Below are 57,671 nucleotides of genomic sequence, written 5' to 3'. Positions count from 1 at the left end.
AGGGACGCGCGCAGCTCGGCGACCCACGCGCGCGACGGCGCCATCGGGACGAGGTCGGGCTCGGGGAAGTACCGGTAGTCCTGCGCCTCCTCCTTGCTGCGCCCGCTCGTGGTGGTGCCGGTGTCCTCGTGGAAGTGGCGGGTCTCCTGCCGGATGGAGCCGCCGCCGTCCAGCACCGCGGCCTGCCGCTCGATCTCCGAGCGGACCGCCCGCTCCACCGACCGCAGCGAGTTGACGTTCTTGGTCTCGGTGCGGGTGCCCCACTCGGCGGCGCCCTTCGGCATCAGCGACACGTTGACGTCGCAGCGCATCGAGCCCTGCTCCATCCGCACGTCCGACACCCCGAGGGCGCGCACCAGCTCGCGCAGCTCGGTCGCGTAGGCGCGCGCGACGAGCGGCGCCTTCGCGCCGGTGCCCTCGATCGGCTTGGTGACGATCTCCACCAGCGGGATGCCGGCCCGGTTGTAGTCGACCAGCGAGTGGTCGGCGCCCTGGATGCGGCCGGTCGCGCCGCCCACGTGCAGCGACTTGCCGGTGTCCTCCTCCATGTGGACGCGCTCGATCTCGATCCGGTACGTCTCGCCCTCGACCTCGACGTCCAGGTACCCGTCGACGCAGATCGGCTCGTCGTACTGGGAGATCTGGTAGTCCTTCGGCATGTCCGGGTAGAAGTAGTTCTTCCGGGCGAACCGGCACCACTCGACGATCTCGCAGTTCAGCGCCAGGCCGATCTTGATGATGCCCTCGATGGCCGCCCGGTTGGCGACCGGCAGCGACCCGGGCAGGCCGAGGCAGACCGGGCAGACCTGGGTGTTCGGCTCCGCGCCGAACCCGGTCGCGCAGCCGCAGAACATCTTCGACGCGGTACCGAGCTCGATGTGCGTCTCCAGGCCGAGCACCGGCTCGAACCTGGCGAGCGCCTCGTCGTACTTCATCGGGGTCACGACGCTCACAGGTATCCCAATCCTTCCAACGCCTTCTCGGTCTCGGCCACCCAGCCGGCGTACGCCGGTATCTGCGCGAGCACGTCGAGATCGACGTTCTGTCCTAGGTAATCGAAGTAGTCGGCCTGCGGCCGGCGGTTGTTCTTGGGGCGGACCGCGTCCAGCACCAGTTTGGGGTCGGGCAGCTTCTCCACGTCCCGAGGACGCCCGGGGAGGTGTGCGATGTCACTGCCGCGCAGGCCGTCCCACGGTCCGGGGTCGGCCAGCAGCCACGCCTCGGTCTCGCGGACCGGGACCAGGGGGATGACGGGCTTCCGCAGGCCGTGCTCACCGAGCAGATCGATGACCCGCTCGGCCTTGCTGCGCTCGTTGTGGTCGTTGTGCACACAGATGATGTGGCAGTCTTCGGCGAGCTCCAAGACGGCCTTCGCCACCTGGTCCGTCCCTTTGATCGTCCAGCACTCGCCGATCTCGGTCTTGGCGACGTCCACGGAGTGTCGGCCGCGCTTCTCGGTCAGCGCCCGCAACTGGCGGAAGACGACCGGGCCGAGGAACAGCTCGTCGGTGGTGTTCTCCGCCAGCAGGCCGGGGACGAGCGGCCTGCTCACGGTGCCTCCTGGCGGACGGTCCCCAGGTAGCGGCGGACCTGCCGGGGCGACACGTAGGTGCCCGGCTCGCCCGACTCCCGGACCGGCTTGGCCACCGTCACCCGCGACACCCGGTCATGCTCCGGATCGACGCGCACGACGGTGTCCATGAACACCAGCGAGTCCGGTCGCATCCGGTACAGCTCCGACACCACCACCGGCGAATGGCTGGTGAGGATCACCTGCCGGAGCGGCCGATTCAGCGATTCCGGGTCGCTCAGATCGGTGACCCGCTCCTGGATGCGGCGCAGCAGCTCGGCGAGGCGGCCGGGATGCAGCCCGTTCTCGATCTCCTCGACCATCAGGGTTCCGGCGTGATCCGGGTCGTGCAGGGCGGCGAGCAGCCCGAGGATGCGCAGGGTCCCGTCCGACAGCAGCGTGCTCGGCACGGCGCCCTGCCCGTCGATGACCAGGTCGAAGGACCATTCCTGGCGCTTGGCGTCCAGTTCCGGAACCATCGCCTGCACGTCCGGGACGAGCGCCACCAGGTCAGCGGTGAGGTCGGCGAACGCCTCGGTGTCGCGCATACGGCCGAGAACCGCTGCGAGATTACTCCCGTCCCGGTGCAGCGGTCGACGATCCGCGACGGACGAGAGCCGCCGCATCATCTGCGGATCGGGCACATACGATCTGCACGCCGACAGGCGATGGAAGAAGTCGAAAAGATCATCGATCAGAGGTTCGTCAACCTGCTCGGGTATCGTGCGCCACTGTCTTTTGCGTACCGCTTCCGTGGCCCATCGCTGTTCGCCGATATCGAGCAGTCCGACGGGTCCGCGGTCGCCCGTAGGTCGACCGTTCTCTAGAGTGGCACCACCGCATGAGGCAATGGCTGCGAAACCAGCGGCAGATCGTGCCAGCCATTCAACGCGGACCTCAAAGGCTTCTACCGCGTCACCTTCGGCAACTCGGTGGAACAACTCGTACGGCCGTCCCCGCCGTTCCTGCAGAAGGGCGTCCTCCGGATCGTCCCGGGCGTCCTGCTCGTACTCCACGGCGTCGAACAGGTTGGACTTGCCGCTGGAGTTCGGGCCGACGAGGGCGAGGAACGGCGGCACATCGAGCTTGAAGTCCAGGAAGGACTTGAAGCCGTCGATCTCGATGCGCGTGATCACGTGATGTCGCCGCCGTTCCTCGTCGCTCGTCCGTCGCCTACAGCTCGGGGGCCTTGGCCAGGAGGGGGCCGCCCCAGCGGTCCTCCAGGGCCTTCTCCACGGCGGCGCCGACGCGGTAGACGCGGTCGTCGGCGAGCACCGGGGCCATGATCTGCAGGCCGACCGGCAGGCCGTCCTCGTCGGCCAGGCCGCACGGCACCGACAGGGCCGCGTTGCCGGTGAGGTTGGACGGGATGGTGCAGAGGTCGGCCAGGTACATCGCCATCGGGTCGTCGGCGCGCTCGCCGATCGGGAAGGCGGTGGTCGGGGTGGTCGGCGAGACCAGCACGTCGACCTGCTCGAAGGCCCGCTCGAAGTCGCGCGTGATCAGGGTGCGGACCTGCTGCGCCTTGCCGTAGTAGGCGTCGTAGTAGCCCGACGACAGGGCGTAGGTGCCGAGCATGATGCGGCGCTTCACCTCGGGGCCGAAGCCGGCGGCGCGGGTGAGGGCCATGACCTCCTCGGCGCTGCGGGCGCCGTCGTCGCCGACGCGCAGGCCGTAGCGCATCGCGTCGAAGCGGGCCAGGTTGGACGAGGCCTCCGACGGCGCGATCAGGTAGTAGGCCGGCAGCGCGTGCGCGAAGTTCGGGCAGGACACCTCGACGACCTTGGCGCCGAGCGACTCCAGCAGCTCGACGGCCTCGGCGAAGCGGGCCGAGACGCCCGGCTGGTAGCCGTCGCCGGCGAACTCCTTGACGACGCCGACGCGCAGGCCCGCGACGTCGGCGCGGCGGGCGGCCTCGACGACCGGCGGCTTCGGCCGGTCGATCGAGGTGGAGTCCATCGGGTCGTGGCCGGAGAAGGCGTCCTGGAGCAGCGCGGCGTCCAGCACGTTGCGCGCGAACGGCCCGGGGGTGTCCAGGCTGGAGGCGAACGCGACGATGCCGTACCGCGACGAGCCGCCGTAGGTCGGCTTGGCGCCGACGATGCCGGTGACGGCGGCGGGCTGGCGGATCGAGCCGCCGGTGTCGGTGCCGGTGGCGAGCGGCGCCTCGTAGGCGGCGACCGCCGCGGACGAGCCGCCGGACGAGCCGCCGGGGATCCGCGCCAGGTCCCACGGGTTGTGCGTGGTCCGGTAGGCGCTGTTCTCGGTGGAGGAGCCCATCGCGAACTCGTCCATGTTGGTCTTGCCGAGGATGACCAGGCCCGCCTCGCGGAGCCGGCGCGTGATCGTCGCGTCGTAGGGGGGCCGCCAGCCCTCCAGGATCTTCGATCCGGCGGTCGTCGGCATGTCGCGGGTGGTGAAGACGTCCTTGTGCGCGACGGGGACGCCGGCCAGCGGGCCGAGCTCCTCGCCCGCGGCGCGGCGGTCGTCCACCGCGCGGGCCTGCGCGAGCACGCCCTCGGCGTCCACGTGCAGGAACGCCCCGACCGCGCCGTCGACGGCGGCGATGCGGTCCAGGTGCGCCCGCGCGACCTCGGCGGCCGAGGTCTCGCCGGACGCGATGAGCGCCCCGAGCTCGGCGGCCGTCCTGGTGACGAGCTCGCCCATCAGACCTCCTCGTCCAGGATCCGCGGGACCCGGAAGCGCTGCTCCTCGGCGGCCGGGGCGGCCGCCAGGGCCTGCTCCGGGGTCAGCGAGGGCCGGACCTCGTCGGCCCGGTAGACGTTGGTCAGCGGCAGCGCGTGCGAGGTCGGCGGGATGTCGTCCGCGGTGACCTCCTGCACCCGCGCGACCGCGGAGATGATCTGATCGAGCTGGGCGGCGAGATGATCGAGCTCATCGTCGCCGAGCGCCAGCCGGGACAGCCGCGCGAGATGCGCGACCTCGTCACGGGTGATGGCGGACATAGGGAAACCGTTTCTGCGATCGACGGGGTTCGCCTCCATCCTATGGGGCCGGTGCCCGCGAACCCGACCGGTTGGCGCACCCCGCCGGGCGCGTCCGCGGGATCGCCCGGCCCCGGGCCGTTTCAGACGATCGTGGGGGGAACACCCCTTGGCGTACGCGCTCGCCCCACGAGAGGAGCCCGCCGTGACCATCGGCGCGAGCATCGCCCTGATCATCATCGGCGCGATCCTGGCCTACGCCGTCAACTTCCAGCTGAGCGGCATCGACATCAACCTGGTCGGGATCATCCTGATCGTCGGCGGCCTGATCGGCCTGGTGGTCGGCATCGTCCGCATCACCACCGCGCGGCGCCGGCTCGGCGTCCCGCCCGGCACCACCCGCGTCCGCGAGGAGCGCTTCTACGGCGACGAGGTCCCGCCGGCGCCGCGCTCGGGCTACGAGCGCCGCGACTACTGATCCCCGGCGCGGCGGCGGCTCCGGTCAGGCGGCGGGCTCGGGGGCCCGCTCCATCCGGCGGCGCAGCCAGTCGGTGGCGGTGGCGGCGTCCATCGGGCGGCCGAAGTGCCAGCCCTGGGCGGCGTCGCAGCCCATCTCGCGCAGCATCCGCGCGGTGGCCGGGTCCTCCACGCCCTCGGCGACCGAGCGGAGGCCGAGCGTGCGGACCAGGTCGACCACCGTCCGGACGATCATCGCGTCGTCCGGGGAGCGGGTGAGCCGCCCGACGAACGAGGCGTCGATCTTGATCTCCTCGACCGGCAGCCGGTTCAGCCGCACCAGCGAGGAGTAGCCGGTGCCGAAGTCGTCCAGGCTGAGCGGGATGCCGAGGTCGGCGAGCGCGCCGACGGTCTCGGCGGCGTAGGCCGGCTCGTTCATCAGGATCCGCTCGGTGATCTCCAGCTGGAGCGCGGCGGCGGGCAGCCCGTGCGCGCCGAGGCCCTCCTCGATCGTCTCGGCGAGGCCGGCGTCCAGCAGGTCGCGGCCGGAGGCGTTCACCGCTACCTGGACGGCGAGGTCCTCCTGCCACCAGGCGGCCGCCTGGGCGAGCGCGGCGCCGACCACCTGGCGGGTGATCGCGCGCATCAGGTAGGTCTGCTCGGCGACCTCCAGGAACGCCGCGGGCATCAGCAGGCCCTGCGCCGGGTGGCGCCAGCGGAGCAGCGCCTCCATGCCGACGAGCTGGCCGTCCCGCAGCGCGACCTTGGGCTGGTAGAACAGCTCCAGCTCGCCGCGGTCGACGGCGCGGCGCAGGTCGCCGAGCATCGCCAGCCGGGCCGGCGAGTTACGGTCCTCGCCCGGCGAGTACACCTGGACGCCGCTGCGGGTCTGCTTGGCGCTGTACATCGCCACGTCGGCGCGCTGCAGCAGCAGCTCGAAGTCGGGGGCGTGGTCGGGGAACAGCGCGATGCCGACGCTGCCCTCCAGGTCGAACGACATGCCGTCCAGGCGGACCGGCTCGCTGAGCGCCGCGCGCAGCCGGCGGGCGACCTCGCGGGCGGCCTGCTCGTCGCGGACGGTCGGCAGCAGCACCGCGAACTCGTCGCCGCCGAGCCGCGCGACGAGGTCGCCGGGCCGGACGCTGTGCGTCAGCCGGTGCGCGACGAGCTGCAGCAGCCGGTCGCCGGTGGCGTGCCCGAGGGTGTCGTTGACCTCCTTGAACCGGTCGAGGTCGAGCAGGAACAGCCCGGCGCGGCGGGCCTGCTCCTCGCCGCCGGTGCGCGCGACCGGGCGGCGGGCGGCGCCGCGGACCTGGGCGAGGGCCTCCTCGGTCCGCACGATGAGCAGCTTGCGGTTGGGCAGGCCGGTGAGGCCGTCGTGCAGCGCCTGGTGCTCGCGCCGCACCGACACCGAGGCGTTCAGGTAGACGGCGATGAACGGCAGCACGATGAGCGGCAGCAGCACCGCCGACCGGTCCATCGCCACCACCATGATCGGGGCGAGGCCGAGCAGCGCCAGGTGCACGAGGGCCTGGTAGCCGAGGTCCCAGCGCATCGAGCGGAGCAGCGAGACCCGCTCGTGCAGCGCGACGGCGGCGGCGACGAGCACGTCGTTGCAGAGGAAGTAGGCGCCGCCGGCGAGCGCCATCGCCGGCAGGTCGGCGCCGGCCGGCACCCAGAGCGCCGTCGGGGACGCGTGCACGCCGAACGCCAGCAGCACCAGGTGCGCGGCGCCGAGGCTGAGGGTGTACTGCGCGACGTTGAAGACGATGCGGTGCGGCGAGCGGCCCATCAGCAGGCCGCAGGCGAGCGCGGCGGCGGCGCGCAGCAGCGCGGCGATCGGCAGGCCGGCGTACAGGAGCGCGGCGAAGGAGAACGTCGTGGAGGTCGTCGCCCCGCTGGTCTCGGTGGAGCCGGGCGTGACGATCGGCCGCAGCTCGCCGAACACCACGAGGACGGCGAGGATCCAGAAGACCGGGCCGCGCAGCAGCGCGTGCGTCTGCTCGATCGTCAGCGACGCCAGCGCGCCGGCGCCGACGGCGAGGCCGGCCAGGGTCACCACCGTCAGGTAGATCCACAGTGGTGAGCCCCGGCGCGGCAGCGTGTTCCGCGTGTTGTTCGGGTCCTTCATCGCCATCTCGGGGGGTTCGGGGGACCTGTGATGTCAGGGAGGGTACGGCCTTTGCGGTACATCGCGAAACCGGTTGCGCACGTTCCGTTATGCCCCATGTGTAGTGGAACGGCCTCGCTCGGTAGCGACACCGTACCCTTGGGTAACTTCACGCAGGTGAACCGGCCGGTGACCGCATGCGGTCACTCCTCCTGCGGGACGGCCGCGGCGGTGGCCGCTTCCGGCCCGTCGGCGAGCAGCACCCGGAAACCCTCCTCGTCCAGGACCGGCACGCCGAGCTTGACGGCCTTGTCGTACTTGGAGCCGGGGCTGTCGCCGACGACCACGAACCCGGTCTTCTTGGACACCGAGCCGGACACCTTGCCGCCGAGCCCCTGCACGGCCTCGGTCGCCGAGTCGCGGCTGTAGCCCTCCAGCGACCCGGTGATGACGACCGACACGCCCTCCAGGGGGCGCGGCCCGCCGGCGCCCTCGTCGGCCATCCGGACGCCCGCCCGCGCCCACTTGTCGACGATCTCGGCGTGCCACGGCTCGGCGAACCAGTTCTTGATGGAGGCGGCGATGGTCGGCCCGACGCCGTCGACGGCGGCGAGCTCCTCCTCCGACGCGGCGCGGATCGCCTCGATCGAGCCCATCTCGCGGGCGAGGTCCTGGGCGGCGCGCGGCCCGACGTGCCGGATGGACAGCCCGACGAGGACCCGCCAGAGCGGCCGCTCCTTGGCCTTCGCCAGCTCCTCCAGCAGCGTCCCGGTGGACTTCTTCGGCTCCCCGTCCTGGTTGGCGAAGAAGGTGACGACCTTCTCCTCGCCGGTCTTGGGGTCGAGCCGCGGCAGGCCGCTGCGCGGCTCGCGCACCACCGTCCGGATCGGCAGCAGCCGGTCGACGGACAGGTCGAACAGGTCGCCCTCGTTCTCGATCGGCGGCTCGTCGGGCTCCAGCGGCTGGGTGAGCGCGGTCGCCGCGACGTAGCCGAGCGCCTCGATGTCCAGCGACTTGCGGCCGGCCAGGAAGTACAGGCGCTCGCGGAGCTGCGCCGGGCAGCGCCGGGCGTTCGGGCAGCGGATGTCGGCGTCGCCCTCCTTCTCGTAGGCGAGCGGCGTGCCGCACTCGGGGCACTCGGCGGGCATCCGGAACTCGCGCTCGGTGCCGTCCCGCAGGTCGGTGACGGGCGCGACAATCTCGGGGATGACGTCGCCGGCCTTGCGCAGCACGATGGTGTCGCCGATGAGGACGCCCTTGCGCTTCACCTCGCCCGCGTTGTGCAGGGTGGCGTAGGTGACGGTGGACCCGGCGACGGTGATCGGCTCCATCACGCCGTAGGGGGTGACGCGGCCGGTGCGGCCGACGCCGACCTTGATGTCGAGCAGCTTGGTGTTGACCTCCTCCGGCGGGTACTTCCACGCGATCGCCCAGCGGGGCGCGCGGGAGGTGGACCCGAGGCGGCGCTGCAGCGCGAACTGGTCGACCTTGACGACGACGCCGTCGATCTCGTAGGCGGGGTCGTGGCGGTGCTCGCCGTAATGGGCGATGTAGTCGCGGACGGCGTCCATCCCGCCGACGACCTTGTAGCGGTCGCTGGTGGGCAGGCCCCAGCCGCGCATCAGCTCGTAGGCGTGCGACTGGCTGTCGGGGACCGTGCCGCCTTCCCAGGCGCCGAACCCGTGCACGAGCATGCCGAGGGGGCGGTGCGCGGTGACGCGCGGGTCCTTCTGCCGCAGCGACCCGGCGGCGGCGTTGCGGGGGTTGGCGAACGGCCGCTTGCCCGCCTCCACCTGCGCGGCGTTGACCTGCTCGAACCCCTCGACGGGCAGGAAGACCTCGCCGCGCACCTCCAGCAGGTCGGGCCAGCCCTCGCCCGCCAGCCGCTCGGGGACGTCGCCGATGGTGCGGACGTTGTTGGTGACGTCCTCGCCGATGCGCCCGTCGCCGCGGGTGACGCCGCGGACGAGGCGGCCCCGCTCGTAGACCAGCGCGATCGCCAGCCCGTCGATCTTCAGCTCGCAGAGGTACCCGGCGACCTCGCCGACCTCGCGGAGGACGCGCTCGTCCCAGGCGGCCAGCTCCTCGGCGTCCATCGCGTTGTCGAGCGACTGCATGCGCTCCAGGTGCGCGACGGTGGCGAAGTCGGTGGTGATCGGCGCGCCGACCCGCTGCGACGGGGAGTCGGGCGTGACGAGCGCGGGGTGCTCGTCCTCCAGCGCCTGGAGCTCGCGCATGGCGAGGTCGTACTCGTTGTCGGTCAGCGTCGGCTGGTCGAGGACGTAGTACCGGTAGCCGGCCTCATCGAGCCTCTCGGCCAGCTCCTTGTGCCTGCGGGCCGCGGCCGCGGGAACTCCGTCGGGTGAGGTCATGCCCCCATTGTCGCGCGCCCCACCGACATTCCGGCCGGTACGCCACCCCGGGATCGATCTCCGGGGCGGCGTCCGGTACCGGAACTATTCGGCGGCTTCGTAGAGCATCCGGGCGGCCTCGCGGCTGCGCCCGAGCGCCGCCCGCACGTGCCGGGGCGAGGCGCCGGCGAGGCCGCAGGCGGGCGTGACGACGACCTGGCGGCCGAGCTGCGCGGCCGGGAACCCGAGGCGGCGCCAGAGCTCGCGGACGGGCGCGGCGGTCGCCGCGAGCGGCGGCAGCGCGGCGTCGGTCGCCGGGACGGCGCCGAGGAACAGCGCGACGCCGGCGTCGATCGCCTCGCCCACCGCGTCGTCGTCGCGCTCGGGCACCAGCGCGAGGTCGACGGAGATGCCGCGCGCGCCCGCGCCGCGCAGCAGCGCGTACGGGACGCGCCGCGCGCAGCAGTGCACGAGCGGGAACACCTCGCCCGCCTTCCCGATCACCTGCCGGAGGCCCTCCTCGGCGATCGGCGCCTCGACCGGCCGCAGCCGCGAGAAGCCGCTCGCCGTCGGCACCGCGCCGGCGAGGACGGCGGGCAGCGACGGCTCGTCGAGCTGGAGCAGCAGGGTCGCGGCGGGCAGCCGGCGCTTCACCTCGGCGACGTGGCGGGCGACGCCCTCGGCGAGCGAGGCGGTGAGGTCGCGGACGGCGCCCGGGTCCTTCAGCGCCCGCTCGCCGTTCGGCATCTCGATGGACGCCGCCAGCGTCCACGGCCCCGCCACCTGGATCTTGAGGGGGCCGTCGTGCCCGCCCGCCTGCTCCTCCAGCGCGTCGAGGTCGCGGGCCATCCAGTCGAGGGCGCGGCGGGTGTCGCGGCCGGGCCGGTCGGCGAACCGCCAGCCGGACGGCTCGACCCGGACGGGCAGCTCGACGAGCAGCCCCGCCGAGCGTCCGATCATGTCGGCGCCGGGGCCGCGCGCGGGCAGCTCGGGCAGGTGCGGCAGCTCGGGCAGCTCGCCGAGGACGATCCGCAGCGCCTCGGCGGCGTCGGTGCCGGGGTAGGACCCGACGCCGGTCGCGGTGCCCGGCCCCCAGGGGTAGCCGGTCACAGGAGGGCCGCCATCGTGTCGAGGCGGGCGAGGGTGGCGTCCTCGGGCTCGGTCGGCAGGTTGAACAGGACGCGGTCCACGCCGGCGTCGGTGAGGGCGGCGACGTTCTCGGCCTTCGGCACGACGCCGAACACCGTGACCGGGACGCGGCGCCCGGCCCGGTCGCGCAGCTCGGCGATCTGGCCGGCCAGCCCGTCGGTGCCGCGGCCGTGGATGGGCATCCAGCCGTCGCCGAACTCGATCACCCGGTCGAAGGTGGTGGGGCCGCTGCCGCCGACGAGGACCGGCGGGTGCGGGTCCTGGACGGGCTTGGGGTAGGAGAAGACGGGGTCGAAGTCGACGAACTCGCCGTGGAACTCGGCCTTCTCGGCCGTCCACAGCTCCTTGACGGCGAGGACCCGCTCGCGCAGCAGCCGCATCCGGGTCTTCGGCTCGGTGCCGTGGTTGCGCATCTCCTCGCGGTTCCAGCCGGCGCCGACGCCGAGCTGCGCCCGCCCGCCGGAGACCAGGTCGAGGGAGGCGACCTCCTTGGCCAGCACGATCGGGTCGCGCTGGACCACCAGCGCGATGCCGGTGCCGACGATCAGGCGCTCGGTGACGGTGGCGGCGGCGGTGAGCGCCACGAACGGGTCGAGCGTCCGGTAGTACTGGCGGGGCAGCTCGGCGCCGCCGGGCCACGGGGACTCGCGGCTCGCCGGGATGTGGGTGTGCTCGGCCAGGAACAGCGCGCCGAAGCCGCGCTCCTCCAGGGCGCGGCCGAGCGGCGCGGGGCCGATCCCGTCGTCGGTCACGAACGTCGAGACACCGAACTCCACGTGGGACTCCTTACACAGGTGCGGGGCTGCTCAGGCGGACACGCGGGCGGCCTCGGCGATCGTCGCCGAGCCGAGCACGCGGTCCCCCGCGTACAGTACGGCCGCCTGGCCGGGCGCGATGCCGCGGGCGGGCCGCGCCAGGCTGATCACCAGCCCGTCGCCGCCGTCGCGGAACCCGGCGACGCAGTCGTACACCTCGCCGTGGGCGCGCAACTGCACCTGGCAGCCGAACCGGCCGCCGGGAGCCGCGCCGAGCCACACCGGCCGTTCGGTGACGATCTCCCGGACGTCCAGGGCCTCGCGGGGGCCGACGGTGACGGTGTTGGTCACCGGCGAGATGTCGAGGACGTAGCGGGGCCGCCCGTCGGCCGCGGGGCGGCCGAGGCGGAGGCCCTTGCGCTGCCCGACGGTGAAGCCGTAGGCGCCCTCGTGCTCGCCGAGCACCTCCCCGGAGGCGTCCACGATCGGGCCGGGCTCGGCGCCGAGGCGCTCGGCGAGGAACCCGCGGGTGTCGCCGTCGGCGATGAAGCAGATGTCGTGGCTGTCGGGCTTGTCGGCGACGGTGAGGCCGCGCCGGGCGGCCTCGGCGCGGATGCCGGCCTTGGTGGTGTCGCCGAGCGGGAACAGCGCCCGCGACAGCTGCTCGGGAGTGCAGACGGCGAGGACGTAGGACTGGTCCTTGCCCTCGTCGACGCCGCGGCGCAGCACGCCGTCCGCGAGCCGGGCGTAGTGGCCGGTGCAGACGGCGTCGAAGCCGAGCGCGACGGCCCGGTCCAGCAGCGCCTCGAACTTGATCTTCTCGTTGCAGCGCAGGCACGGGTTCGGGGTGCGGCCGGCGGCGTACTCGCTCACGAAGTCCTCGACCACGTCCCGGTGGAAGCGTTCGGCGAGGTCCCACACGTAGAACGGGATGCCGATGACGTCGGCGGCGCGGCGGGCGTCCCGGGAGTCCTCCAGGGTGCAGCAGCCGCGCGCGCCGGTCCGGTAGGACTGCGGGTTGCTCGACAGGGCCATGTGCACGCCGGTGACGTCGTGCCCGGCCTCGGCCGCGCGGGCGGCGGCCACGGCCGAGTCGACGCCGCCCGACATGGCGGCGAGTACGCGGAGAGTCATAGGTCTTCGAGGGTACGCGCCGCCGGGGGTGCCGCGCCTTCCGGTAAAGCGCGGCGGCGGACGGCGAGCGGCGGTTTGCGCGTACGATGTCACCCGCCATGGGAATCTTTCGCCGCCCTCGCGAGGCCTCGTCCGCCGCCGCTCTGCCCGCCATCGTCGAGTTCTGGGAGTGGTGGGCGCCGAACCGCCCGGCGGCCCAGTCCGCCCTCGCCGCCGACGGCGACGCCGCGGCGTCCGACTCCCCGGTCGGCCTGCCGACCGAGCTGGTGGAGGAGCTGACCCTGCGGGTCCACAAGATCCACCCGGAGCTGCAGTGGGAGATCGGCGGCGCGGACGGCCGCACCCCGACGCTCACCGTGACCGGCGGCGGCGACCCGGGCCTTCGCGGCCTCGCCGAGCGGTGGTGCCGCGCGGCGCCCCCCGGCGGAGCGGACGGCTGGCGGTACTTCCCGGCGCGGCAGGCCGACCCGGAGATGCTGGCGCAGGAGCTGGTGCTCGGCGACCACGAGTTCGACCTGGAGTACGTGCGGCTCGGCATGCGCGCCGACCAGGCCCGCGGCCGCGTCGACATCGCCGGCTACCACCCCGACTTCCTGTTCGTCCCCGACGAGCTCCAGGCGCAGGTCGTCGCGCACGTGCTCGACTGGGCGCTCGGCGAGGACGACGTGGCGCGCTGGGTCGGGCGGGTCACCGTCGCCGCCGAGGCGCCGATCGACGCGCTGCCGCCCGCGATGCTGCCGGCCGTCGTCGAGCAGGTCACCGAGGACTTCGCCGAGCCGGCCTGGCTGACCGGCGAGGGCCGCACGCCGCGCGGGCACCCGTCCCGCATCGCGGCGCGGTTCCCGCTGCACCGGGCCGACCACCCGCTCTGCGACCTGCACGTGGCGGTGACGCTGCCCTACGCCCACGCCAACCCCGACCGGCTGCCGGTCGAGCCGTCGGCCAAGGCGCTCCGCAAGTTCGAGGAGCGGCTGGCGCGGCTCGGGGCCGCGGCGGTGCTCGCGGTCCGCGAGACCGGCGACGGCCTCCAGGTCTTCCACCTGTACGCCGACCCCGACTCCGCGGCGGTGTCGGAGCTGGACCAGATGGCCGCGGCCTGGCCCGAGGGCAAGGCCAAGGTCGCCTCGGTCAGCGACCCGGGCTGGCGGGCGCTCGCCCCCTTCCGGCCCTGACCGCACCCGTGATCGCACGCGAGCGCGCCACCCGCCGGGCGGGTGGCGCGCTCGCGGTGGCGTCCCGGCCGGCCCGTCAGTGGGCGGAGCCGGCGGCCTCGACCTTGCGCCAGCGGGCCTCGCAGAACGAGTAGGCACCGAAGATCAGCACGCCGATCGCGACGGCGACGAGCAGCCAGGGGCCGGCGGGGGTCTGCGCGAACTCGCGCAGGGTGCCGTCCAAGCCCTTGGCCTTCTTCGGGTCGAACTGGACGGCGGCGTTGACGAGGAACGCCCCGACGCTGCCGAACACCAGGCCGCGCGAGGCGCGCCCGACGATGCCGAGGACCTTGACGACCTTCTCGACGGTCGGGCTCATCTCGTTCGTCTTCAGCTTCTTCAGGAACTTGCGGCGCACCGCGCCGACGATGTTGCCGACGCCCCAGGCGACGAAGCCGAGGCCGACGAGCAGCACCAGCCAGCGGCCGCCGGGCTCGCCCATGGCCTTGGCCGACCAGCTCTGCGACTGCTCGTTGCTGGACTTGCCGCCCTGCCCGAGCACGAAGCTCAGCATGCCGATGAAACCGGCGGTGTAGAAGATCCCGCGGCCGAAGGACGCCAGGCGCTTGGTCGCCTTGTCGCCGTCGGCGACGGGCTGCCCGAAGGCCGCCTCGGAGAACCGCCAGGCCGCCAGGCCGAAGAACCCGATCACCACCAGCCAGAGCATGACGGTGCCGCCGGGCTTCTCGGCGATGGTCTGCATCGCGCCCGTCTTGTCGGCCTGCTCGCCGTTGTCGCCGAAGGCGATCTGCAGCGCGAGCCAGCCCACCAGGAGGTAGATCACGCCGCGGGCGACGAGCCCCGCGCGGGAGAACCGGTGGAACCACTTGCTCGACGCGACCTTGTGGCCCTGCCGCTTGCCCTCGTGGGCCGCCTGCCGGCCCGCCTGCTTGGCGTCGTTGCCCGCCACGTTCGCTGCCATCCCAGCCCCTCCTTCAGACGGCAGGGCTGTGCCCGGCCACCGGAAGGTCAAACTTGCGTAAAACGGCATATGTGGATCACGGAACCGCAGCTCATGATGGCCGGTGCTCCTGCGAACCGTGCTGACGCTGTCCCTGCTCTCCCCCGCCCATCCGGCCGTCCCGGACGCCCGCCAGGTCACCCCGGGCGCGGTGTGGCGGCCGCTCGCCTTCGGCGGCGCGCGCGGCTCGGTGCTGGAGGTCGACCTGCGCCGCGCCCGCCTCGGGCTGCTGCGGCCGCCGCGCGTGGCGTCCCGCCTCACCACCTCGGCGATGGTGCGGGCGGCGGGGGCCCTCGCGGGCGTCAACGGCGACTTCTTCCACATCAGCGAGCGCCAGCACCCCGGCGTCCCGGCGACGGGCGCCCCGGTCGGCCCCGAGGTCGCGAACGGCGTGCCCGTCAAGGGTCCGGTGCCCCTCGGGCAGCGCTACGGCCCGGACCTGCCGGCCGGCGCGCCCGCCGACACCGTGATCGGCACGGACGCGGCGGGCCGGGGCCGGGTGTTCCGGCTCGCGCTGCGCGGCAGGGTGCGGATCGGCGGGCGGCGGCTGCCCGTCGCGGGCCTGAACCAGTACGCGCTGCCCGCCGGCGGCGTCGGGGTGTTCACGCCCGCCTGGGGCGCGGCCTCGCGCGCCCGCGCGTTCTGCGGCGACGACCGGCGGCGCGGGGCGGACTGCACCCCCGACACGGCGGCGGTGACGGTGCGCGGCGGCCGGGTGACGGGGCTCGCCGACCCGGGCGGCGAGCTGCCGGCCGGGACGGTCCTGCTGGCCGGCCGGGAGGACGGCGCGGCGCCGCTGCGGGCGGCGCGCGTCGGCGACCCCGTCGCGGTGTCCTACCGGCTCGCGGGCCGGGTCCGGCCGCGCTTCGCGCTCGGCGGCCTGCCGGTGCTGCGCGACGGCGCCCCGCTGGGCGGGCTCCCCGACACCCCGAGGCGGGCGCGCACCGTCGCCGGGGTGAGCGCCGACGGCCGCCGCGTGTACCTGGCGGTCGTGGACGGGGCGCGCGGCGCCGGGCAGGGCCTGTCGCTCGCCGGCGCCGCCGCGCTGCTGCGGCGGCTGCACGCCGACGACGGCGTCGCGCTGGACGGCGGCGGCTCGTCCACGATGGTGGTGCGGCTGCCCGGCGAGGGCGCCGCGACCGTCCGCAACCATCCCTCCGACTCGCGGGAGCGGCCCGTCGCGAACGGCATCGGGGTGTTCGCGGCGCGCTGAGCCGCGGGTCCCGTCCCGGCCGGCTCAGCCGAGCCCGGCGCGGCGGGCCCGCTCGACGACCGGCCCGATGGCCTCGGCGAGCGCCGCCACGTCGGCGCCGGTGGAGGTGTGGCCGAGGGTGAAGCGGAGCGAGCCCCGGGCGCGGGCGGGGTCGGCGCCCATGGCGAGGAGCACGTGGCTCGGCTGGGACACCCCGGCCGAGCACGCCGAGCCGGTGGAGCAGGCGATGCCGCGCGCGTCCAGCAGCATCAGCAGGGCGTCGCCCTCGCAGCCGGGGAAGGAGAAGTGGGCGTTGCCGGGCAAGCGGTCGGCCGGGTCGCCGTTCAGCACCGCGCCCGGGACGGCGGCGCGGACGGCGGCGATCAGCTCGTCGCGCAGCCCGGCGAGGCGGGCCGCCTCGGCCGCGCGCCGCTCGGCCGACAGCCGCACGGCGGCGGCGAACCCGGCGATCGCGGGGGTGTCCAGGGTGCCCGAGCGGACGTCGCGCTCCTGGCCGCCGCCGTGCAGCACCGGGACGGGGTCGGTGCCCTTGGCGAGCAGCAGCGCGCCGACGCCGAGCGGGCCGCCGATCTTGTGGCCGCTCAGCGTGAGGGCCCGCGCGCCGGACGCCGCGAACGACACCGGCAGGACGCCCGCGGCCTGCACCGCGTCGGTGTGGAAGGGCACGCCGTGCTCGGCGGCGATCGCGGCGAGCTCGGCGACCGGCTGCACGGTGCCGACCTCGTTGTTGGCCCACATGACGGTGACCAGGGCGACGTCGGGGCCCATCGCGGCGCGCAGCGTCCCGGGCCGCACCCGGCCGAGCCCGTCGACCGGCAGCCACTCGACGCGGGCGCCCTCGTGGTCGCCGAGCCACTGCACGGTGTCCAGGACGGCGTGGTGCTCGACGGCCGAGGCCAGCACCCGGACGCGGCCGGGGTCCGCGGCGCGGGCCGCCCAGTACAGGCCCTTGACGGCGAGGTTGTCGGCCTCGGTGCCGCCCGAGGTGAAGATCACCTCGCTCGGCCGGGCGCCGAACGCGTCGGCGATCAGCTCGCGGGACTCCTCGACGACCCGGCGCGCGCGGCGGCCGGCCGCGTGCAGGGACGAGGGGTTGCCGAGCTCGGCCAGTTCGGCGGTCATCGCCGCGATGGCCTCGGGCAGCATCGGGGTCGTCGCCGCATGGTCGAGGTAGGTCACCACGGCTCTCAGATTATCCGCGCCGGGCCCGTCCCCCGGCCGCCGGTCCGCCCCCGCCGGTAAGCGGGCGCTGACCTGGGAATATCCGGCCCGGTCCCCGGGTTGGCGACTGTACCGTCCGGTCGGTACAGTGAGGGGATCATGACGAAGGACGCCCTGCTCGACGCCGCGGAGTCCGTGCTCTTCGAGCACGGCACGCAGGCGCTCACCCTCGCCGCGGTCGCGGACCGCGCCGGGGTCAGCAAGGGCGGCCTCCTCTACCACTTCCCCACCAAGGAAGCCCTGGTCACCGCCATGGTGGCGCGGGTCATCGCGGAGTTCGACGAGCTGATCGACTCCTTCGACGACGGCGCTCCGGGCGGCCGCGACCGCGCCTACGTCCTCGCCACCTTCGAGATCCTCACCGGCGAGGCGCGGGCGCACCGCCGCTGGTCGGCGATCACCGCGGCGGCCGCCGACCCCGAGCTGGCCGCGCCGCTGAACGAGGCGATGGCCCGCTGGCACGGGCGGCCGAACGGGCACGAGCCCTGCGGCGAGGATCCGGACCCGGTGGGGTCCATGGTCGTCCGCCTCGCGGCGGAGGGCCTCTGGGAAGTGGTGAGCCACGCGCCCGGCCTCTACGACGGGGCCCGGCTCGAAGCGCTCAAGCAGCGCCTGCTCGGCCTGCTGCCGCGGTAACGACCGCGCGACTCCCCCGGCACGACACGGCGACTCCGCTCCCCTGACGGGGTTGGAGCGCTCCAGTCCGCCCGCACCGGGGCGCCCCCGCGCCCCGCCGATTACGAGAAAGAGGTGAACACCATGCTGCTGCGCGCGCGTATCGGGACGTTCGCGACCTTCGTCCTGGCCGGGGTGCTCTGCGGAACCTGGGTGGCCCGGATGCCCGCGCTGACCGAGAAGTTCCGGCTCGACGAGGGCCGGGTCGGCATCGTGGTGCTCGTCTGGGGCCTCGGCGCCCTGGTGGCGATGCAGGGCCTCCGCGGCGTGATGGCCCGCCACGGCAGCCGCGCCAACCTGCGGGTCGCGCTGCCGCTCGCCTCGGTCGCCGCCGCCGGCGTCGCCCTCGCCCCCTCCTACGCGGTGCTGCTCGGCGCGGTCGCGGCGTTCGGGATGGCCTTCGGGATCACCGACATCGCGATGAACGCGCAGGCCGCCGTGGTCGAGCGGGCCTACCGGCGCCCCGTCCTCAGCGGGATGCACGCCGGATGGTGCGTCGGCGCGATGGCGGGCGGCCTGTTCGGCGTCGCCACCGCGGCCGCCGGCCTCGGCTTCACCGCGGCCGTGCTGACGGCCGCGCTCGTGACGTTCCCGGTCGGGCTCGCGCTCGGCCGCACCTACCTCGCCGACCCGCCGGCCATCGCCGCCGCGGCGGGCGGGCGCCGCGCCCGGATGCCGGCCGCCGTCTACCTGATCGGCGTGCTCGCCTTCATCGCGTTCATGACCGAGGGCTCGATCGCCGACTGGAGCGGGCTGCTGCTGCACGACGAGCTCGGCTCGACGCAGGCCGTCGCCGCGCTCGGCTACCCGGTGTTCCAGCTCGCGATGCTCGCCGGCCGCCTCATCGGCGACCGGCTGCGGGTCCTCGTCGGCACCCGCCGCCTGCTCACCGGCGCCGGGATCGGCACCGCCGCGGGCATGGCCGTCGTGGTGACCGCGCCGTCGGTGCCGGTCGCGATCGCCGGGCTCTTCCTGACCGGCCTCGTCGTCTGCACCATCGTCCCGACGACGATCTCGCTGGCCGGCACCACCGCCCCCGACCGCCCGGCGGCCGCCGTCGCGCAGGTCGGCGCGATGGGCTACGGCGGCCTGCTGCTCGGCCCGGTGCTCGTCGGGTTCCTGTCGGACGCGACCTCGCTCCGCGTCGGCGTCGGCGTCGTCGTGGTGCTGGCGCTGCTCATCGCGGCGGGCGCCCGGTTCGTGCCGCTCGGCCCCGCGGACGCCGCCGGGACCGGCGACGCCGGGGCGGACCTGCGGGTCGCCGAGGCCGAGCCGCTCGCCGCCTGACCGCGACCGGTACCTCCTGCTATAAACCTTCCGTCGATCCGATTCGGGGAGGTCCGCCGTGAGCGGCTGGCGGGTACCGGGGTACACCGAGCTGTCGGTGCTCGGCGAGGGCGGGCAGGGCCGCGTCGTGCTCGCCCGGCACGACGCGACCGGCCGGGTCGCCGCGATCAAGTACGTGCTCGGCGCGGACCTGCCGCGCGAGCGGTTCCGCGCCGAGGCGGCCCTGCTCGCGCGGGTCCGCGACCCGCACATCGCCCAGGTGTACGGGCTGGTCGAGGACGCCGAGGGCGCCGCGATCGTCATGGAGGCGGTGGACGGCGCCTCGCTGAAGCACGTCCTCGCCGAGCGGGGCGCGCTCGCGCCGGAGGCGGCGCTCGGCGTCCTGAAGGGCTCGCTGCTCGGCCTGGCCGCCGCGCACGCCGTCGGCGTCGTCCACCGCGACTACAAGCCCGCGAACGTCGTCGTGCGCGCCGACGGGCTCAGCAAGCTGATCGACTTCGGGATCGCGGCGGACGCGGGCGCCGCCGACCGCTCGGGCACGCCCGTCTACATGGCGCCCGAGCAGTGGCGGGCCGAGCCGGCCTCGCCCGCCACCGACGTGTACGCCGCGACGTGCGTGTTCGTGGAGTGCGTGACCGGGCGCCGGCCGTTCGAGGCGGCCGGCCTCGCCGAGCTGCGCGAGCGGCACCTGAACGGCCCGGTGCCGGTGGACGGCGTTCCTGAGCTGCTGCGCCCGCTCGTGCTGAGCGGCCTCGCCAAGGACCCGTGGGACCGCCCGGCGGGCGCCGAGGCGTTCGTCACGCGGCTGGAGGCCGTCGCGAGCGACGCCTACGGGCCGGGCTGGGAGGAGCGCGGCGTCCGGCTGCTGGCCGGGGCGGTCGCCGCGCTCGCCGCGCTGTTCCCGCTGACCGCGCTCGGGATCGCGCCCGGCGGCGCCGCCGCGGCGGGCGGTGCGGCCGCCGCGGGCGGGGGCGCCGCGGGCGGGAGCGCGGCGGGCGGCTCGGCGGCCGCCAAGGGCGCCGCCGGGGTGCTCGCCGGCAAGGCCGGGATCGCCGCGGCGGGCGCCGCCGTCGTGGTCGCGGCGGCGGGCGGGGCCGCGTACGTGGCCGCGTCCGGCGACGGGAAGAAGCCGCCGAAGCCCGTACCGCTGAGCTTCGCGCTGGCGGCCTACAGCGATCCGGCCACCGCGCCGCAGCTCACGCCGGGCGGGCGGCTCGTCCAGGCGCGCGGCGGCTCCCCCGAACTCGCCAAGAAGATCAACGCCGCGCTGCGCGCCCCGCTGGACGCGCGCCAGCAGTACTACCGGACGTCGCTCCAGAGCTACCGGGCGGCGCCCGCGACGTCGGCGGTGCAGGCCCGGATCGTGCTGAACGGCCCGCGCTACCTGTCGGTCGTGTACGACGTCACGCTGAACTCCAAGGAACTGTCGCACCCGACGTGGAACCGCTCGCTCGCGGTGAACGTGGACCTGCGGACGGGCGCGCCGCTCGCGCTCCCGGCGATCCTCGGCGAGAAGGGCCTCACGGCGGCGGGCACGCAGCGCCTCGCCGCCCTGCTCCAGAAGGGGTCGCAAGGCGGCTGCCTCGCCGAGAAACGCCCCGCGATCAGCCGGCGGCAGCTCACCGACCCGAACCCGTACGTCGTCGCCGCCCTCGACAAGAGCGACCTCGTCGTGCTCGTGGACGACGTCGGGCTCGGCGGCATCACCGCCTGCGGGCAGGAGACCGTCCGCGTCCCCTACAGCGGCCTCGGCGCCTACGTCCGCCCCGACGTCGTCCGGGACGCGGGGGCCTGAGAAAAGCGGAACGTCCCACGGCGGCCGGCCGCAGGCCGCCGTGGGACGTTCCGGTCGTGCTACTTGCGCTTGCCGATCTCCTCGGTGAGCTGCGGGGCGATCTGGAACAGGTCGCCCACCACCCCGAAGTCGACCAGCTCGAAGATGGGCGCCTCGGCGTCCTTGTTGATCGCCACGATCGTCTTCGAGGTCTGCATGCCGGCCCGGTGCTGGATGGCGCCGGAGATGCCGACCGCGATGTAGAGCTGCGGCGACACCGTCTTGCCGGTCTGGCCGACCTGGAAGGAGTGCGGGTACCAGCCGGCGTCGGTCGCGGCGCGGGAGGCGCCGACGGCCGCGCCGAGCGAGTCGGCCAGCTCCTCGATGATCTTGAAGTTGTCGCCGGAGCCGACGCCGCGGCCGCCGGAGACCACGATCGAGGCCTCGGTGAGGTCGGGGCGCTCGCCCTTCTCCTCGACGACCTTCTCCACGATCTTCGCGCCCTTGTCGGCGTCGCTCAGCGTGACGGCCACCTGCTCCTCGGCCGGGGTCGCCGGGGCGGCCTCGGGGGCGATGGAGTTCGGGCGCACCGCGATGATCGGGGTGCCGGCCTTCACCTTGGCGTGCGAGATGATGCCGCCGCCGAAGATGGAGTGCTCGGCGACGAAGCCGTCGGCGACGTCCACCACGTCGGTGAGGACGCCGGAGCCGGTCTTGACCGCGAGACGGCCGGCGATCTCCTTGCCCTCGCCGGTGGCGGCGACGAGCACCGCGGCCGGGGACTTGCTCCCCACCAGCTCGGCGAGCAGCGCGGCCTTCGGCGCCACGACGTAGGAGGCCAGCTCCTCGTCGCCGACGTAGACCTTCTGCGCGCCGTACTCGGCGAGCTTGTCCTTGGCGCCGTCGTAGCCGGCGCCGACCCATACCGCCGACGCCTCGCCGAGGCGGTTGGCCAGCGTGAGCAGTTCGAGCGTGACCTTCTTGACCTCACCGTCGACGTGGTCGACGAGGACGAGAATCTCAGCCATCGTTCCTAATCCCCTTCCTCGCTCAGACGAACTTCTTCGACGCGAGGAACTCGGCGACCTTCGCGCCGCCGTCGCCCTCGTCGGTGACGATCTGGCCCTGCGCGCGCGGCGGGGCCTCGGCGAAGTCCACCACCTCGGTCGCGGCGTTGGCGAGGCCCACCTGGGCCGCGTCGATGCCGGCGGCCGCGATGTCGAGGGTCTCGACCGGCTTCTTCTTCGCCGCCATGATCCCCTTGAAGGAGGGGTAGCGCGGCTCGTTGATCTTCTCGACCACGCTCACCACGGCGGGCAGGGTCGCCTCGACCTTGTCGTGGCCGTAGTCGGTCTGCCGCTGGACCTTGATCGACGTGCCGTCGATCTCGACCTTGTTGGCGAGCGAGAGCTGCGGGACGCCGAGGCGCTCGGCCAGCATGGCGGCGAGCACGCCGGTGCGCGCGTCGGTGGACTCGGCGCCGAGGACCACCAGGTCGAAGCCGGTGGTGCCGAGGGCCTGCTGGATCGCGTAGGAGGTCTGCAGCGAGTCCGAGCCGGCGAGCGCGTCGTCCTTCAGGTGGACGGCCTTGTCGGCGCCCATGGCGAGGGCCTTGCGGATCGACTCGGCGGCCTTGTCGGGGCCCATGGTGAGGACGGTCACCTCGCCGCCGTGGGCCTCCTTGATGAGCAGCGCCTCTTCGATGGCGTACTCGTCCAGCTCGTTGATCACACCGTCGGCGGCGGCGCGGTCGAGCGTGTTGTCATCGGACTTCAGCTTGCGCGGGCTCTCCGTATCGGGAACCTGCTTCACCAGGACGACGATGTTCATGGCCGGTGGCCGACCTCCCTGCATCTGTTCGGCCGCTGGGGTGAGCGGTCAGAGGGGCGCCGCCCGGGAGGGTCGACGCTTGCAACCGTTGCGTTGGGCACACAGCCTGCCAAACACCCGAACGCCCTTCGGAGCCGGGTCCCCGGTTCGGCCGTGCCGCTCAAATGTTACCGATCGGTAGCCTGGGCGCAAAATCCCAGCTGATGAGACCTTACCCACGCACCCCCCGGACGCACGGGCGACTTGTCCCCTGCCATCACCCGTGCCGGATATCGCTGTACTCCGCCACCGCTCCGGTGATCCCTAGGGCAGCGCGCCCACCGTGGGGAGCCAGGCGGGGTGCAGGCCTGGCCAGACCAGGAGACCACCGAGAATCGCGAGTCCCACGACCGCGATGACGAGCCCCCGGGCGCCCCGTCGCGATGCGCTGCTCACGATCGCGCCGAGGAACACCATCGTCACGGCACAAGAAGTGATCCAGAGTCGATCGGCCTCTGCCAGCGCGAGGATTCCCACGACCAGACCGACGACCACCGCCCAGCCGACGGTGAGGAGGAAGGCGAAACCGAAACACCCGAGGGTGCCGGCTTCCTTCGCCGGCTCCTCAGAAGTCCGGCGCCGCTCGCGCTCGCCCTGCCGCTCCGCCGCCGTGCTGATGCCGATGAGCAGCGGGATCGCCACCAAAGGAAAGGTGTACCCGATCACCGGAAGGGCCGCTCCGAGCAGGTCGGCGGCCATCGTTCCCGTGCGCCGCCTCGCTCGTCCGGCGTCCTTGAGAACCGGTTCCGCCCGGAGCCCCGCGTCCGAAGTCGCCTCGCCCGCCGCATCGGCCGCATACGCCTCGTCCCCACCGTCCTGCGGCTCCGAATGGGAGGCGATCTCCCAGATCATGTCTCCGCGGCCCACGCCGTTCAGGCGCGGCACGCCCCAGCCGGTGACACGCACCCGGCCCGTACTCTGTGGCGGAAGGGTGATCGTCTTTGTCCCTTCCAGAGTGAGGACTTCCTGAACGCCGCCGGTCTGTGCCACCGCGCCGCCGATACGTTCGGCGGCGATCAGGTCGTCACCCAGCCGCGTCCAGCGCGTGTCAGGCGATACCCGCACGTGCACGCGCAAGGCGCCGTGCGCACCTCCACGCCGACCCGGCTCGCCCCTTCCTTCGATCACCAGCACATGGCCGTCGCGGACGCCGGGCGGGACCTCCACCTGCGTTCTTCGTTCGGTCGCGCCCGCCTCGACGGTCGTGCCGGTCAGCACGGCTTCCAGCGGCACGACGATCCACGACTCCACGTCGGCTCCGGTTTCCGGCCCAAGCCGCTGCAAGCCCGCCGCCGCGCTTCGGTCCGCGGCGCCGAGGCGTGCTCTCAGCTCGGCCGCCGAGGCAACGGCCTCCTTCTCGTGAACGGTCCCGACCAGCGCGGCGGCCGCTTCGAGCGCCCGTCGCTCGCACTCACCGAGCTCGGCCAGTCCGGTTTCGAGGTCCTTCCGCCGCTCGATCGCCGCCGCGTCGCTCAGCCGGTCCCCGTCCTCCGCGGTGATCCTGACGGACCGCCCCAGCTCGCGTTCGGCCCGGTCGAAGCGCAGCACAGCCTCCTGGAGCGCCTCCCTGGTCGGAAGATGCGGGCAGGGCAGGACCTGGAGCGTGACGTGCAGGTCGCCTCGGCCTCCGCCGGCGCGCGGGAACCCGCGACCGGCGATGCGCAGCCGGTCCCCGTCCTTGACGGACGGGGAGAGCGGGAGGGAAACGCGGGAGCGATCCGGCAGGTCGACGGAGCGCCGCCCGCCTCGCGCGGCCGTTTCCTCGTCGAGGACGAGTGGCAGGTACAGGTCGTCGCCGCGCCGTTCGTGCCCCGGCTCCGCGACGACCTCGAAGACCACGCGGACGCCCTCGCCGACCTCCGCGATCCTGCCTGTGAGCGCCTCGTGCGGAACCGAGAAGCGCACGGTGCGCCCGCCGGCCTCCACCTCCCGCTCGGCTCCGGCGAACACCTCACCCAGGGACACCTCGACGGGCAGCGGCGGCCTCGGGACGCGCGGCTCCGGCACGGTCGCGGCGCCCTCCAGCTGGCGAAGGCGGCCGGGCAGCTCGGCGGCGGGCGGGCGGTCGCGGGGGTCCGATGCCAGGGCCTTGGCGAGCAGGCCGCGCAGGCCGTCCGGCACGCCGTCCAGGTCGGGCAGGCCGCTGAAGATCCGGTACATGATCGCCTCGTCGGAGCCCGCCTCGAAGGCGTTCCGGCCGGACGCGGCCCAGACCATGGACGCTGCCCAGGCGAACACGTCCACCGCCGGCGTCGGCTGCTCGCCGCGCCACAGCTCGGGCGCCATGTAGCGGACCGAGCCAGCGCGGGCGCCGCCGAGCCGGGTGATGCGGGTGGCGCCGAGGGTGTGCGCGATGCCGAAGTCGATGATCATCGGGCGGCCGTCGTCCAGCACGATGTTGTCCGGTTTGACGTCGCGGTGCACGATGCCGGCCGCGTGGATCGCCGCCAGGGCCGCGGCGCTGCCGCGGAGCAGCACGTCCAGCGCCGCGCCGCGGAGCGGGCCGGACTCGGCGACCGTGCGCTGCAGCGAGCGGCCCTGCGCGTACCGCGTTACCAGGTAGGGCGGCTCGGTGTCCAGATCGAAGCCGAGGATCGCCGCCACGCCCTCGTGCCGGACCGCGCTCATCACCTCGACCTCGCGAGCGAAGCGCGCCCGGATCGAACGGTCGTCCAGCATGTGCCGGTGCAGGAGCTTGACGGCGACGGTGCGGCCGGTGGGGGCGAGCGCGAGATGGACCTCGCCCATGGCGCCCGCGCCGATGCGGCGGAGCAGCTCGTACTCTCCCGCCCGTTCCGGCACCGCCGCCCCCTTTCCTCCCCTTCGTCAGATCATAGATAGCTCTGGAGCCGGCCGAGGGAGTTCTCCAGGGAGCTCTGCAGGCCGTACATCGGCGCGAAGCTCGGCGTCAGGGAGAGGGCGGCGCCGGCGGCGGCGAAGGCGAGCAGGCCGAGGACGACGCCCGCCGCCGCGATGCGGTGCGGGACGCGGGCGGCGCGCAGGAACGCCTCCTCCAGCAGGCGGCGCGGGCCGCCGAGGCCCGGCGCGAGCCAGAGCACGGCGGTGCCGGCGCCCGCGCCGAGCGCGGCGGCGCCGAGCGGCTCGACGACGACGTCCACCGCCGCCAGGGCGGTGATCGCGAGCGGGACGGCCACCGCGACCGCCCCCGCGTAGGGCAGCGACAGCGCCGTCGTGCCGAGGGCGAGCAGGCGGCCCCGCAGCGGGGCGGGCGCCGCGAGCCGCAGCAGGCCGGTGGCGAGGAACGACAGGGCGAGCCCGGCGACCGGCATCAGCACCGTCACGCTCACCGCGATGACCGCGACCAGGATCGTCAGCAGCCGCGCCCAGCCGCGCGCCATCTCCAGCTCGGGCCGCGGGACCGCGACGGCGGCCGGCGGCGGGGCGGCCGGGTCCGCGGCGGCCGGGCGGGGTTCGGGGACGGGCGCGGCCGGTGCGGAGGCGGGTGCGGGGGCCGGGCCGAGGTCCAGGGCCTCGACCGCCTCGGCCAGTTCGGCCGCCGAGGGGCGGACGGCCGCGTCGGCGGCGGTCGCGGCGCGCAGCAGCGGCACGAGCGGCGCCGGGACGTCGCCGCCGCCGGGCGCGGTCGCCGCGAAGGTCACCGTGGCGGCCCAGGCGTACACGTCGTCGGCCTCGGTGGCGGCCGCGAGGCCGAAGTCGACCAGGACGGGCGCGCCGTCCACCACCAGGACGCTGCCCGGCGCGAGCCCGCCGTGCGCGAGGCCCGCCCGGTGGATCGCGGCGAGGCCTTTGGCGAGGCCGAGCGCGAGGAGGCGGAGGGCGGCGCCGCGCAGCGGCCCGTGGCCGGCGACGTGCTCCTCCAGCGGGCGGCCGGGGACGAAGCGGGTGACGACGTAGGCGCCCGGGTCGCCGTCGAGGACGTCGGCCACGTACGGGCTGAGGACGCCGCGCATGGCCGCGATGTCGGGGCGGTGGCCGCCCGCCGCGCCGTCCAGGCGGCGGATCGCGACGTCGCGGCCGGACCGGTCGGCGGCGCGGTGCCCGCCGCGTCCGTCGCCGAGGCGGGACAGCAGCCGGTAGGGGCCGATGGATTCCTCGTGCGGCGCGTCCTCGGTCATAGGGTTGGCCAGCCTAGCGGCGGAGCGCCCGCTAGAGGAACGGGAGCCCGTCCACGAGATCGTTGACGTCCCCGCGCAGGTTCTCCAGGCTCCGGCTCATCCCGTTCACCGGGGTGGTGTCGGGCGGCTGGCGGACCGACAGGGCGGCGAGCACGCCCGCGAACAGCCCGACGATCAGCACGCCCGCCAGGGCCGCCTCGGTGCGCGGCATGAGGCCGCCCCAGACGCGCGCGAGCTGGCGGCGCGGGGCGCCGCTGCCGGGGGCGAGCGCGAGCAGCGCCACGACGAGCATCGCCGCGTAGGCGATGGCCCGCGCGGCGCTCATGTCGGCATTGGCGAACATCAGCACGCCGAGCAGGATCGCGCCCGCGCAGAGCGCGAGCCCGCCGAGCAGCGCCGTCATCATCACCGCGCCCGGCAGGTGCAGCGGCGTGCGGAGCGCCGCCCCGACGACGTCGCCGGGGCGCGGGCCGCGCCGGGTGCGGCGGTCCTCCATGCCCTTGGCGGACTTGTCGGCGGCGCGCAGCACGAGGACGCCCGCGACGGTCACGATGATCGCGAGGACCGGTGCGGTGTTGGCGAAGGCGAGCAGCGCGACGAGCACCAGCAGGCTGATCACCCGGTACCAGCCGTACGGCTTGCGCCGCTCGCGGTCGCGGTCCCGGTCGCGCTCGGGGCGCCGCGCCGCCTCGCCCGCCGGCTGCTGCTGCGGGTGCCGCGGCTGCTGCGGGTAGGGCTGGGGTGCGGCCTGCTGCTCGTAGGGCGGCGGGACGTAGGGCGGCGGGGCGGCCGCCTGCTGCGCCTGCTCGTCCGGCCGGCGCGACAGGCCCGCCTTGCGCGGCCGGTTGTCGCGCGGCGGCGGGAAGGCGTACGGCGCGGGGCCGGTCGTCTCGGCGGGCGGCGGCGCGGCGGGCGGCAGCAGGCCCTGGAAGTCCTTCGGCTGGGCGGGCGGCGGCGTCGGGCCCGGCATGGCGAAGTGCCGCGAGTGGTCGGCGGCGGTCGCCTCCAGCGGCGAGGTCGCGCCGGACGCCGCGCCCGCCGGGGCGTCGAAGCGGGTGGCGGGTTCCTCGACCGCGAGGCCCGGCCCGTCGACGCGGGTCTGGTCGGTGATCGTCGCCTCGACGTGGATGCGGCGGGCGATCTGCACCAGGCCGACGGCGGTGGGCCGCTCGGCGGGGTGGCGGGCCATCGCCGACCGCAGCAGCGGCAGCAGCGGCGCCGGGACGCCGTCCAGGTCCGGGGTGTTCTGCATGATCTTGTAGAAGATCGACTCGAAGGTGCCGGCGCCGAACGGCGGGCGGCCGGTCGCGGCGTAGGCGACGGTCGCGGCGAGCGCGTGCACGTCCGCGGGCGGGCCCGCGTCCTCGCCCTCGATGATCTCGGGGGCCAGGTAGCCGGGGGTGCCGATGACCATGCCGGTGGCGGTCAGCCGGGTGGCGTCGGCGGCCTGCGCGATGCCGAAGTCGATCACCACCGGCTCGCCGTCCACCAGCATGACGTTGCCGGGCTTGAGGTCGCGGTGCACGATGCCGGCGCCGTGGATCGCCGACAGCGCGGCGGCGAGGCCGACGGTGAGCCGCTGCAGGGCGGCCGCGGCGAGCGGGCCGTCGGTCTCGACGATCTCCTCCAGCGTGCGGCCCGGCACGTACTGGGTGACGATGTGCGGCCGGTCGGCGGTGACGTCGGCGTCCAGGATCTCGGCGACGTGCGGGCTGTGCACCCGGCGCATCGAGTCGACCTCGCGGGCCAGCCGGCGGCGCGCGGTGGCGTCGCCGGCGACGGCCGGGCGCAGCACCTTGATCGCGACGTTCCGGCCGGCCTGGTCGGCGCCCAGGTACACCACGCCCATGCCGCCCTCGCCGAGGGTCCGCAGGACGCGGTACTGGCCGATCATCTCGCCGGACGTGGTGGCTCCCCTCATCGTTTCCGCAAACCCTACCCCTGCTCCGCGGCCAGGGCCCCGGCCCGCTCGGCGCCCCCGCCGCCGGGCCCGCCGCCCGGCCCGGCGCCGTCCCGCCAGCCCGCGAAGGCGCCCGCGAACCAGCGCGCCGAGGGCCGCTCGGCGGGGTCGCGGTGCAGGCCGCGGCGGATCAGCGCGGCGAGCGGCTCGGCGATCCCGTCCAGGTCGCTCTGGCCGCGCAGGATGCGGAAGCACACCCCGTGCAGCGAGCCGCGGCCGAACGGCGGGCGGCCGGTGGCGGCGTAGGCGAGCGTCGCGGCGTAGGCGAACAGGTCGGACGCGCGCGAGGCCCGGCCGCCCTCGATGATCTCGGGCGCCAGGTAGGCCGGGGTGCCGATGACCATGCCGGCCTTGGTGACCTGCTCGGCGCCCTGGCCGAGCGCGATGCCGAAGTCGACCAGCACCGGCCGGTCGTTCAGCACCATCACGTTGTGCGGCGACAGGTCGCGGTGCAGCACCCCGGCGTCGTGGACGGCGGCGAGGCCGAGCGCCATCGAGCGCGCCAGCCGGGGCAGCCGGGGCGCGCCCACCGGCCCGTAGGTCTCCACCAGGTCGCCGAGCGGCGCGCCCGGCACGTACTGGGTGACCAGGAAGGGCCGGTCGCCGTCGATGCGGGCGTCCAGCAGCCGCGCGACGTGCGGGCTGTCGACCCGGGCCTGCGCGGCGACCTCGCGGGCGAGGCGCCGCCGGGCCTCGGGGTCGGCGGCGAACTCGGGGCTGATCTCCTTGACCGCGACCTCGCGGCCGGTGGAGTCCATGGCCAGGTACACCACGGCCGTGCTCCCCCGGCCGATCTCGTCGAGCAGCCGGTAGCCGCCCAGCCGTCGATGCGTCCCCATGACCCCTATGACGCCGGAAACGGGGCCCGCGTTCCGATCGTTTCCCGGCCGGGACGGGCCGCCGTCAGCCCTTGCGCGCGGCCTGGCGGGCGCGCCGCTCCTCGCGGCGGGTCTCGAACTTCGTCGCGGCGGCGTCGAGCTGCTCCATGAACTCGGCGAGCTCGTCGCGGGCCTTGGCGCCGTCGCCGGTGAACTCCCGGTCCCAGATGCCCCACTTGCGCAGGCACGGCTGGAGGACGTCGTCGTGGTGCAGCCGCAGGTCGTAGATCCCGGCGTTGGCGATCATCACGGACTTGCGCAGGAACCCCTCGATGCCGGCGCCCGGCATCTCGAACGCCTTGACGACCTCGGTGATGGCGCGCATGGTCTCGTTCGGCGCGGCCTCCAGCGAGGCGGCCATCAGGTTCCGGTAGAAGATCATGTGCAGGTTCTCGTCCTTGGCGACGCGGGCGAGCATCTGCTCGCAGACCGGGTCGCCGGACGCCTTGCCGGTGTTGCGGTGCGCGACGCGGGTGGCGAGCTCCTGGAACGACACGTAGGCGGTGCCGTGCAGGAAGGCGTCGCCGTGGGTGGCGGTGTAGCCCTGCTCCATGTGCGTCATCCGGGCGCGCTCCAGCGCGATCGGGTCGACCGCGCGGGTGACGGTCAGGTAGTCGCGGATGACGATGCCGTGCCGGTTCTCCTCGGCGGTCCACCGGTTCACCCAGGTGCCCCAGGCGCCCTCGCGGCCGTACACGCCGGCGATCGCGTTGTGGTAGCCGGGCAGGTTGTCCTCGGTGAGCAGGTTGACGATCAGCGAGGTCCGGGCCACCTCGTCCAGCGAGGAGTCCTCGGGCGTCCAGCCGTCGCCGCCGATCGGCCCGTCGAAGTCGCGCCCCTGCGACCACGGCACGTACTGGTGGGGGAACCACTCGTCTGCCATGGACAGGTGGCGGTTCAGCTCCTTCTCGGCCACCGGTTCGAGGTCGGTCAGCAGGCCGGTCTGGAACTTCTCCTCGGGCGTCAGGGACATGGTGCGCAGATCCTTCGCTGGACGTCGGGTGGGGTCGCTCCGATCACCGTAGGGGTCCGCCGTACCCGCGGCGACCGAACCTACGCGACCGTAGGTTCCAGGTTTCGCGATCCGGGGCAGCCGCGTCAAGCCACCCCTGTCACAATCAACCCGCGCAAATCTTTGTAGGGATCGTCCACGTGCGGCGGCGCGCGCCGCGTGCGCGGAGGATCACTGCGTGTCGGCGGCCTGCCGCCACACGCGGGTCGCGGCGGCCCGCAGCAGCGGCCGCGGCAGCACCCTGAGCGCGGGCAGCGCCGCCTTGTACTGCAGGCCCGGGACGCAGAGCGCGCGGCCGGCGGCGACGGCGTCCAGGCCGGCGGCGGCGACGTCGGCGCGGCGCGTCCAGAGCAGCCCGGCGCCCTGCTCCTCGTCGGTGCGGGTGAAGCCGGGGCAGAGCGCGGTCACGTGCACGCCGCGGCCGGCGACCTCGGCGTGCAGGCTTTCGGAGAACGACGCGACGTACGCCTTGGTCGCCCCGTAGGTGGCACTGCCCGGCGACGGCGCGAACCCGGCCATCGACGCGACGTTGAGGACGCCGCCGCGGCCGCGCTCCAGCATCGCGGGCAGCGCGGCGTGGGTGAGCCGCACGAGCGCGGTGACGTTGAGCTCGATCTCCTGGAGCTGGTCGTCCAGGTCCAGCTCGGCGAAGGCGCCGAAGGCCCCGTACCCGGCGTTGTTGACCAGCAGCTCGACGGCGCCGGCGCGCAGCCGCTCCGCCACCTCGCCGCGCGCGGCCGGGTCGGTGAGGTCGGCGGCGATCACCTCGACCGCGACGCGGTGCCGCTCCACCAGGTCGCGGGCGAGCCGGTCCAGCAGGTCGGCCCGGCGCGCCACGACCACCAGGTCGGTGCCGCGAGCGGCCAGGATCCGGGCGAAGCTCTCGCCGATGCCGCTGGAGGCGCCCGTCACGAGCGCGGTCCGGAAACCCTGTCGCAAGCCCTGTCGCATGGCGGCCGATGCTACCGACCCGCGGCCCGCACGCCCGCCCGGGATGCCGTTTGACCCGAAATGTCACGGGTACCCGGGGAGCACCCCTGGGAGGCGAAGTGGCAAGTTACGTCAGGGAAGCGGCCCGGAACCCGTTCGTGCTGAAGATCTCGATGCTGGCCGCGCTCGGCGGCCTGCTGTTCGGCTACGACACCGGCGTGATCTCCGGCGCGCTCCTCTACATCAAGCAGGACCTCGGCGCGGGATCCCTGGCCCAGTCGTGGATCGTCGCCGGGCTGCTGCTCGGCGCGGTCGCCGGCGCCCTGATCGGCGGCCGGCTCGCCGACCGGATCAGCCGCCGCTGGACCCTGCTGATCGCCGGGATCGTCTACGTGGCGGCCGCGCTCGGCGCCGCCCTCGCGCAGACCACCGGCCAGCTCATCGCCGCCCGCGTCGTGCTCGGCCTCGCCGTCGGCGCCGCGTCCGCGGTGGTGCCGCTCTACATCTCCGAGCACACCCCGCCCAGGATCCGCGGCGGCACGGTGTCCTACAACCAGCTCATGGTGACGATCGGCATCCTGGTCGCCTACCTGGTGAACTTCGCGCTCCGCGACACCGGCGACGGGTGGCGGTGGATGCTCGGCATCGGCGCCGCACCCGGCGTCGTCCTGGTGATCGCCATGGCGTTCGTCCCCTACAGCCCGCGCTGGCTGATGATGCGCGGCCGCCGCGACGAGGCCCGCGCCGTCCTCGCCCGCAGCCGCGGCGGCGACGAGGCCGACGCCGAGCTCGACGAGATCGACAGCGTGCTCTCCCAGGAGCGCCGGCACGGCCTGCGCGAGCTGTTCGGGCCCCGGCTGCGCCCCATGCTGATCGTCGGGATCGGGCTCGCGGTGATCCAGCAGATCGTCGGCGTCAACACCGTCATCTACTTCTCGCCGACCATCCTCACCTACACCGGCCTGGACGCCAGCGACGCGATCGCGCAGGCGCTCACCGTCGGCGTCACCAACGTGGTCTTCACGATCGTGGCGGTGCTGCTGCTCGACCGCGTCGGCCGCCGCACCCTGCTGATCGTCGGCACCGCCGGCCTCACCGTCGCGCTCGCCCTGCTCGCGCTGTTCTTCGGCCTCGGCTGGAAGGACGGCGCCCCGTGGGTCGCGCTCGTCGCGCTGGTGCTGTTCATCGCCTCGTTCGCGATCGGGCTCGGCCCGGTGTTCTGGCTGATGATCTCCGAGATCTTCCCGCTGGCGGTGCGCGGGCAGGCCATCGCGGTGTGCAGCGTCTTCAACTGGGTCGCCAACTTCTTCGTGTCCTACTACTTCCTCCAGCTCATCGACGCGATCGGGCGGCCGGCCACGTTCTGGCTGTACGCGGGCCTCGCCGTCGTCGGCATCGTGTTCTTCGTGGCGCGCGTCCCCGAGACGCGCGACCGCACGCTGGAGCAGATCGAGCGCGAGCTGAGCGGCGGCGACCCCGCCCCCGGCGCCGGCCCGTCGGGCAGCGCCCCGGCCGCCACCTGAACGCCGCGCGGCCGGCCGGACGACCCCGGCCGGCCGCGCGAGCTCCAACCCGCCGGATCAGGCGTGCGGGCGCCCGCCCATCGCGACCTCGACGGGCGGCAGCATCGCCGCCGGATCCCCGCCGCCGAACCACACCCCGATGACGAACGCCGCGGTCGCCTCCAGCTGCCCGGCCCGCGCGAGCCCGCCGCCGTCCACCGGCTCGCACCCCAGATCCCGGACGAGGCCCCGCACCGCCGCGAGCGCCCCCGCGTCGTCGCCGCACAGCGGGACGCCGAGCGGGCCGCCGACGGCCGCCCGCGGCGCCCGCCAGATCCCCTCGTGCACCAGGTTGAACGCCTTGACGACGTGCGCGCCGGGCGCGGCGGCCGCGATCCGCTCGGCGCCCGAGGCGCCGCCCGCCGTCAGCAGCCGGAAATCGGGGCCGCCGATCGGATTGGTGCAATCGACGAGCACCTTCCCCTGCCAGGGGCCGACCGCGCGGACGACGTCCTCGGCCGCGCCGTAGGGCACGGCCAGCAGAACGACGTCCCCGTATACGGCCGCGTCCGCCAACCCGCCCGCCGCCGCACCGATGCGGGCCGCCAGCGCGTCCGCCCGACCGCGGTCGCGCGCGCCGACCATCACCTCGTGTCCCGCGCGCGCCCACGCGCCGCCGAGCGCGTCCGCCATGTTCCCCGCGCCGAGCACACCGATCCTCATGGAAAGCCTCCCTCGTCCGTTACGTTCGGGACGGTAGGCGTTCCGTCAGGCACCTCCGGGTGCGCATCGGAGGAGGCACGATGTTCATCGCCGACTGCCCGGCGCGGCTCGGGTTCGACCTCATCTCGGGCCAGTGGACGAGCGTCGTCCTCTACGCCCTGCGCGAGGGGCCGCGCCGTCCCGGCGAGCTGCGCGAGCACATCGGCGGCATCAGCCAGAAGGTCCTCACCGCGACGCTGCGGCGCCTGGAGGCGAGCGGCCTCGTCGAGCGCCGCCGCTACGCCGAGGCGCCGCCGCGCGTCGAGTACGCGCTGACCGACGCCGGGCGCGGGCTGCTGGAGCCGATCCTCGCGCTCGGCCGCTGGACCGAGCGCTACGGCGACCAGGTGCTCGCCGCCCAGGAGGCCGCCGAGGTCAGCGGCCCCTGAACGTCGCCTTGCCCGGCCCCTCCTCCACGAAGCTGCGCATGCCGGCCTTCTGGTCCTCGGTGGCGAACAGCGCGGCGAACTGGGTCCGCTCGATCTCCAGGCCGGTCGCCAGGTCCACCTCCAGGCCGCTGTCGATCGCCTGCTTGGCGGCGCGCAGCGCCACCGCCGGGCCGCCGGCGAACGACGCCGCCCACTCCCGCGCGGCGGTGTACACCTCGGCGTCGGGGACGACGCGGTCCACCAGGCCGAGCGCGAGCGCCTCGGCGGCCTCCACGTGCCGCCCCGAGAAGATCAGGTCCTTGGCGCGGGACGGGCCGATCAGCCGGGCGAGGCGCTGCGTCCCGCCCGCACCCGGGATGATGCCGAGCCGGATCTCCGGCTGCCCCACCTTCGCGCCCTCCCCCGCGACCCGCAGGTCCGCCGTCAGCGCCACCTCCAGGCCGCCGCCGAGCGCGTAGCCGGTGATCGCCGCGACGACCGGCTTCGGGATCGCCGCCAGGGCCTTGGTGAAGTCCTGCAACAGGCGCGAGTGCCCCGCCGACATCTCGGCGTACGACATCGGCGCCATCTCCTTGATGTCCGCGCCCGCCGCGAACACCCGCTCGCCCCCGTACAGCACGACCGCGCCCACCGCGTCGTCCTCGGTCACCTGCCGGGCCGCCTCGATCAGTTCCCGCTGCATGGCCGCGTCGAGCGCGTTCATCTTCGGCCGGTCCAGCCGGATCGTCGCGACCCCGCCCTCGACCTCGACCCGCACGAACTCGCCCACGACAGCCTCCCTCGACCATGCCCGAACCGGCGCACCGAGCCTAACCGCACCCCCTTCCGTCACTGGCGTCCGGTAGCTTCGAGCGGGCAGTCCGTCGGGGCGGGGGGAGTCGAACGTCATGCTGGTCGCGCACGCCACCTGGCACGGCGGCGCGCTCTGCCTGTGGGCCGAGCGCACCGGGCCGCACCGCCCCGCCGGCGACGACCACCCCTTCGCCACCGCCGACTTCACCGGCACCTCCTACGAGCCGCTGCTCGGCGGCGCGTTCCGCGTCACCCTGCCGCTGCAGCTCCCCACCCACGGCGACCACCCGCAGCCGTCCGCCGAACTCGGCCCCGAACCCTACGGCGGCCCCGTCGAGCTGCGCGCCTGGCGCGTCCCCGCCCTCGCCCTGGAGCCGTTCGGCGCGATGGCGCTGCTCCAGGCCGCCGAGCACAGCGGCGACGTCATCGCCGGCACCGACCTGCGCTACCTGTGCCTCATCGCCGACGAGGCCGCCGACCTCGCCGCCCGCGGCCGCGTCCTGCCCGCCCTGCGGCGCGAGGACGGCGACCTCGTCGCCCGCTGGCGGCCCGTCCTCGACGACGCCGCCCGCTTCGGCGACCTCGTCCGCGCCATGCCGGCCGCCTGCCGTGCCGCCGAGGGCGGCCGCCCCGCCGCCGCCGTCCTCCGCGAGGCCCTGGACGGCCTCGTCGACACCGCCGTCCGCGGCGCCGTCCCCCACCCCCTGCTGCCCGCCCGCGCCGGCCGGGCCCCCGACCGCCTGCCGCTGCCCGAGCGCTGGGTCCAGGCCCTCACCGGCCCCGACCCGTCGGTCCCCCGCGAGGCCCACGACGACGCCGACGACCTCATCGCCGAGCTCGACGCCTGGGCCGCCGCCTCCCGCCGCCCCACCGGCCCGCTGCGCGTCTGCTTCCGCCTCGCCGAACCCGGCGCCGAGGAGTTCACCGACGACCCCCTCGAGGAGCCCGCCGAGCCCGCCGGGGACGACGACGGCTGGCGCGTCGAGTTCGCCCTCCAGGGCACCGACGACCCCAGCCTCTACGTCCCCGCCGCCACCGTCTGGGCGGGCGAGGCCCCGACCGTCGCGGACGCCGAGGACACCCTCCTCGCCGGCCTCGGCCGCGCCCTCCGCCTGTTCCCCGACATGGCCCCCGCCCTCGACACCGCCACCCCCGGCGAGCTGCGCCTCGACACCGCGGGCGCCTTCCGCTTCCTCCGCCAGTCCGCCCCCATGCTCGCCGCCGCCGGCTTCGGCGTCCTGCTGCCCACCTGGGCCGGCAAGGCCCGCCTCGGCCTGCGCTTCACCGCCCGCACCGACCCCGACGAGGGCGGCGGCGCCGCCGCGTCCTCGGGCTTCGACCTCAAGGGCATGGTCCGCTTCCGCTGGGACCTCGCCATCGGCGACGACACCGTCGACGAGGCCGAGCTCGCCGAGCTCGCCCGCCTGAAGGCGCCCCTCGTCCGCCTGCGCGGCCAGTGGGTCGAGCTCGACGAGGAGCAGCTCGAAGCCGCCCTGGACTTCCTGCGCAACCCCCGCACCGGCCGGATGACCGCCGCCCAGGCGATGCGCGCCGTCGTCCACGCCGGCGACCCGGCCCTCCCCCTCACCGGCGTCGACGCCGACGGCGCCTTCGGCGACCTCCTCTCCGGCCACGCCGACCGCCGCCTGGACCCCGTTCCCACCCCCGGCGACCTGGACGCCGAGCTGCGTCCCTACCAGCGGCGCGGCCTCGCCTGGCTGGCGTTCATGGACGGCCTCGGCCTCGGCGCGCTCCTCGCGGACGACATGGGCTTGGGGAAAACGATCATCATGCTGTCGCTGCTGGTGCACGAGCGCGAGGGCGGCGCGGCGCCCGCGCCGACGCTCGCCGTCCTGCCCATGTCGCTGGTGGGGAACTGGCAGCGGGAGGCGGCGCGGTTCGCGCCGAAGCTGCGGGTGTACGTGCACCACGGGACCGGGCGGCACCGCGACGACGCGCTGGTGCGGGCGGCGTCGGCGGCCGATCTGGTGCTGACGACGTACGGGACGGCGGCGCGGGACGCGGCGATGCTCGGGCGGGTGGCGTGGGGACGCGTCATCTGCGACGAGGCGCAGGCGCTCAAGAACAGCGGGACGCAGCAGGCGCGGGCGGTGCGGGGCATCCCGGCGCGGACGCGGATCGCGCTCACCGGGACGCCGGTGGAGAACCACCTGACCGAGCTGTGGTCGATCATGGAGTTCGCGAATCCGGGTCTGCTCGGGCCGCGGGCGCACTTCCGCGAGCGGTTCGCGGTGCCGATCGAGAAGGACGGCGACGAGCGGGCGGCGATGGCGCTGAAGCGGGCGACGCAGCCGTTCGTGCTGCGGCGGCTGAAGACCGACAGGTCGATCATCGCGGACCTGCCGGAGAAGCAGGAGATCAAGGTCTACTGCAACCTGACGGCCGAGCAGGCGTCGCTGTACCGGGCGACGCTGGACGACATGCTCGCGCAGATCGCCGAGGCCGACGACAAGCAGCGGCGCGGCCTGGTGCTGGCGACGATGGCGAAGCTGAAGCAGGTCTGCAACCATCCGGCGCAGCTGCTCAAGGACGGATCGCGGCTGCAGGGCCGGTCGGGGAAGCTGGAGCGGCTGGAGGAGATCTGCGCCGAGGTGATGGAGCAGGGCGAGAAAGCCCTGGTGTTCACCCAGTACGCCGAGCTCGGCACGATGCTCCAGCCCTACCTGGCGGCGAAGCTGGAGCGGCCGGTGCTGTGGCTGCACGGCGGGACGTCCAAGCAGGCCCGCGACGACCTGGTGCAGCACTTCCAGCGGGACGCCGAGCCGTCGGTGTTCCTGCTGTCGCTGAAGGCGGCGGGGACGGGCCTCACGCTGACGGCGGCCAACCACGTGGTGCACCTGGACCGGTGGTGGAACCCGGCGGTGGAGGACCAGGCGACCGACCGGGCGTTCCGGATCGGGCAGACGCGGAACGTGCAGGTCCGCAAGTTCATCTGCGTCGGCACGATGGAGGAGCGGGTGGACGAGATGATCGAGCGCAAGAAGGCGCTCGCCGAGTCGATCGTCGGGACGGGCGAGGACTGGCTGACCGACCTGTCGGTCGCCGAGCTGCGCGACGTGCTGCGCCTCGGCCCGGAGGCGGTGAGCGGCTGATGGAGCGGTGGTGGTCGCGCCGGTTCGCCCGGCTGCTGGAGTCCTTCGCCGACCCGGACCGGCTCGCCGATCGGCAGGGCACGATCACGCAGCTGCGGGTGGACCCCTGCGAGGTCGTCGCGAAGGTGCGGGTGCCGGGCGAGGTGCACGACCTGACGGTCGGCATCGGCGCGATCGACGAGCTCGGCTGGCGGCGCGTCGAGGACGAGCTGGCGTCGCGCGCGGTGTTCCGCGCCAAGCTGCTCGCCGGGGAGGTGCCGCCGGAGATCGAGCTGGTGTTCGCCGAGGCGGGCCTGCCGCTGCTGCCGATGTCGGCGGGCGCCCTGCACCTGATGTGCTCGTGCGACGACTACGGCGAGCCGTGCCCGCACGCCGCGACCGTCCTGGACGCGCTCGGCCGCGCCTTCGACCAGGACCCGTTCCTGATCCTGGAGTGGAACGGCCGGTCCCGCGACGCGCTCCTGACGGCGCTGCGCCGCGCGCCCGCGGCCGACCCCGACCCGTTCGAGGTCGAGGAGGAGCCGCTGACCGCCGACGGCTACTGGGCGGCCCCCTCGGGCCTCGCCCGCCTGCGCGAGCGCCGCGCCGCTCCCCCGGTCCCGCCCGGCTTCGTCCTGGAGATCGCCGAGCCGCCGGCGGTCAAGGTCCGCCGCCGCGCCCTCGTCGACGTCCTCCTGCCCGCCTACGAGGCCCTCGCCGAGAACCCCTCGTCCCCCGAGGAATGACGCCCGGAGAAACCTCCCTCGCGGCGCGGCGTTCGGCCCGGCTGCTGCGCACCGCGTACCTGCCGGGCCGCCGGTCCCGAGCCCGGCGCGCGGGCGTTCACCGCCTACCTGGACCGCTGCGTCGCGACGGGGGAAAGGGCGGTTGATCAGGGTCTTTACCCGCCGGTCGGGCAGGCGCTACGGTGTCGGGGATCTTGGAGGTCCCCCCTATGCGTCGTCTCCTCGCGGCGGGCTGTGCCCTGCTGTCGGCGGCCGCGCTCGCGCAGCCCGCCACCGCGCGGGCCGCCGGGCCGAAGCCCGGCGGCGTCACCGCCGTCGCCCCGCTCCCCGCGAACCTGTGGCTGCCCGGCACCGGGTCCGCGCAGCGCCTCACCTACACCACCACCGGCCCGACCGGGAAGAGTGCCGTCAGCACCGGCGCCGTCTTCGTCCCGAAGGGCACCGCGCCCGAGGGCGGCTGGCCCGTCCTGTCGTGGACGCACGGCACGGTCGGCATCGGCGACGCGTGCGCGCCGTCCACCGCCGGCCGCTCCGACCGCGACATCACCTACCTGAAGCAGTGGCTCGCGCAGGGCTACGCGATCGTCGCGACCGACTACGTCGGCCTCGGCACGCCCGGCGTGCACCCCTACCTGGACGGCCGGTCGGCGGCCTACTCGGCCGCCGACATGGTGCGGGCGGCGCGCAGCGTCGACAAGAGCCTGGCGTCCAAGTGGGTCGTCATCGGGCAGTCGCAGGGCGGGCAGGCCGCGCTGTTCACCGCGAACCTGGCGCCGAAGTACGCGCCCGAGCTGGACTTCCGCGGCGCCGTCGCGACCGGCCCGCCCTCCAACCTGGAGGGCATCGTCTCGCTCGCCGGGCCCTACATCCCGAACCTGCCGCTGGACGACCTCACCGGCTACGTCGCCTACATCCTGGCCGGGCTGCGCGCCGCCCGCCCGGACTTCGACGTCGACAGGTACCTGACGCCGCTCGGGAAGAAGGCCGTCGCCGACGCCGAGACGCTCTGCTACGACGACATGGTCGCGAGCACCAAGGGCGTCGGCATCGGGCAGCTGCTGAACCGGTCGCTGTTCGACGCGCCGTTCTTCAACGCGCTGCGCGGCGTCATGGAGGTGCCGGTGTCCGGCTACACCAGGCCGTTCTACATCGCGCAGGGCATGGTCGACACGACCGTGCCGATCCCGCTGACGCTGAAGCTGGTCGCCGACCTCAAGGCACGGAACCAGCCGGTGACGTTCAAGGCGTACGCGGGCGCCGACCACAGCGGCAACATGGCCGCGTCGCTGCCCGACACGACCAAGTTCGTCGCGAACCTGTTCAAGTAGGCGTCGCCGCAGCTCAGCCGTGCCGGCGAGAGCCCGCCGACCCCCGGGGTCGGCGGGCTCTCGCCGTCCCGGCGTCAGCGCAGCACGCCGTCGGCCATCCCCTGCGGAGCGGGCGGCAGCGCCACCAGGCCCATCTCGGCGCGGGTCGCGAGGCCCTCGTGGCGGGGCACCACCCGCACGCTGTAGCCGAACGAGCCGCTCCGTTCCAGCGGGACGTCGCCGACGTAGCGGAGCCGCCCGTCCTCCAGCGGCTCGGGGCCGCCGAGCTCCAGGTAGGACGGGTCGGCGAGCGCGTCGGCGTCGTCCACCCGCCCGTAGGCGACCTCGACGGCGACGTCGGCGGGGTCGAGGCCGGCGAGCGCCACCACCACGCGGAGCGGCAGCCGGGCGCCGACGTTCATCCGGTCCTCGCCGACCGACTCCACGTGCTCGACCGCGACGCCCGGCCACGCCTTGGCGACCCGCTGCTTCCAGGCGGCGAGGTCGCGGGCGCCCGCGTGGTCGTCGGCGGCCATGGCGCGGCCCGCGTCCGCGGCCGGCACGTAGTACCGCTCGACGTACTCGCGCAGCATCCGGGTGGCGAGCACCTTCGGGCCCGTCCCGGCGATGGTGTGCTTGACCATCTCCAGCCAGCGGCGCGGCGCCCGGCCGCCGTCGCGGTCGTAGAACAGCGTCGCGACGTGGTCGGCGATCAGCTCGTAGAGCGCGGCGGCCTCCAGGTCGTCGCGGCGGTCGGGCGCCGACAGGCCGTCGGCGGACGGGATCGCCCAGCCGTTCTGCCCGTCGAACCACTCGTCCCACCAGCCGTCGCGGACCGACAGGTTGAGGCCGCCGTTCAGCGCCGCCTTCATGCCGGAGGTGCCGCACGCCTCCAGCGGCCGCAGCGGGTTGTTCATCCACACGTCGCAGCCCTGCACGAGCGACTGCCCGAGCGACATGTCGTAGTCGGGCAGGAACACGATGCGGTGCCGGACGTCCTCGCCGTCGGCGAACCGCACGATGTCCTGGATGAGGCGCTTGCCGCCCTCGTCGGCGGGGTGCGCCTTGCCCGCGATGAGGATCTGGACGGGCCGTTCGGGGTCCAGCAGCAGCGCCCGCAGCCGGTCCGGGTCGCGCATCATCAGGGTGAGGCGCTTGTAGGACGGGACGCGCCGCGCGAACCCGATGGTGAGGACGTCGGGGTCGAGGGCGTCGTCGATCCACGCCACCTCGGCCTCGCTCGCGCCGCGCTGGCGCCACGAGTCGCGCAGCCGGCGCCGCGCCTCCTCGACGAGGCGGGCGCGCAGGGTGCGGCGGACCGCCCAGATGTCCTCCTCGTCGACCTGGCGGACCTGGTCCCAGCCGTCCTCCGAGCCGAGCACCGCGGGCGCCTCGCGGGCGGCGAGCTCCAGCACCTCGCGGGCCACCCAGGTGCCGGCGTGCACGCCGTTGGTGACCGACCCGATCGGCACCTCGGCGGTGTCGAAGCCGCCCCACAGGCCGCCGAACATCTCCCGGCTGACCTCGCCGTGCAGCAGGCTGACGCCGTTGACGCGCTGGGCGAGGCGCATGCCCATGACGGCCATGTTGAACACGGTGAGGTCGCCGCCGGGGTAGTCCTCGGCGCCGAGCTCCAGGATGCGCTCGACCGGGACGTCGGGCTCCTCGTTGACGCCGCCGAAATAGGTGCGGACGAGCTCGCGGGGGAACCGGTCGATGCCCGCCGGGACGGGCGTGTGGGTGGTGAACACCGTGCCCGCGCGGGTCGCCTCCAGCGCCTCCCCGAACGCCAGGCCCCGTTCGGACACCAGCTCGCGGATGCGCTCCAGGCCGAGGAACCCCGCGTGGCCCTCGTTGGTGTGGAACACCTCGGGCGCCGGGTGCCCCGTGATGCGGCAGTAGGCGCGGATGGCGCGGACGCCGCCGATGCCGAGCAGCATCTCCTGGAGCAACCGGTGGTCGCCGCCGCCGCCGTACAGGCGGTCGGTGATGTCGCGGGCGGCCTGGTCGTTGTCCTCGACGTCGGAGTCCAGCAGCAGTTGCGGGACGCGGCCGACGCGCACCAGCCACACCTGGGCGTGCAGGTCGTGGCCCTGCGGCAGCCCGATGCTGATGCGCACCGGCGTCCCGTCGGCCTCGCGCAGCAGCGTCAGGGGCAGCCCGTTCGGATCGATCGGGGGGTAGCGCTCCAGCTGCCAGCCGTCGGGCGACAGCGACTGGGTGAAGTAGCCGTGCCGGTACAGCAGCCCGACGCCGATGATCGGGACGCCGAGGTCGCTCGCGGTCTTCAGATGGTCGCCGGCCAGGATGCCGAGGCCGCCCGAGTACTGCGGCAGGGTCGCGGTGATCCCGTACTCGGGCGAGAAGTAGGCGATGGCGCGCGGCGCCCCGCCGAGGGACTGGTACCAGCGGTCGGTGGTCAGGTAGTCGTGCAGCTCGTCGCCGGCGTCGCGCAGCCGGCGCAGGAAGCGCCGGTCGGCGGCCAGCTGCCCGATCCGCTCGGGAGAGACCTCGCCCAGCAGGCGGACGGGGTCGTGCCGGACGGCCTCCCACAGCGCGGGATCGACCGCGCGGAACAGATCGAGGGTCTCGTGGTGCCACGACCAGCGCAGGTTGAGGATCAGCTCTTCCAGGTCGCGCAGCGGCTCGGGAAGGACGGTACGTACGGTGAATCGTCGAATTGCCTTCACGCCCGGCCACGGTAAACGCTCAAGCCCCCTGAATGCGACCCGGCCACGGGACCGTCACCTAACGGACCGGTCCGTGGCACGCTCGCGAAGCCCCGGCAGCCGCAGCAGCGCGGCCCCGGCGAGGGCGCCGAGCGCGACGCCCGCCGAGTTGTAGACCATGTCGCCGGGGTCGCATTCCCGGCCCGGATCGAGCGTCTGCAGCAGCTCGACGCCGGTGAAGGCGGCCGACAGCACGGCCGCCGAGACGGCCGGGCGGCGCGTCGCGACGGCCGCGAGCAGCCCGCACGGCATCCACAGTGCGACGTTCATCACGTCCTCCAGCCCGCGGTCGCCGAAGGTGCGGACCATCCAGGCGGCCTCGGCGGCCGGGTGCGCGGCGCAGGCGGCGAGCCGGCCGCCCGCGCCCGCCGCCGCCGTCGCCGGCAGCGTCATGGCGAGGAGCAGCGCCGTCCAGACGAGCAGCGCCAGCGCGGACGGCGGCGGCCGGCCGGTGCGGCGGGCGAGCGGCCGCCAGGCGGCCGGGACGGCGGCGGCGCTCAGCGCGGCCCAGACGGCGAGCGCGCGGACGGCCTCGATGGGGACGTGGTGCGGCACACTTCCGATGACGAACCGGGCGCACCGGGGGTTCGCGGGCGGCCACTCCAGGTCGACGCAGGTGCGTCCGACCGGCAGGTAGTGGAGATGTAGCGCAAAGTTAACCTGCCCAAGAGGGCGGTAAGACCGCGAACGCGGGCATGACGGTTTTGGCAATCACGAGAGGGTAGGGGATCGCACATGCGCGTGGAGTCCAAAACGTCCCAGAAGTCGGTTAAATCGGACCTCGGGCGGTCGGGACTCGGGCGCATCCCCATCATCGACGTGCGGCCCGCCGTCGACGGCGGGCGCTGGCCCGCCAAGGCCGTCGCCGGCGAGACCGTCCGCGTCAGCGCGACGGTGTTCCGCGAGGGCCACGAGATGCTCGGCGCGGCCGTCGCCCTGCGCGGCCCCGACGGCAAGGTGCGGCCGCTCGCGCGCATGGTCGACATCGCGCCCGGCCTGGACCGCCTCGCCGCCGACGTCACCCCCGACGCCCCGGGCCGCTGGGACTTCCGCGTCGAGGCGTGGGGCGACCCGCTGGCGCACTGGCGGCACGACGCCGGCATCAAGGTCCCGCGCGGCCAGGACGTCGAGCTGATGCTCGCCGAGGGCTCGCTGCTGTTCGCCCGCGCCGCCGAGGGCGTCCCCGCGCGCAGCCGGCCCGTCCTCACCCGCCTCGCCAGGCTGCTGGCCGACGCGACCGTCCCGGCCGCCGACCGCCTCGCCGCCGCCGACGCGGCGGACGTCCTCGCCCTGGAGGAGCGGTACCCGCTGCGCGACCTGCTCACCGTCGGCGAGTGGATGCCGCTGGTAGTGCACCGCGAGCGGGCGCTCTACGGGTCCTGGTACGAGTTCTTCCCCCGCTCCGAGGGCGCCACCGTCGACCCGATGGGGCGCCGCGGCCCCATGTCGGGAACGTTCCGCACCGCGATGAAGCGGCTGCCCGCGATCGCCGACATGGGCTTCGACGTCGTCTACCTGCCGCCGGTCCACCCCATCGGGCGCGCCCACCGCAAGGGCCCGAACAACACCCTGGAGGCCGGGCCCTACGACCCCGGCTCGCCGTGGGCGATCGGCGCGGCCGAGGGCGGTCACGACGCCGTCCACCCCGACCTCGGCACCCTGGAGGACTTCGACGCCTTCGTCGCCTACGCCGGCGACCACGGCCTGGAGGTCGCGCTCGACCTCGCCCTGCAGTGCTCCCCCGACCACCCCTGGGTCGCCGAGCACCCCGAGTGGTTCACCACCCGCGCCGACGGCACCATCGCCTACGCCGAGAACCCGCCGAAGAAGTACCAGGACATCTACCCGCTGAACTTCGACAACGACCCCGAGGGCCTGTACGCCGAGGTGCTGCGCGTCGTCCGGCACTGGATGGACCACGGCGTGCGGATCTTCCGGGTGGACAACCCGCACACCAAGCCGGTGGTGTTCTGGGAACGGCTGCTCGGCGAGATCGCCGCCACCGACCCCGACGTGCTCTTCCTGGCGGAGGCGTTCACCCGGCCGCCGATGATGCACACCCTGGGAAAGATCGGCTTCCACCAGTCCTACACGTACTTCACCTGGAAGAACTCCCGGCGCGAGCTGGAGGAGTACTTCACCGAGCTGAGCGGCGAGGCCGCGTCCTACATGCGGCCGAACGCCTTCGTGAACACCCCCGACATCCTGAACGAGTACCTGGTGCACGGCGGCCGTCCGGCCTTCGTCATCCGGGCCGTCCTCGCCGCCCTGCTGTCGCCCTCCTGGGGCGTCTACTCCGGCTACGAGCTCATCGAGAACACGCCCGTGCGGCCCGGCAGTGAGGAGTACCGCGACTCCGAGAAGTACCAGTACCGCCCGCGCGACTGGGAGGCCGCCGAGCGCGAGGGGCGCAGCATCGCGCCGCTCATCGCCCGGCTGAACTCCTTCCGGCGGGCCCACCCCGCGCTCCACCGGCTGCGTGACCTGAGGTTCCACGCCGCCGACCAGGACGAGTTCGTCTGCTTCTCCAAACGCCCGCCCTCGGGTGCGGGCGGCGGTGACGACACCGTGCTGGCCGTGGTGAACCTCAACCCCCACCAGGTCCGCGAGACCACCGTCCACCTCGACCTGCCCGCCCTGGGCGTCGAGCCGGGCAGCACGTTCGAGGTCGTCGACGAGCTGTCGGGCGCGACCTACACGTGGGGCGAGCACAACTACGTGCGGCTCGACCCCCACGTCCAGCCGGCCCACATCTTCACGCTGCGGAGAAACCCGAGTTGAGCAACACGCCCGAATCCCCCGCCCAGCCTCCCGCCGACGCCCTGCCCGCGCCGGCCTCCTCCGTCGCGCCCGCCGAGCACCCGCCCGCGCCGGACGTGTCGGTCCCGAGCGGCGGCGCGCCGCCCGCGCCGGCGCCGGCCCCCGGCGTGCTGCCGCACGACGAGCCGATCTCCGAGCTGCCGCCCGAGGCGGCGCCGGTGCCGGCCGAGCCGATCCCCGACTCCTTCGACCCCGACACCCCGCGCGACCCGCACTGGTTCAAGACCGCGGTGTTCTACGAGGTGTCGGTGCGCGGCTTCGCCGACTCCAACGGCGACGGCTACGGCGACCTGCGCGGCCTCATCGGCAAGCTGGACCACCTGCAGTGGCTCGGCATCGACTGCCTGTGGCTGCTGCCGATCTACCAGTCGCCGCTGAAGGACGGCGGCTACGACATCAGCGAGTACACCAAGGTGCTGCCCGACTTCGGGGAGCTCGGCGACTTCGTGGAGCTGATCGAGGAGGCGCACGCCCGCGGCATCCGCGTCGTCGCCGACCTGGTCCTCAACCACACCAGCGACCAGCACGCCTGGTTCCAGGCGTCGCGCAGCGACCCCGACGGGCCGTTCGGCGACTTCTACATGTGGTCCGACACCGACGACAAGTACGCCGACGCGCGCATCATCTTCGTCGACACCGAGACCTCCAACTGGACCTGGGATCCGGTGCGCGGCCAGTACTTCTGGCACCGCTTCTTCTCGCACCAGCCCGACCTGAACTACGACAACCCGGCCGTGCAGGAGGCCATGCTGGAGGTGCTGCGGTTCTGGCTGGACCTCGGCATCGACGGGTTCCGCCTGGACGCCGTCCCCTACCTGTACGCGCGCGAGGGCACCAACTGCGAGAACCTGCCCGAGACGCACGCCTACCTGAAGAAGGTGCGCGCCGAGGTCGACCGGCTCTACCCCGACCGGGTGCTGCTCGCCGAGGCCAACCAGTGGCCCGGCGACGTCGTCGACTACTTCGGCGACCCCGGCGTCGGCGGCGACGAGTGCCACATGGCGTTCCACTTCCCGGTGATGCCGCGCATCTTCATGGCGGTGCGGCGCGAGCAGCGCTACCCCATCTCCGAGATCATGGCCCAGACCCCGAAGATCCCCGAGAACTGCCAGTGGGGCATCTTCCTGCGCAACCACGACGAGCTGACCCTGGAGATGGTCACCGACGAGGAGCGCGACTACATGTACTCCGAGTACGCCAAGGACCCCCGGATGAAGGCCAACATCGGCATCCGGCGGCGGCTCGCCCCGCTCCTCGACAACGACCGCAACCAGCTGGAGCTGTTCACCGCCCTGCTGCTGTCGCTGCCCGGCTCGCCCGTCCTCTACTACGGCGACGAGATCGGCATGGGCGACAACATCTGGCTCGGCGACCGCGACGCCGTCCGCACCCCGATGCAGTGGACGCCCGACCGCAACGCCGGGTTCTCCCGCACCGACCCCGGCCGGCTCTACCTGCCGGTGATCATGGATCCGATCTACGGGTACCAGGCGGTCAACGTCGAGGCCCAGCAGTCCAACCCCGGGTCGCTGCTGAACTGGACCCGCAAGATGATCGAGATCCGGCAGCGGCACCCGGTGTTCGGCGTCGGGGAGTACGTGGAGCTGTCGGCGTCCAACCCCAGCGTGCTGGCGTTCGTGCGGGAGATGCCCGAGGGCGAGGCCGACCGCTGGGGCGGCACCGACAACATCCTGTGCGTCAACAACCTGTCGCGGTTCCCCCAGCCGGTCGAGCTGGACCTGCGGCGCTTCCGCGGCGCCGCCCCGGTCGAGTGCATGGGCGGCACCCGCTTCCCCCCGATCGGCGAGCTGCCCTACCTGCTGACGCTGCCCGGCCACGGCTTCTTCTGGTTCCTGCTGACCCCCGCGCCCGAAGGCGGCGGAGACGGCGAGGTGATGTGACGGTGCGGCCGCTCCCCGAACGATCGCTGGAGGACCTGCTCCTCGCCTGGCTGCCCCGGCAGCGGTGGTTCGCCGGGAAGGACCGGCCGGTCGACGAGGTGGCGGTCGCGTCCGGCACCGTCCTGCGGGACGGCGACCCGGGCCTCCGCCACCTCGTCCTGGACGTGCGGCAGGGCGCGGCGGTGGACCGCTACCAGCTGCTCGCCGGGATCCGCCGCGACCCGCCCGAGCGGCTGCGGCAGGGCGGGATCGGCGCGGTGCCCGGCGGGTTCGCCTACGACGCCGCGCACGACCCCGAGCTGACCGGGACGCTGCTCGCGGCGATGGCGGCGGGGGCCGTGCACGGCCCGCTGCGCTTCCACCGCGCCGAGGGCGCCTCGATCGACACCGGCCTCACCGGCAAGCCCGCCACCGGCGAGCAGAGCAACACCTCGCTCGTCTACGGCCAGGACTACATCTGCAAGCTGTTCCGGCGGCTCGCCCCGGGCGTCAGCCCCGACCTGGAGGTCAACCTCGCGCTGACCGGCCGGGGCAGCCCGCACGTCCCGCCCGTCCTCGGCTGGTTCGAGCTGGACCGCGGCGACGGGTCGCCGCCCGACACCCTCGGGCTCATGTCGCGGTTCCTGCACACCGCCACCGACGGGTGGCGGCTCGCGGTGACCAGCGTCCGCGACTGGTTCGCGCAGCCGGTCGCGCCCCGCTCGGCGCGGACCGGCGCCGGGCTGGACGCCGGCGGCGCGGGCGGCGACTTCGCCGGCGAGGCCGAGCGGCTCGGCGCCGCGACCGCCGAGGTCCACCGCGACCTCGCGGCGGCGTTCGGCGTCACCGAGGTGGGCGGCGCCGAGCTGCGCGCGCTCGCGGCCGGGATGCACGGCCAGCTCGCCGAGGTCGCCGCGTCCGTGCCGGAGCTGAAACCGCACGAGGCCGCCATCGGTACGGCGTTCGACGCCCTGGCCCGGCTGGACGGCCCGCTGCCGTTCCAGCGCGTGCACGGCGACTACCACCTCGGGCAGGTGCTGCGCTCGGAGAGCGGGTGGGTGCTGCTGGACTTCGAGGGCGAGCCCGCGCGCACGCCCGAGGAGCGCGCGGCGCCCGGCCACGCGCTCCGCGACGTCGCGGGGATGCTGCGGTCCTTCGAGTACGCCGCGCGGTTCCTGCACGCCGACGAGCAGCACGCCCCGCCCGGCACCGCGCGCGAGCTGGAGCTGCGGGCGCGCGCCTGGGCCGGGCGCAACCGGCGGGCGTTCTGCCGGGGCTACGCCGCCGCCGGCGGCGCCGACCCGGACGCGCACGCGGCGCTGCTGCGCGCCCTGGAGCTGGACAAGGCGGTCTACGAGATCCGCTACGAGGCGGCCAACCGGCCGTCCTGGCTGCCGGTGCCGCTGCGGTCGCTGGCCGGCCCGGACGCCGGCTGAAAAGATCCTCAAAAGATCTTTCATATTCCCGGCCCGGCCGTCGCGGCGCGGGCCGGGAATCCCCTTCCGCGATATGCCGTAATTAGTCGGCTTTGCTGATACAACTGCCGCCATTGGCGATCTACGCACCATACGGCGATCTTTCGCCTGCTCCCCCGCACCCCCGCTACCACCGCCCCCACCTGCAAGGACGTGTCCACATCCGGCCAGGACCGGACCCGCGGTCCGTCCGTTTTATTGGCCTATGCCACCCCAAGCGGTGCACGATGCGGCCCTTACCCGCCGGAGCGGTACGAGGTGCGTAGGCCCTCCTGCGCAACTTATGGGAGCCGTCCCCCGGAAGGTCCAAACATGATGGGCGGACCCGACATCTAACAGCCCAAGACGTCAACCAATTACGGGGACTCCCATGCAGACTCCTGATTCCACCGTGCGCGTCGACGGCACGCTGAGGGCGGCCCCCCTCGCGCGCCGCGGCGCACTGCCGGCGATCGGCGGGCACGCCCGCCGCTGGCCGACCGTGACCGCCGTCATCCCGACCCTCAACGAGGCCGAGAACCTGCGCTGGCTCATGCCGCGCCTCAGCGCCGTGGACGAGATCGTCATCGTGGACGGCCAGTCCACCGACGGCACCGTCGAGGTCGTCCTCGCGGTCCGCCCGGACGCCCGGATCATCGTCGAGCCGCCGACCGGCAAGGGGACCGCGATGCGGCAGGGGATGGCCGCCGCGACCTCCGAGATGATCATCATGCTGGACGCCGACGGCAGCATGGACCCGGCCGAGTTCGACTCCTTCCTCGCCCTGCTCTGCCGCGGCTACGACTTCGTCAAGGGCACCCGCTACGGCTGCGGGGGCGGCTCGGACGACCTCACCGGCCTCCGCCGCGCCGGCAACTCCACCCTCACCTGGTTCGCCAACCGCCTCTACCGGCAGCACTGGTCCGACCTCTGCTACGGCTACGTCGCCATGCGCCGCGACGCGCTCGGCCGGCTCGCGCTGGAGTCCACCGGCTTCGAGATCGAGACCGAGATGTGCGTCAACGCCGTCCGCGCCGGCCTGCGCATCGCCGAGGTCGCGAGCCACGAGACCGAGCGCCGCTTCGGCGAGTCCAACCTCAACACCTGGCGGGACGGCTGGCGCGTGCTGCGCACCATGGTCCGGCTCCGCTTCGCCGGCGAGCTCGCCCCGCACGCCGCGGGCGCCGACCCCGAGGCCACCGCCCCGCACGAGCCGGTCCACCTGAACCGGCTGGCCCTCGGGAGGACCGGGACCGAGTGAGGATCTCCATCGTCCCCCCGGCCGATCTCGGCGCCGCCGAGATCGCGCGATGGCGCGCCCTCCAGGCCACCGCCCGCGACCTGGGCAACCCGTTCCTGGCACCGGAGTTCACCCTCGGGGTGGGCCGGTTCCGGGACGACGTCCGGGTCGCGGTGGTGGAGGACGGCGGCACCATCGCCGCGTTCTTCCCCTACGAGCGCGGCCCCCTCGGCATCGGCCACCCCGTCGGCTTCGGCCTCACCGACCTCCAGGGCATCGTCGCCGCCGACGGCCTGGAGCTGGACGCGCGCGACCTGCTGCGCGCCTGCGGCCTCGCCGTCTGGGACTTCGACCACCTGCTCGCCCGCCAGGCCCCGTTCGCCCCCTTCCACACCGTGCTCCGCAAGGAGCCGGTGATGGAGCTCGCCGAGGGGTTCGACGCCTTCGAGGCGCACCTGCGGCAGAGCGCGCCGAAGACCCACAAGACCATCCGCTACAAGGAGCGCAAGCTCGGCCGCGACGTCGGCGAGCTGCGCTACGAGTTCGCCTCCGCGGACCCGGCCGACCTGCGCCGCCTCATGGACTGGAAGTCCGACCAGTACAACCGGACGGGCCGCACCGACCGGTTCGCCCGCCCCTGGATCGTCTCCCTGCTAGAGCACTTCCACGCGACCGGGTTCGGCGTGCTGTCGGTGCTGTGGGCCGGCGACACCCCCGTGTCGACGCACCTCGGGCTGCGCAGCGGCGCCGTCATGGCGGGCTGGTTCCCCGCCTACGACACCGCCTTCGGCAAGTACTCCCCCGGCATGATCGGGCACCTGCGGCTGGCTGAGGGCTGCATCGGGCACGGCGTCGCCGAGATCGCCATGGGGCGCGGCGGCAAGGAGTTCAAGGAGGGCTTCAAGGGCCGCGAGATCCCCATCGCCGAGGGCCGGGTCGCGCGCCGCGCGCCCGGCGCCGCGGTGCACTGGGCGCGGACCGCGCCGCTCAACCGGGCGCGCGGCGCCGTCCTGGACAACCCGGCGCTATACAAGCGCGCCGACCGCGTGCTGAAGACCTACGCGCGGATGAGGGGGCGGTCGGCGTGAGCGCGCTGCGCGTCTCGGTCGTCATCTGCGCCTACACCGAGCAGCGGTGGGACGACGTGCACGCCGCGGTCGCCTCGGTGCGCGCGCAGCGGCACGCCCCCGAGGAGATCATCGTCGTCGTCGACCACAACCCGACGCTGCACGCCCGGCTGAAGAGCGCGCTGCCCGACGCGACCGTGGTCGAGAACGCCGAGGGCCGCGGCCTGTCCGGCGGCAAGAACACCGGCGTCGCCCTCGCCCGCGGCGACGTCGTCGCCTTCCTCGACGACGACGCGGTCGCCGCCCCCGGCTGGCTCGCCGCGTTCGCCGCGCACTACGGCGACCCGCGGGTCGCCGGCGTCGGCGGCCTCACGCTGCCGCTCTGGCCGGGCTCCACGCCCGCCGGCGAGCTGGTGCGCGCGCCGGTGCCCGAGAGCACCGGCACCCGGCCCCGCTGGTTCCCCGAGGAGTTCGACTGGACGGTCGGCTGCACCTACCGGGGCCTGGAAACGGGCGCGGTGCGCAACCTGATGGGCGGCAACGCCTCGTTCCGGCGCGAGGCGTTCCCGCTCGCGGGCGGCTTCGACTCCGGCATCGGCCGCACCTTCTCGGGACGGCCGCTCGGCTGCGAGGAGACCGAGTTCTGCATCCGGCTGCGGCAGCGCAGCCCGGAGTCGGAGCTGGTCTACGACGACCGGGCCGTCATCTGGCACCGCGTCCCGCCGGTCCGCGCGCGCTTCGCCTACTTCCGCGAGCGCTGCTACGCCGAGGGGCTGTCCAAGGCGCTGGTGACGGCGAGCGTCGGCACCGGCGACGGCCTCGCCAGCGAGCGCGCGCACGCGCTCGTCACGCTGCCGCGCGGCGCGCTGCGCGGCCTCCGCGACGGCGCGACCGGCGACCCGGGCGGCCTCGGCCGCGCCGGCGCGATCGGCGTCGGCCTGGCCTGGACGGCCTGGGGCTACGGCGTCGGCGTCGCCACGGCCCGCCGAGCGAAGGCGAGGTCATGAACCCCATCCCGGTGCTGATGTACCACTCGGTGCATCCGCGGCCGCCGCGGGCGACGGCGGCGCTGTCGGTGCATCCGCGGGCCTTCGCCGACCAGATGGGGCTGCTGAGGGAGCGCGGGTTCACGCCGGTGCCGTTCTCCGCTCTCGGCGACGGGCCGGTGCCGCCGCGCCCCGTCGTGGTCACCTTCGACGACGGGTACGCCGACTTCCACCGGCACGCGCTGCCGGTGCTGGACGACCTCGGCTTCACCGCGACGGTGTTCGCCACCACCGGGTGGCTCGCCGACGCCGGCCCCGACGCGGCGGGCCGCCCGCTCGACGCGATGCTGTCGTGGGGGCAGGTCCGCGAGGCCGCCGAGCACGGCGTGGAGTTCGGCGCGCACAGCCACAGCCACCCGCAGCTCGACCAGCTCGGCGGGGCCGCGCTCCGCGACGAGCTGGCCCGCAGCAGGGGGCTGCTGGAGGACCGGCTCGGCCGCGCCGTCACCACGATGGCCTACCCGTACGGCTACTCCAGCGCCCGCGTGCGGCGGGCGGTGCGGGCCGCCGGGTACGGCTCCGCCTGCGCCGTCGCCAACCGGACCGCCTCCCTCGACGCGCGCGGCGACCCGCTGGCCGTGCCCCGGCTAACGGTCGGGCGCGGCACGTCGCTGGACACCTTCGCGCGCGTCGTCGACGGCGCGGGCCTCGGCCGCGTCTACCTCCGCGAGCACGCGCTGACCAAGGGCTACGCCGTCGTGCGGCGGGCCCGCTACGGCGTGCGGGCGGGCCTGCGGAAGGCGGCCGGACGTGACTGACCGGACGCTCGCGGACGCGGCCGGCCCGGCGGGCCTGCTGCGCCGCGAGCTGGGCAACCCGCTGTTCCGCAACGCCTACGCGCTCATGCTGAACGGCGGCGTCACCACGGCGCTCGGCGCCGCGTTCTGGCTGGTCGGGCCGTTCTTCTACGGCCCCGCCGACTACGGGCGCAACACCGCGATGAACCAGGCGGTGATGTTCGTCGGCGGCGTGACGATGCTGAACTTCCTGCTCATCCGGTTCGTCCCGGAGTCCGCGGGCTCCACCCGGCGGCTCGTCCTGGCCTGCTACGCGCTCGGCGCGGCGGCCGCCGCGCTCGTCGGCGCCGCGTTCCTCGTCACGGTGAACGTGTGGGGGCGCGGCTGGTCGAACTTCGACGGGCTGCGCGGGTTCTGGCCGGGCGTGCTGTTCGTCGCGATGGCCATCGCGTGGAACCTGTGGAACGCGATGGAGGGCACTTTCACGGGCCTGCGGCGGGCGGGCTGGGTGCCGGTCGCCAACACCGTGTGGTCGCTCACCCGGCTCGGGCTGGTGATGGCGCTGGCGGGCGCGTTCCCGCACAACGGCATCGTGCTGTCGTGGTACCTGCCGGTGATGGTGCTGCTGCCGCCGGTCAACCGGCTGATCTTCGGGCGGCTGATCCCGGCGCACCGGCGCGCCAACGCCGGCCGCGGCCACCGCTCGACCCGCCGCGAGATCCTCGGCTACCTCGGCCCCGGCTACCTCGGCGGCGCCCTGCAGTTCGCGACGGTCAGCCTGGTGCCGCTCGTCGTCGCCGCGCACCTGACGCCCGGCACCAACGCCTGCTTCCAGATGGCGTGGGTGCCCGGCATGATGCTCGACCTGCTGGCGCTCACCCTGTCGTACTCGCTGACCGTCGAGGGGTCCTTCGACCGGGCGGCGCTCGCCGGGTCGACGCGGGCGGCGCTGCGCCGCACCGTCGTGCTGCTCGTCCCGGTCACCGCCGTGGTGGTGGCGGCCGCGCCGCTCGGGCTGCGGATCTACGGGCACGGGTACGAGGCGGGCGCGCCGCTGCTGCAGTGGCTCGCGCTCGCGGTGCTGCCGAAGGCCGTCATCGAGCTGTACATCGGGGCGCTGCGCGTCCGCAACCGCACCGGGCTCGTCGCGGTGCTCCAGGGCGTCCGGCTCGCCGGCGTCCTCGGCCTGGTCGTGCTGCTGGTCGACCCGGCCCACCTGTACACGATCGGCGTGGCCGTCGTGGTGGTGAACGTCGCGGTCGCCGCGGCGGTCCTGCCGGGCCTGCGCCGCACGATCCGGCCCGCGCGGGCCGCGAGCGGGCCTTCCCTGGGCGGCCCGGGGCGGGAAGAGTCGTGAGGGTGACCGTTCGGCGGGAACGTCCACCGGAGGAGGCCGCGCCGCGCGGCGACGGCGCGGGCGCCGCGCCCGCCGCGCCGGACGCCCGCCGGCCGGTGCTGCTCGCCGTCGTCGCCGCGATGGCGACCGGCACCGCCCTGTTCTGGCTGCCGCTGCGCGGCGTGGACCTGGACGCCATGAACGGCTACGGCCTGATCGGCGTGCTGCCGGTCGCCACGCTGCTCGGCGCCGCGGTCCTGGTGCTGACCTTCATGGCGTCGCTGGCGCTGCCGCGCCCGCACCGGCTGCTGCTGAGCGCCCAGGTCGGCCTGCTGATCATCTCGCTGCACGGGGTGACGCTCGCGCTGGAGCCGATCGCCCGGTTCCCGACGGTCTGGCAGACCGCCGGGTTCATCGAGTACATCGAGCGCACCCGCACCGTCGACTGGTACCTGGACGCCCGCTTCAACACCCCGGGCTTCTTCTCCTTCATGGCGTTCGTGCTGAAGGCCGTCGGGCAGGGCAACATCGAGCCGGTGCTGCGCTGGGCGCCGCCGGTCACGAACCTGCTGTACCTGCTGCCCTACATCCTGATCCTGCGGGTGCTGCGCGCGACGTGGCGGGCCAAGTGGTTCGCGGCGTGGCTGTTCGTGGCGGCCAACTGGGTCGGGCAGGACTACCTGTCGCCGCAGGCGTTCGCGTACCTGCTGTACCTGTTCTTCGTCGCGATCCTGGTCAACTGGTTCCGCCACCACGACGAGACGACGCGGCGCGCCGGGCGCCGCCGCACCCGCGAGACGCGCGAGCGCGCGGGCGCGTTCTGGCGCGTCTACGGCTGGCTGTTCGGGCCGAAGGACCCCGGCGAGCTGCCCGCCCCGAAGGTGTCGGTGCGCGAGCAGTCGATCCTGCTGTTCCTGCTGTTCGCGCTGCTGCTCGTCGGGACCGCCGCGCACCAGCTCACGCCGTTCCTGATGACGGCGGCGTGCGGCGGCCTCGTGCTGCTGCGCCGGTGCAGCCTGCGCGGGATGCCGATCATCGCGGGCGTGGTGTACGCCGCCTGGGTCAGCTTCATGACGGTCGGGTACTGGGCGAGCCGCAAGGAGGAGGTGTTCGGCGGGCTCGGCAAGGTGTTCTCCAACGTCGAGCAGAGCACCGGCGGCCGGATCGGCGACGTCGACGGCGCCACCCAGCAGCTCCAATATCTGCGGATCCTCATCGCCGTCACGGTGCTCGGGCTCGCCGTCGCCGGGCTGCTGCGGCGCCGGGCGCGCGGCATCGACGACCGGGTCGCGCTGGTGCTGATGCTGGTGCCGTTCTCCTCGGTCGGGCTGCAGAACTACGGCGGCGAGATCGGGCTGCGCATCTACTTCTTCATGCTCCCGGCGGCCTGCCTGCTGATCGCCTACCTGTTCTTCCCGGCGCCGTTCGACGCGCCGCGGGTCCGCGACCCGAAGGTGGCGCCCCGGTTCGGGCGGTGGCGCACCGGGCGGCGCCGGCACCTGCCGGCCGTCGCGGTCGCGTCGCTGTTCGCGCTGTCGATCGCGGGCGGCTTCCTCGCCGTCCGCTACGGCAACGAGAAGTACGAGCAGGTCCGCCCGAGCGACGTGAGGGCGTTCGACGTGATGCTGGCCGACTACAAGCAGACGATCGGCGTGGTGTGGCTGAGCGCCGACGACCCGAACGCCGTCGGCGGGATGCCGTCGATGCCGTGGTCCTACCGGTCGTGGGAGCGGTTCAACTACGCGGCGGTCGTCGCCGACCGCGAGGACCCCGCGAACGTCTCGCAGATCATCGAGACGCTGAAGCAGCAGGGGCCGGGCGGGTTCTTCGTGACGACCCGCAGCCACGAGGACTTCCAGGTGCTGAACTCGGGGCTGCGCGCCGACTACGCGGCGCGGATGCGGGCCGCGCTCGCCGCGTCCCCGCAGATCACCACGGTGTTCGCGGACCGGGACGCGGCGGTGTACCGGCTGCGCACGCCGCCCGCGCAGCCGGTGGTGGCGGTGCCGAAGCCCGCCGGGCTCGGGCTGCGGTCCTCGCCGTGGACGCCCGCCGGGCTCATCTACCTACCGATCCTGCTGGCCGTGCTGCTCGCCCGCGAGCTGCGCCGGCTCCGCCTGCTGGCCCCGGCGGGGCCCGGCGGCGAGCCGCCCGAGCAGCGGATGCGGCGGCTGCGACCGCTCACCGTGCTCGCCCTCCCGCTGCTGCTCAGCGTCGCCGCGGTCATCATCGAGCGGTTCCTGGTGATCACGTGAGCCTGCTCCTCGCCCTGCTGCTGTTCGCCGTCCCGGTCGCGGCGTTCTGGTCGCTGCTGCCGGTGCTGGACCCGATCGGGCGGCTGATCGTCGCGATCGCCGGCGGGATCGCCGCGGTCGCCGCGGTCGCCCAGGTCATGATCATGATGGGCGCCTGGTCGCCGGGCGGCGGGGTCGCCGGGGTGCTCGCGCTGAGCGCGGCCGTCGCCGGGCTCGGCGCCGCGCACCGGCGCCGCCGCCCGGCGCCGCCCGACCCGGCGCCGCCCGCGACGTCCCGCGCCGACGTGACGCGCGCCGACATCCCCGTCCAGCGCCTCGACGAGGACGAGGAGGAGTGGCTCTTCCGCGACTAGCGCCGCCCGGTCACGGCTCGCGGTCCAGGTCGAGGGCGTAGTCGAGGACGACGCGGTCGGCGGGGATGACGATGTCGCGGCAGACCTCCAGGACGTCGCCGTCCGACAGCAGGCGGCGGGTGACGGCGATGACGGGGATGCCGGCCGGCATGCCCAGCGTCTCGGCCTCCTCGGGCGTCGGCATGCGGGACCGGACGGCCTCCTCGACGCGGGTCGGCGGGCGGCCGAGGAAGCTCAGCTGGGCGAGGGTGCCGCCCGGCCACGGCTCGCGCGCCGGGTCCGACACCGGGGTGTCGCCGACGAGCTGCCACGGCAGGTAGTTCACCGAGATCTGCTGGGGCTCGCCGCGCGCGTAGAACACGAACCGGCGGCGCAGCAGCTCGGTCCGCGAGGGGAGCTCGAAGAGCGCGGCGAGCTCGGGGGTGGCGAGCGTGCGGGTGAACTCGCGGTCCAGCCGGTACTCGCTCCACCCGATGCCCTGGTCGCGGGTGAAGGCGGTGGCGGGGGCGCCCGCGCGCCGGTCGAAGGCCCGGTAGCGGTCCATCGCGACGCGGCGGGTGGGGGGCGCCACCCGCACGACGGTGCCGCCGCCGCGCCGGGTCTCCA

46 protein-coding genes (2 of these 46 only partly in view) are annotated in these 57,671 nt (G+C 74.3%); 21 read left to right on the top strand and 25 right to left on the bottom strand.

The genetic code is table 11. From position 1 onward, the window contains the following. The 5 genes in view from gatB to gatC are tightly spaced (at most 37 nt apart) and all read right to left on the bottom strand, a layout consistent with a single transcriptional unit that may run on beyond the window. Window positions 1–935 carry the 5' portion of an Asp-tRNA(Asn)/Glu-tRNA(Gln) amidotransferase subunit GatB gene (gene gatB, locus K1Y72_RS19100; RefSeq protein WP_220167756.1) on the bottom strand. The gene continues 550 nt to the left of window position 1, outside the view, so the window shows 935 of its 1,485 coding nt (coding positions 1–935); the start codon lies at window positions 933–935; its stop codon lies off the left edge, out of view. Window positions 936–949: 14 nt separating this feature from the next. Then, on the bottom strand, window positions 950–1,552 hold the full coding sequence (locus K1Y72_RS19095) for a DUF4276 family protein (protein WP_220167712.1): 603 nt from the start codon (window positions 1,550–1,552) through the stop codon (window positions 950–952). Beyond that, window positions 1,549–2,706, bottom strand: coding sequence for an AAA family ATPase (locus K1Y72_RS37220; protein ID WP_220167711.1), 1,158 nt, complete (start codon window positions 2,704–2,706; stop codon window positions 1,549–1,551). The genes K1Y72_RS19095 and K1Y72_RS37220 overlap by 4 nt, the downstream gene beginning before the upstream one ends. Before the next feature lie 37 nt (window positions 2,707–2,743). After that, a complete protein-coding gene (gene gatA, locus K1Y72_RS19085) occupies window positions 2,744–4,237 on the bottom strand; it encodes an Asp-tRNA(Asn)/Glu-tRNA(Gln) amidotransferase subunit GatA (protein WP_220167710.1) in 1,494 nt (497 codons plus the stop codon). Beyond that, window positions 4,237–4,536, bottom strand: a complete 300-nt coding sequence (gatC, locus tag K1Y72_RS19080; protein ID WP_220167709.1) for an Asp-tRNA(Asn)/Glu-tRNA(Gln) amidotransferase subunit GatC — start codon at window positions 4,534–4,536, stop codon at window positions 4,237–4,239. The genes gatA and gatC overlap by 1 nt, the downstream gene beginning before the upstream one ends. 184 nt (window positions 4,537–4,720) lie before the next feature. On the opposite strand from gatC, the gene K1Y72_RS37215 reads away from it, so the two are divergent. Next, a complete protein-coding gene (locus tag K1Y72_RS37215; RefSeq protein ID WP_220167708.1) occupies window positions 4,721–4,993 on the top strand; it encodes a DUF6458 family protein in 273 nt (90 codons plus the stop codon). 24 nt (window positions 4,994–5,017) lie between these two features. Here K1Y72_RS37215 and K1Y72_RS19070 read toward each other — a convergent pair whose 3' ends face one another. The 5 genes from K1Y72_RS19070 to mnmA all read right to left on the bottom strand — a co-directional run bounded on the left by K1Y72_RS19070 (window position 5,018) and on the right by mnmA (window position 12,470). Further along, on the bottom strand, window positions 5,018–7,108 hold the full coding sequence (locus tag K1Y72_RS19070) for a putative bifunctional diguanylate cyclase/phosphodiesterase (RefSeq protein ID WP_258572789.1): 2,091 nt from the start codon (window positions 7,106–7,108) through the stop codon (window positions 5,018–5,020). 176 nt (window positions 7,109–7,284) lie between these two features. Then, entirely contained in the window at window positions 7,285–9,453 is a 2,169-nt protein-coding gene (gene ligA / locus K1Y72_RS19065) for an NAD-dependent DNA ligase LigA (protein WP_220167707.1), read from the bottom strand. Between the two features lie 84 nt (window positions 9,454–9,537). Continuing rightward, entirely contained in the window at window positions 9,538–10,542 is a 1,005-nt protein-coding gene (locus tag K1Y72_RS19060) for a methionine synthase (protein WP_220167706.1), read from the bottom strand. Further along, on the bottom strand, window positions 10,539–11,357 hold the full coding sequence (locus tag K1Y72_RS19055; RefSeq protein ID WP_220167705.1) for an LLM class F420-dependent oxidoreductase: 819 nt from the start codon (window positions 11,355–11,357) through the stop codon (window positions 10,539–10,541). The genes K1Y72_RS19060 and K1Y72_RS19055 overlap by 4 nt, the downstream gene beginning before the upstream one ends. Window positions 11,358–11,387: 30 nt before the next feature. Beyond that, entirely contained in the window at window positions 11,388–12,470 is a 1,083-nt protein-coding gene (mnmA, locus tag K1Y72_RS19050; RefSeq protein ID WP_220167704.1) for a tRNA 2-thiouridine(34) synthase MnmA, read from the bottom strand. A gap of 98 nt (window positions 12,471–12,568) precedes the next feature. Here mnmA and K1Y72_RS19045 point away from each other — a divergent pair, with 98 nt between their 5' ends. Further along, a complete protein-coding gene (locus K1Y72_RS19045) occupies window positions 12,569–13,642 on the top strand; it encodes a DUF695 domain-containing protein (RefSeq protein WP_258572787.1) in 1,074 nt (357 codons plus the stop codon). Window positions 13,643–13,718: 76 nt separating this feature from the next. Here the strand turns inward: K1Y72_RS19045 and K1Y72_RS19040 are convergent, their stop codons facing one another. After that, window positions 13,719–14,603 carry a DUF1206 domain-containing protein gene (locus K1Y72_RS19040; protein ID WP_220167702.1) on the bottom strand — a complete coding sequence of 295 codons (885 nt, stop codon included), beginning with the start codon at window positions 14,601–14,603 and terminating at the stop codon, window positions 13,719–13,721. A gap of 103 nt (window positions 14,604–14,706) precedes the next feature. Between K1Y72_RS19040 and K1Y72_RS19035 the strand changes: the two genes are divergently transcribed. Beyond that, window positions 14,707–15,855 carry a phosphodiester glycosidase family protein gene (locus K1Y72_RS19035; protein ID WP_220167701.1) on the top strand — a complete coding sequence of 383 codons (1,149 nt, stop codon included), beginning with the start codon at window positions 14,707–14,709 and terminating at the stop codon, window positions 15,853–15,855. A gap of 24 nt (window positions 15,856–15,879) precedes the next feature. Here K1Y72_RS19035 and K1Y72_RS19030 read toward each other — a convergent pair whose 3' ends face one another. Further along, complete coding sequence (locus tag K1Y72_RS19030) at window positions 15,880–17,034, bottom strand: cysteine desulfurase family protein (RefSeq protein ID WP_220167754.1); 1,155 nt, start codon at window positions 17,032–17,034, stop codon at window positions 15,880–15,882. A gap of 141 nt (window positions 17,035–17,175) precedes the next feature. Between K1Y72_RS19030 and K1Y72_RS19025 the strand changes: the two genes are divergently transcribed. The 3 genes from K1Y72_RS19025 (at window position 17,176) to K1Y72_RS19015 (ending at window position 20,833) form a co-directional block, all read left to right on the top strand. After that, window positions 17,176–17,712, top strand: a complete 537-nt coding sequence (locus K1Y72_RS19025; protein ID WP_220167700.1) for a TetR/AcrR family transcriptional regulator — start codon at window positions 17,176–17,178, stop codon at window positions 17,710–17,712. 123 nt (window positions 17,713–17,835) lie between these two features. Continuing rightward, window positions 17,836–19,038: an MFS transporter gene (locus K1Y72_RS19020; RefSeq protein ID WP_220167699.1), complete on the top strand. Its 1,203-nt coding sequence runs from the start codon at window positions 17,836–17,838 to the stop codon at window positions 19,036–19,038. Window positions 19,039–19,096: 58 nt separating this feature from the next. After that, a complete protein-coding gene (locus K1Y72_RS19015) occupies window positions 19,097–20,833 on the top strand; it encodes a serine/threonine-protein kinase (RefSeq protein WP_220167698.1) in 1,737 nt (578 codons plus the stop codon). Between the two features lie 59 nt (window positions 20,834–20,892). On the opposite strand, the gene K1Y72_RS19010 is transcribed toward K1Y72_RS19015, so the two are convergent. From K1Y72_RS19010 to K1Y72_RS18975, 8 genes are all read right to left on the bottom strand, one after another. After that, window positions 20,893–21,840 carry an electron transfer flavoprotein subunit alpha/FixB family protein gene (locus tag K1Y72_RS19010; protein WP_220167697.1) on the bottom strand — a complete coding sequence of 316 codons (948 nt, stop codon included), beginning with the start codon at window positions 21,838–21,840 and terminating at the stop codon, window positions 20,893–20,895. A 22-nt stretch (window positions 21,841–21,862) separates the two neighbouring features. Continuing rightward, window positions 21,863–22,642, bottom strand: coding sequence for an electron transfer flavoprotein subunit beta/FixA family protein (locus K1Y72_RS19005; RefSeq protein ID WP_220167696.1), 780 nt, complete (start codon window positions 22,640–22,642; stop codon window positions 21,863–21,865). Window positions 22,643–22,945: 303 nt separating this feature from the next. Continuing rightward, window positions 22,946–25,483 (bottom strand): protein kinase domain-containing protein, encoded by a 2,538-nt coding sequence (locus K1Y72_RS19000; RefSeq protein WP_220167695.1) that lies wholly within the window; start codon window positions 25,481–25,483, stop codon window positions 22,946–22,948. A 29-nt stretch (window positions 25,484–25,512) separates the two neighbouring features. Beyond that, on the bottom strand, window positions 25,513–26,778 hold the full coding sequence (locus K1Y72_RS18995; RefSeq protein WP_220167694.1) for a protein kinase family protein: 1,266 nt from the start codon (window positions 26,776–26,778) through the stop codon (window positions 25,513–25,515). A gap of 31 nt (window positions 26,779–26,809) precedes the next feature. Continuing rightward, window positions 26,810–28,699: a serine/threonine-protein kinase gene (locus tag K1Y72_RS18990; RefSeq protein WP_220167693.1), complete on the bottom strand. Its 1,890-nt coding sequence runs from the start codon at window positions 28,697–28,699 to the stop codon at window positions 26,810–26,812. Window positions 28,700–28,713: 14 nt separating this feature from the next. Continuing rightward, window positions 28,714–29,577: a serine/threonine-protein kinase gene (locus tag K1Y72_RS18985; protein WP_220167692.1), complete on the bottom strand. Its 864-nt coding sequence runs from the start codon at window positions 29,575–29,577 to the stop codon at window positions 28,714–28,716. Window positions 29,578–29,641: 64 nt separating this feature from the next. Next, window positions 29,642–30,589: an acyl-ACP desaturase gene (locus tag K1Y72_RS18980; protein WP_220167691.1), complete on the bottom strand. Its 948-nt coding sequence runs from the start codon at window positions 30,587–30,589 to the stop codon at window positions 29,642–29,644. Between the two features lie 210 nt (window positions 30,590–30,799). Further along, on the bottom strand, window positions 30,800–31,579 hold the full coding sequence (locus K1Y72_RS18975) for an SDR family NAD(P)-dependent oxidoreductase (RefSeq protein WP_258572783.1): 780 nt from the start codon (window positions 31,577–31,579) through the stop codon (window positions 30,800–30,802). A gap of 98 nt (window positions 31,580–31,677) precedes the next feature. On the opposite strand from K1Y72_RS18975, the gene K1Y72_RS18970 reads away from it, so the two are divergent. Continuing rightward, a complete protein-coding gene (locus K1Y72_RS18970; RefSeq protein WP_220167690.1) occupies window positions 31,678–33,081 on the top strand; it encodes a sugar porter family MFS transporter in 1,404 nt (467 codons plus the stop codon). Window positions 33,082–33,138: 57 nt separating this feature from the next. On the opposite strand, the gene K1Y72_RS18965 is transcribed toward K1Y72_RS18970, so the two are convergent. Further along, complete coding sequence (locus K1Y72_RS18965; protein ID WP_220167689.1) at window positions 33,139–33,783, bottom strand: NADPH-dependent F420 reductase; 645 nt, start codon at window positions 33,781–33,783, stop codon at window positions 33,139–33,141. An 80-nt stretch (window positions 33,784–33,863) separates the two neighbouring features. Here K1Y72_RS18965 and K1Y72_RS18960 point away from each other — a divergent pair, with 80 nt between their 5' ends. Then, window positions 33,864–34,211, top strand: coding sequence for a winged helix-turn-helix transcriptional regulator (locus K1Y72_RS18960; protein WP_220167688.1), 348 nt, complete (start codon window positions 33,864–33,866; stop codon window positions 34,209–34,211). On the opposite strand, the gene K1Y72_RS18955 is transcribed toward K1Y72_RS18960, so the two are convergent. Next, entirely contained in the window at window positions 34,198–34,980 is a 783-nt protein-coding gene (locus K1Y72_RS18955) for an enoyl-CoA hydratase/isomerase family protein (protein WP_220167687.1), read from the bottom strand. The two genes, K1Y72_RS18960 and K1Y72_RS18955, sit on opposite strands and share 14 nt — an antisense overlap. 118 nt (window positions 34,981–35,098) lie before the next feature. On the opposite strand from K1Y72_RS18955, the gene K1Y72_RS18950 reads away from it, so the two are divergent. The 3 genes from K1Y72_RS18950 to K1Y72_RS18940 all read left to right on the top strand — a co-directional run bounded on the left by K1Y72_RS18950 (window position 35,099) and on the right by K1Y72_RS18940 (window position 40,169). Next, a complete protein-coding gene (locus K1Y72_RS18950) occupies window positions 35,099–38,116 on the top strand; it encodes a DEAD/DEAH box helicase (protein ID WP_220167686.1) in 3,018 nt (1,005 codons plus the stop codon). Further along, window positions 38,116–38,841 carry an SWIM zinc finger family protein gene (locus tag K1Y72_RS18945; RefSeq protein WP_220167685.1) on the top strand — a complete coding sequence of 242 codons (726 nt, stop codon included), beginning with the start codon at window positions 38,116–38,118 and terminating at the stop codon, window positions 38,839–38,841. Before K1Y72_RS18950 ends, K1Y72_RS18945 begins: the two co-directional genes overlap by 1 nt. A gap of 209 nt (window positions 38,842–39,050) precedes the next feature. After that, window positions 39,051–40,169, top strand: coding sequence for an alpha/beta fold hydrolase (locus K1Y72_RS18940; RefSeq protein WP_220167684.1), 1,119 nt, complete (start codon window positions 39,051–39,053; stop codon window positions 40,167–40,169). A gap of 74 nt (window positions 40,170–40,243) precedes the next feature. Here the strand turns inward: K1Y72_RS18940 and glgP are convergent, their stop codons facing one another. Both glgP and K1Y72_RS37210 read right to left on the bottom strand, forming a co-directional pair. Then, a complete protein-coding gene (gene glgP, locus K1Y72_RS18935; protein ID WP_220167683.1) occupies window positions 40,244–42,838 on the bottom strand; it encodes an alpha-glucan family phosphorylase in 2,595 nt (864 codons plus the stop codon). 54 nt (window positions 42,839–42,892) lie between these two features. Next, window positions 42,893–43,432 carry a VanZ family protein gene (locus K1Y72_RS37210; protein ID WP_220167682.1) on the bottom strand — a complete coding sequence of 180 codons (540 nt, stop codon included), beginning with the start codon at window positions 43,430–43,432 and terminating at the stop codon, window positions 42,893–42,895. A 180-nt stretch (window positions 43,433–43,612) separates the two neighbouring features. Between K1Y72_RS37210 and K1Y72_RS18925 the strand changes: the two genes are divergently transcribed. From K1Y72_RS18925 to K1Y72_RS18880, 10 genes are all read left to right on the top strand, one after another. After that, window positions 43,613–45,658 carry an alpha-1,4-glucan--maltose-1-phosphate maltosyltransferase gene (locus K1Y72_RS18925; RefSeq protein ID WP_220167681.1) on the top strand — a complete coding sequence of 682 codons (2,046 nt, stop codon included), beginning with the start codon at window positions 43,613–43,615 and terminating at the stop codon, window positions 45,656–45,658. A gap of 197 nt (window positions 45,659–45,855) precedes the next feature. Next, window positions 45,856–47,598 (top strand): maltose alpha-D-glucosyltransferase, encoded by a 1,743-nt coding sequence (gene treS, locus K1Y72_RS18920; RefSeq protein ID WP_220167752.1) that lies wholly within the window; start codon window positions 45,856–45,858, stop codon window positions 47,596–47,598. Then, complete coding sequence (locus tag K1Y72_RS18915; RefSeq protein ID WP_308287143.1) at window positions 47,595–49,013, top strand: maltokinase N-terminal cap-like domain-containing protein; 1,419 nt, start codon at window positions 47,595–47,597, stop codon at window positions 49,011–49,013. Before treS ends, K1Y72_RS18915 begins: the two co-directional genes overlap by 4 nt. 409 nt (window positions 49,014–49,422) lie before the next feature. After that, window positions 49,423–50,292: a glycosyltransferase family 2 protein gene (locus K1Y72_RS18910; RefSeq protein ID WP_220167680.1), complete on the top strand. Its 870-nt coding sequence runs from the start codon at window positions 49,423–49,425 to the stop codon at window positions 50,290–50,292. Continuing rightward, window positions 50,289–51,359: a GNAT family N-acetyltransferase gene (locus K1Y72_RS18905; protein WP_220167679.1), complete on the top strand. Its 1,071-nt coding sequence runs from the start codon at window positions 50,289–50,291 to the stop codon at window positions 51,357–51,359. The genes K1Y72_RS18910 and K1Y72_RS18905 overlap by 4 nt, the downstream gene beginning before the upstream one ends. After that, window positions 51,356–52,345 (top strand): glycosyltransferase family 2 protein, encoded by a 990-nt coding sequence (locus tag K1Y72_RS18900; protein ID WP_308287141.1) that lies wholly within the window; start codon window positions 51,356–51,358, stop codon window positions 52,343–52,345. Before K1Y72_RS18905 ends, K1Y72_RS18900 begins: the two co-directional genes overlap by 4 nt. After that, the gene (locus K1Y72_RS18895) at window positions 52,342–53,142 is read left to right on the top strand and encodes a polysaccharide deacetylase family protein (RefSeq protein ID WP_220167678.1); all 801 of its coding nucleotides are present in this window, start codon (window positions 52,342–52,344) and stop codon (window positions 53,140–53,142) included. Before K1Y72_RS18900 ends, K1Y72_RS18895 begins: the two co-directional genes overlap by 4 nt. Next, entirely contained in the window at window positions 53,135–54,478 is a 1,344-nt protein-coding gene (locus K1Y72_RS18890) for a polysaccharide biosynthesis protein (protein ID WP_220167677.1), read from the top strand. Before K1Y72_RS18895 ends, K1Y72_RS18890 begins: the two co-directional genes overlap by 8 nt. Window positions 54,479–54,480: 2 nt before the next feature. Further along, window positions 54,481–56,712 (top strand): hypothetical protein, encoded by a 2,232-nt coding sequence (locus K1Y72_RS18885; protein ID WP_220167676.1) that lies wholly within the window; start codon window positions 54,481–54,483, stop codon window positions 56,710–56,712. Beyond that, window positions 56,709–57,065 (top strand): hypothetical protein, encoded by a 357-nt coding sequence (locus tag K1Y72_RS18880; protein ID WP_220167675.1) that lies wholly within the window; start codon window positions 56,709–56,711, stop codon window positions 57,063–57,065. The genes K1Y72_RS18885 and K1Y72_RS18880 overlap by 4 nt, the downstream gene beginning before the upstream one ends. 10 nt (window positions 57,066–57,075) lie before the next feature. Here K1Y72_RS18880 and K1Y72_RS18875 read toward each other — a convergent pair whose 3' ends face one another. Continuing rightward, a protein-coding gene (locus K1Y72_RS18875) for a GntR family transcriptional regulator (protein WP_220167674.1) crosses the window boundary here: on the bottom strand, window positions 57,076–57,671 show its 3' portion. The gene runs 175 nt beyond the window's last position; 596 of the gene's 771 nt are visible here — the last part of the coding sequence; its start codon lies off the right edge, out of view; the stop codon is at window positions 57,076–57,078.

This window comes from Actinomadura parmotrematis (assembly GCF_019458805.1).
GTDB classification, from domain to species: Bacteria; Actinomycetota; Actinomycetes; order Streptosporangiales; family Streptosporangiaceae; genus Spirillospora; species Spirillospora parmotrematis.
The sequence above is the reverse complement of the archived record's forward strand: the minus strand, read 5'-3'. Positions and strand labels throughout refer to the sequence as shown.

Bases quoted from the DNA above. Each gene is read 5' to 3' on its own strand.
- K1Y72_RS18945 (WP_220167685.1), top strand. From the start codon at position 38,116: ATGGAGCGGTGGTGGTCGCGCCGGTTCGCCCGGCTGCTGGAGTCCTTC.
- K1Y72_RS18895 (WP_220167678.1), top strand. From the start codon at position 52,342: ATGAACCCCATCCCGGTGCTGATGTACCACTCGGTGCATCCGCGGCCG.
- K1Y72_RS18980 (WP_220167691.1), bottom strand. From the start codon at position 30,589: ATGTCCCTGACGCCCGAGGAGAAGTTCCAGACCGGCCTGCTGACCGAC.
- K1Y72_RS19040 (WP_220167702.1), bottom strand. From the start codon at position 14,603: ATGGCAGCGAACGTGGCGGGCAACGACGCCAAGCAGGCGGGCCGGCAG.
- K1Y72_RS18990 (WP_220167693.1), bottom strand. From the start codon at position 28,699: ATGAGGGGAGCCACCACGTCCGGCGAGATGATCGGCCAGTACCGCGTC.
- K1Y72_RS18950 (WP_220167686.1), top strand. From the start codon at position 35,099: ATGCTGGTCGCGCACGCCACCTGGCACGGCGGCGCGCTCTGCCTGTGG.
- K1Y72_RS18925 (WP_220167681.1), top strand. From the start codon at position 43,613: ATGCGCGTGGAGTCCAAAACGTCCCAGAAGTCGGTTAAATCGGACCTC.
- K1Y72_RS19025 (WP_220167700.1), top strand. From the start codon at position 17,176: ATGACGAAGGACGCCCTGCTCGACGCCGCGGAGTCCGTGCTCTTCGAG.
- K1Y72_RS18995 (WP_220167694.1), bottom strand. From the start codon at position 26,778: ATGACCGAGGACGCGCCGCACGAGGAATCCATCGGCCCCTACCGGCTG.
- K1Y72_RS18985 (WP_220167692.1), bottom strand. From the start codon at position 29,577: ATGGGGACGCATCGACGGCTGGGCGGCTACCGGCTGCTCGACGAGATC.
- gatA (WP_220167710.1), bottom strand. From the start codon at position 4,237: ATGGGCGAGCTCGTCACCAGGACGGCCGCCGAGCTCGGGGCGCTCATC.
- K1Y72_RS19020 (WP_220167699.1), top strand. From the start codon at position 17,836: ATGCTGCTGCGCGCGCGTATCGGGACGTTCGCGACCTTCGTCCTGGCC.
- K1Y72_RS18910 (WP_220167680.1), top strand. From the start codon at position 49,423: ATGCAGACTCCTGATTCCACCGTGCGCGTCGACGGCACGCTGAGGGCG.
- gatC (WP_220167709.1), bottom strand. From the start codon at position 4,536: ATGTCCGCCATCACCCGTGACGAGGTCGCGCATCTCGCGCGGCTGTCC.
- K1Y72_RS18965 (WP_220167689.1), bottom strand. From the start codon at position 33,783: ATGAGGATCGGTGTGCTCGGCGCGGGGAACATGGCGGACGCGCTCGGC.
- K1Y72_RS19010 (WP_220167697.1), bottom strand. From the start codon at position 21,840: ATGGCTGAGATTCTCGTCCTCGTCGACCACGTCGACGGTGAGGTCAAG.
- ligA (WP_220167707.1), bottom strand. From the start codon at position 9,453: ATGACCTCACCCGACGGAGTTCCCGCGGCCGCGGCCCGCAGGCACAAG.
- K1Y72_RS19070 (WP_258572789.1), bottom strand. From the start codon at position 7,108: ATGGCGATGAAGGACCCGAACAACACGCGGAACACGCTGCCGCGCCGG.
- K1Y72_RS19005 (WP_220167696.1), bottom strand. From the start codon at position 22,642: ATGAACATCGTCGTCCTGGTGAAGCAGGTTCCCGATACGGAGAGCCCG.
- K1Y72_RS18975 (WP_258572783.1), bottom strand. From the start codon at position 31,579: ATGCGACAGGGCTTGCGACAGGGTTTCCGGACCGCGCTCGTGACGGGC.
- K1Y72_RS19045 (WP_258572787.1), top strand. From the start codon at position 12,569: ATGGGAATCTTTCGCCGCCCTCGCGAGGCCTCGTCCGCCGCCGCTCTG.
- mnmA (WP_220167704.1), bottom strand. From the start codon at position 12,470: ATGACTCTCCGCGTACTCGCCGCCATGTCGGGCGGCGTCGACTCGGCC.
- K1Y72_RS18940 (WP_220167684.1), top strand. From the start codon at position 39,051: ATGCGTCGTCTCCTCGCGGCGGGCTGTGCCCTGCTGTCGGCGGCCGCG.
- K1Y72_RS18960 (WP_220167688.1), top strand. From the start codon at position 33,864: ATGTTCATCGCCGACTGCCCGGCGCGGCTCGGGTTCGACCTCATCTCG.